The 54040-nt window shown below is 69.3% G+C and carries 64 protein-coding genes and 1 tRNA gene (2 of these 65 running past the window's edge); 43 read left to right on the top strand and 22 right to left on the bottom strand.

Annotation, left to right across the window (positions count from 1 at the left end; translation table 11 throughout):
• The 7 genes from ACFXI3_RS17230 to ACFXI3_RS17200 all read left to right on the top strand — a co-directional run.
• Positions 1-1298 carry the 3' portion of a sodium:solute symporter family protein gene (locus ACFXI3_RS17230; protein WP_344272323.1) on the top strand. It extends 400 nt beyond the left edge of the window, so only the last 1298 of its 1698 coding nucleotides appear in the window; its start codon lies off the left edge, out of view; the stop codon is at positions 1296-1298.
• 10 nt (positions 1299-1308) lie between these two features.
• On the top strand, positions 1309-1584 hold the full coding sequence (locus ACFXI3_RS17225) for a hypothetical protein (protein WP_116203183.1): 276 nt from the start codon (positions 1309-1311) through the stop codon (positions 1582-1584).
• Between the two features lie 47 nt (positions 1585-1631).
• The gene (locus tag ACFXI3_RS17220) at positions 1632-2636 is read left to right on the top strand and encodes a hypothetical protein (RefSeq protein WP_378400289.1); all 1005 of its coding nucleotides are present in this window, start codon (positions 1632-1634) and stop codon (positions 2634-2636) included.
• Positions 2637-2714: 78 nt separating this feature from the next.
• Positions 2715-3716, top strand: coding sequence for a dihydroxyacetone kinase subunit DhaK (gene dhaK / locus ACFXI3_RS17215; RefSeq protein ID WP_377871920.1), 1002 nt, complete (start codon positions 2715-2717; stop codon positions 3714-3716).
• Entirely contained in the window at positions 3716-4339 is a 624-nt protein-coding gene (dhaL, locus tag ACFXI3_RS17210) for a dihydroxyacetone kinase subunit DhaL (protein ID WP_378400287.1), read from the top strand. Before dhaK ends, dhaL begins: the two co-directional genes overlap by 1 nt.
• Positions 4336-5022, top strand: a complete 687-nt coding sequence (gene dhaM / locus ACFXI3_RS17205) for a dihydroxyacetone kinase phosphoryl donor subunit DhaM (protein WP_378400285.1) — start codon at positions 4336-4338, stop codon at positions 5020-5022. The genes dhaL and dhaM overlap by 4 nt, the downstream gene beginning before the upstream one ends.
• 116 nt (positions 5023-5138) lie before the next feature.
• Positions 5139-6905: a 3-hydroxyacyl-CoA dehydrogenase family protein gene (locus ACFXI3_RS17200; RefSeq protein WP_378400283.1), complete on the top strand. Its 1767-nt coding sequence runs from the start codon at positions 5139-5141 to the stop codon at positions 6903-6905.
• Here ACFXI3_RS17200 and ACFXI3_RS17195 read toward each other — a convergent pair.
• Together ACFXI3_RS17195 and ACFXI3_RS17190 are read right to left on the bottom strand one after the other, a co-directional pair.
• Entirely contained in the window at positions 6899-7333 is a 435-nt protein-coding gene (locus ACFXI3_RS17195) for a GNAT family N-acetyltransferase (RefSeq protein ID WP_378400281.1), read from the bottom strand. The genes ACFXI3_RS17200 and ACFXI3_RS17195 overlap by 7 nt on opposite strands.
• A gap of 18 nt (positions 7334-7351) precedes the next feature.
• Positions 7352-7867, bottom strand: coding sequence for an Lrp/AsnC family transcriptional regulator (locus tag ACFXI3_RS17190; RefSeq protein ID WP_378400279.1), 516 nt, complete (start codon positions 7865-7867; stop codon positions 7352-7354).
• A 59-nt stretch (positions 7868-7926) separates the two neighbouring features.
• Between ACFXI3_RS17190 and ACFXI3_RS17185 the strand changes: the two genes are divergently transcribed.
• Positions 7927-9039, top strand: coding sequence for a trans-sulfuration enzyme family protein (locus ACFXI3_RS17185; protein ID WP_378400277.1), 1113 nt, complete (start codon positions 7927-7929; stop codon positions 9037-9039).
• Between the two features lie 55 nt (positions 9040-9094).
• On the opposite strand, the gene ACFXI3_RS17180 is transcribed toward ACFXI3_RS17185, so the two are convergent.
• On the bottom strand, positions 9095-9298 hold the full coding sequence (locus ACFXI3_RS17180; protein WP_344271545.1) for a zinc ribbon domain-containing protein: 204 nt from the start codon (positions 9296-9298) through the stop codon (positions 9095-9097).
• 45 nt (positions 9299-9343) lie between these two features.
• On the opposite strand from ACFXI3_RS17180, the gene ACFXI3_RS17175 reads away from it, so the two are divergent.
• A complete protein-coding gene (locus ACFXI3_RS17175; protein ID WP_378400275.1) occupies positions 9344-10468 on the top strand; it encodes an alkaline phosphatase family protein in 1125 nt (374 codons plus the stop codon).
• A 166-nt stretch (positions 10469-10634) separates the two neighbouring features.
• Positions 10635-10940 (top strand): hypothetical protein, encoded by a 306-nt coding sequence (locus tag ACFXI3_RS17170; RefSeq protein ID WP_370934697.1) that lies wholly within the window; start codon positions 10635-10637, stop codon positions 10938-10940.
• Positions 10941-10950: 10 nt separating this feature from the next.
• On the opposite strand, the gene ACFXI3_RS17165 is transcribed toward ACFXI3_RS17170, so the two are convergent.
• Positions 10951-11484, bottom strand: coding sequence for a CGNR zinc finger domain-containing protein (locus tag ACFXI3_RS17165; protein ID WP_378400273.1), 534 nt, complete (start codon positions 11482-11484; stop codon positions 10951-10953).
• Between the two features lie 26 nt (positions 11485-11510).
• Here ACFXI3_RS17165 and ACFXI3_RS17160 point away from each other — a divergent pair, with 26 nt between their 5' ends.
• Positions 11511-12917, top strand: coding sequence for an MFS transporter (locus tag ACFXI3_RS17160; RefSeq protein ID WP_378400271.1), 1407 nt, complete (start codon positions 11511-11513; stop codon positions 12915-12917).
• Between the two features lie 73 nt (positions 12918-12990).
• On the opposite strand, the gene ACFXI3_RS17155 is transcribed toward ACFXI3_RS17160, so the two are convergent.
• A complete protein-coding gene (locus ACFXI3_RS17155) occupies positions 12991-13515 on the bottom strand; it encodes a GNAT family N-acetyltransferase (RefSeq protein WP_378400269.1) in 525 nt (174 codons plus the stop codon).
• A gap of 50 nt (positions 13516-13565) precedes the next feature.
• On the opposite strand from ACFXI3_RS17155, the gene ACFXI3_RS17150 reads away from it, so the two are divergent.
• Positions 13566-14303 (top strand): alpha/beta fold hydrolase, encoded by a 738-nt coding sequence (locus ACFXI3_RS17150; protein ID WP_378400267.1) that lies wholly within the window; start codon positions 13566-13568, stop codon positions 14301-14303.
• Here ACFXI3_RS17150 and ACFXI3_RS17145 read toward each other — a convergent pair.
• Positions 14296-15126, bottom strand: a complete 831-nt coding sequence (locus tag ACFXI3_RS17145; protein WP_378400265.1) for a phosphotransferase enzyme family protein — start codon at positions 15124-15126, stop codon at positions 14296-14298. The two genes, ACFXI3_RS17150 and ACFXI3_RS17145, sit on opposite strands and share 8 nt — an antisense overlap.
• 135 nt (positions 15127-15261) lie before the next feature.
• On the opposite strand from ACFXI3_RS17145, the gene ctaD reads away from it, so the two are divergent.
• The 4 genes from ctaD (at position 15262) to ACFXI3_RS17125 (ending at position 19916) form a co-directional block, all read left to right on the top strand.
• Positions 15262-17034, top strand: a complete 1773-nt coding sequence (gene ctaD, locus ACFXI3_RS17140) for a cytochrome c oxidase subunit I (RefSeq protein WP_344271569.1) — start codon at positions 15262-15264, stop codon at positions 17032-17034.
• Positions 17035-17460: 426 nt separating this feature from the next.
• Positions 17461-18690, top strand: coding sequence for a phosphoserine phosphatase SerB (gene serB, locus ACFXI3_RS17135; protein ID WP_344271572.1), 1230 nt, complete (start codon positions 17461-17463; stop codon positions 18688-18690).
• Positions 18687-19460, top strand: coding sequence for a peptidyl-tRNA hydrolase (locus tag ACFXI3_RS17130; protein ID WP_344271575.1), 774 nt, complete (start codon positions 18687-18689; stop codon positions 19458-19460). Before serB ends, ACFXI3_RS17130 begins: the two co-directional genes overlap by 4 nt.
• A 51-nt stretch (positions 19461-19511) precedes the next feature.
• Positions 19512-19916 carry an OsmC family protein gene (locus ACFXI3_RS17125; RefSeq protein WP_344271578.1) on the top strand — a complete coding sequence of 135 codons (405 nt, stop codon included), beginning with the start codon at positions 19512-19514 and terminating at the stop codon, positions 19914-19916.
• Between the two features lie 382 nt (positions 19917-20298).
• Here the strand turns inward: ACFXI3_RS17125 and ACFXI3_RS17120 are convergent, their stop codons facing one another.
• From ACFXI3_RS17120 to ACFXI3_RS17110, 3 genes are all read right to left on the bottom strand, one after another.
• The gene (locus ACFXI3_RS17120; protein ID WP_067593690.1) at positions 20299-20631 is read right to left on the bottom strand and encodes a hypothetical protein; all 333 of its coding nucleotides are present in this window, start codon (positions 20629-20631) and stop codon (positions 20299-20301) included.
• A gap of 57 nt (positions 20632-20688) precedes the next feature.
• Positions 20689-22740, bottom strand: coding sequence for an ATP-dependent DNA helicase (locus ACFXI3_RS17115; RefSeq protein WP_344271588.1), 2052 nt, complete (start codon positions 22738-22740; stop codon positions 20689-20691).
• A gap of 91 nt (positions 22741-22831) precedes the next feature.
• On the bottom strand, positions 22832-23422 hold the full coding sequence (locus ACFXI3_RS17110) for a biotin transporter BioY (protein WP_378400263.1): 591 nt from the start codon (positions 23420-23422) through the stop codon (positions 22832-22834).
• A gap of 187 nt (positions 23423-23609) precedes the next feature.
• On the opposite strand from ACFXI3_RS17110, the gene ACFXI3_RS17105 reads away from it, so the two are divergent.
• A complete protein-coding gene (locus tag ACFXI3_RS17105) occupies positions 23610-24269 on the top strand; it encodes a choice-of-anchor P family protein (RefSeq protein WP_378400262.1) in 660 nt (219 codons plus the stop codon).
• A 4-nt stretch (positions 24270-24273) separates the two neighbouring features.
• Here ACFXI3_RS17105 and ACFXI3_RS17100 read toward each other — a convergent pair whose 3' ends face one another.
• The gene (locus ACFXI3_RS17100; protein WP_378400261.1) at positions 24274-24849 is read right to left on the bottom strand and encodes an isochorismatase family protein; all 576 of its coding nucleotides are present in this window, start codon (positions 24847-24849) and stop codon (positions 24274-24276) included.
• Positions 24850-24859: 10 nt separating this feature from the next.
• The gene (locus ACFXI3_RS17095) at positions 24860-26164 is read right to left on the bottom strand and encodes a nicotinate phosphoribosyltransferase (protein ID WP_344271600.1); all 1305 of its coding nucleotides are present in this window, start codon (positions 26162-26164) and stop codon (positions 24860-24862) included.
• A 74-nt stretch (positions 26165-26238) separates the two neighbouring features.
• On the opposite strand from ACFXI3_RS17095, the gene clpS reads away from it, so the two are divergent.
• From clpS to ACFXI3_RS17080, 3 genes are read left to right on the top strand one after another with little or no spacing between them, the layout of a single operon-like run.
• On the top strand, positions 26239-26538 hold the full coding sequence (gene clpS / locus ACFXI3_RS17090; RefSeq protein ID WP_067593947.1) for an ATP-dependent Clp protease adapter ClpS: 300 nt from the start codon (positions 26239-26241) through the stop codon (positions 26536-26538).
• Positions 26535-27092, top strand: coding sequence for a DUF2017 domain-containing protein (locus ACFXI3_RS17085; protein WP_067593672.1), 558 nt, complete (start codon positions 26535-26537; stop codon positions 27090-27092). Before clpS ends, ACFXI3_RS17085 begins: the two co-directional genes overlap by 4 nt.
• The gene (locus tag ACFXI3_RS17080) at positions 27053-28090 is read left to right on the top strand and encodes a P1 family peptidase (protein WP_378400260.1); all 1038 of its coding nucleotides are present in this window, start codon (positions 27053-27055) and stop codon (positions 28088-28090) included. Before ACFXI3_RS17085 ends, ACFXI3_RS17080 begins: the two co-directional genes overlap by 40 nt.
• A gap of 2 nt (positions 28091-28092) precedes the next feature.
• On the opposite strand, the gene ACFXI3_RS17075 is transcribed toward ACFXI3_RS17080, so the two are convergent.
• A complete protein-coding gene (locus ACFXI3_RS17075; RefSeq protein WP_344271611.1) occupies positions 28093-28464 on the bottom strand; it encodes a hypothetical protein in 372 nt (123 codons plus the stop codon).
• An 81-nt stretch (positions 28465-28545) separates the two neighbouring features.
• On the opposite strand from ACFXI3_RS17075, the gene ACFXI3_RS17070 reads away from it, so the two are divergent.
• The 3 genes from ACFXI3_RS17070 (at position 28546) to ACFXI3_RS17060 (ending at position 30255) form a co-directional block, all read left to right on the top strand.
• The gene (locus tag ACFXI3_RS17070; protein ID WP_067593663.1) at positions 28546-28953 is read left to right on the top strand and encodes a Mov34/MPN/PAD-1 family protein; all 408 of its coding nucleotides are present in this window, start codon (positions 28546-28548) and stop codon (positions 28951-28953) included.
• A 68-nt stretch (positions 28954-29021) separates the two neighbouring features.
• Positions 29022-29300, top strand: a complete 279-nt coding sequence (locus ACFXI3_RS17065) for a MoaD/ThiS family protein (RefSeq protein WP_344271615.1) — start codon at positions 29022-29024, stop codon at positions 29298-29300.
• Between the two features lie 4 nt (positions 29301-29304).
• Complete coding sequence (locus ACFXI3_RS17060) at positions 29305-30255, top strand: cysteine synthase (protein WP_344271617.1); 951 nt, start codon at positions 29305-29307, stop codon at positions 30253-30255.
• Positions 30256-30304: 49 nt separating this feature from the next.
• Here the strand turns inward: ACFXI3_RS17060 and ACFXI3_RS17055 are convergent, their stop codons facing one another.
• Positions 30305-30949, bottom strand: a complete 645-nt coding sequence (locus ACFXI3_RS17055) for a TetR/AcrR family transcriptional regulator (RefSeq protein ID WP_378400259.1) — start codon at positions 30947-30949, stop codon at positions 30305-30307.
• 22 nt (positions 30950-30971) lie between these two features.
• Here ACFXI3_RS17055 and ACFXI3_RS17050 point away from each other — a divergent pair, with 22 nt between their 5' ends.
• From ACFXI3_RS17050 to ACFXI3_RS17005, 10 genes are all read left to right on the top strand, one after another.
• Positions 30972-32294 (top strand): MFS transporter, encoded by a 1323-nt coding sequence (locus ACFXI3_RS17050; RefSeq protein WP_378400258.1) that lies wholly within the window; start codon positions 30972-30974, stop codon positions 32292-32294.
• Between the two features lie 210 nt (positions 32295-32504).
• Positions 32505-33191 carry a rhomboid family intramembrane serine protease gene (locus tag ACFXI3_RS17045; RefSeq protein ID WP_377927000.1) on the top strand — a complete coding sequence of 229 codons (687 nt, stop codon included), beginning with the start codon at positions 32505-32507 and terminating at the stop codon, positions 33189-33191.
• A complete protein-coding gene (gene murI, locus ACFXI3_RS17040) occupies positions 33188-33988 on the top strand; it encodes a glutamate racemase (protein ID WP_378400257.1) in 801 nt (266 codons plus the stop codon). The genes ACFXI3_RS17045 and murI overlap by 4 nt, the downstream gene beginning before the upstream one ends.
• A gap of 36 nt (positions 33989-34024) precedes the next feature.
• Complete coding sequence (locus ACFXI3_RS17035; RefSeq protein ID WP_378400256.1) at positions 34025-34792, top strand: MBL fold metallo-hydrolase; 768 nt, start codon at positions 34025-34027, stop codon at positions 34790-34792.
• Between the two features lie 38 nt (positions 34793-34830).
• Positions 34831-35607, top strand: a complete 777-nt coding sequence (gene rph, locus ACFXI3_RS17030; protein WP_344271632.1) for a ribonuclease PH — start codon at positions 34831-34833, stop codon at positions 35605-35607.
• Positions 35604-36212 carry an RdgB/HAM1 family non-canonical purine NTP pyrophosphatase gene (rdgB, locus tag ACFXI3_RS17025; RefSeq protein ID WP_378400255.1) on the top strand — a complete coding sequence of 203 codons (609 nt, stop codon included), beginning with the start codon at positions 35604-35606 and terminating at the stop codon, positions 36210-36212. The genes rph and rdgB overlap by 4 nt, the downstream gene beginning before the upstream one ends.
• Before the next feature lie 66 nt (positions 36213-36278).
• Positions 36279-36968 carry a response regulator transcription factor gene (locus ACFXI3_RS17020; RefSeq protein ID WP_344271637.1) on the top strand — a complete coding sequence of 230 codons (690 nt, stop codon included), beginning with the start codon at positions 36279-36281 and terminating at the stop codon, positions 36966-36968.
• Complete coding sequence (locus ACFXI3_RS17015; RefSeq protein WP_378400254.1) at positions 36958-38712, top strand: sensor histidine kinase; 1755 nt, start codon at positions 36958-36960, stop codon at positions 38710-38712. The genes ACFXI3_RS17020 and ACFXI3_RS17015 overlap by 11 nt, the downstream gene beginning before the upstream one ends.
• 51 nt (positions 38713-38763) lie before the next feature.
• Positions 38764-39600: a helix-turn-helix domain-containing protein gene (locus tag ACFXI3_RS17010; RefSeq protein ID WP_378400308.1), complete on the top strand. Its 837-nt coding sequence runs from the start codon at positions 38764-38766 to the stop codon at positions 39598-39600.
• A gap of 64 nt (positions 39601-39664) precedes the next feature.
• A complete protein-coding gene (locus ACFXI3_RS17005; protein ID WP_378400253.1) occupies positions 39665-40243 on the top strand; it encodes a dihydrofolate reductase family protein in 579 nt (192 codons plus the stop codon).
• A gap of 51 nt (positions 40244-40294) precedes the next feature.
• On the opposite strand, the gene bcp is transcribed toward ACFXI3_RS17005, so the two are convergent.
• From bcp to ACFXI3_RS16980, 5 genes are all read right to left on the bottom strand, one after another.
• Complete coding sequence (bcp, locus tag ACFXI3_RS17000; RefSeq protein WP_344271645.1) at positions 40295-40771, bottom strand: thioredoxin-dependent thiol peroxidase; 477 nt, start codon at positions 40769-40771, stop codon at positions 40295-40297.
• Between the two features lie 15 nt (positions 40772-40786).
• Positions 40787-41326 carry a hypothetical protein gene (locus ACFXI3_RS16995; protein WP_378400252.1) on the bottom strand — a complete coding sequence of 180 codons (540 nt, stop codon included), beginning with the start codon at positions 41324-41326 and terminating at the stop codon, positions 40787-40789.
• 197 nt (positions 41327-41523) lie between these two features.
• Complete coding sequence (locus ACFXI3_RS16990) at positions 41524-41706, bottom strand: hypothetical protein (protein WP_116205006.1); 183 nt, start codon at positions 41704-41706, stop codon at positions 41524-41526.
• A 31-nt stretch (positions 41707-41737) separates the two neighbouring features.
• Positions 41738-42613, bottom strand: coding sequence for a LysR family transcriptional regulator (locus ACFXI3_RS16985; protein ID WP_378400251.1), 876 nt, complete (start codon positions 42611-42613; stop codon positions 41738-41740).
• A gap of 528 nt (positions 42614-43141) precedes the next feature.
• Complete coding sequence (locus ACFXI3_RS16980) at positions 43142-43345, bottom strand: hypothetical protein (protein ID WP_378400250.1); 204 nt, start codon at positions 43343-43345, stop codon at positions 43142-43144.
• Positions 43346-43533: 188 nt separating this feature from the next.
• Between ACFXI3_RS16980 and ACFXI3_RS16975 the strand changes: the two genes are divergently transcribed.
• Entirely contained in the window at positions 43534-44433 is a 900-nt protein-coding gene (locus ACFXI3_RS16975; RefSeq protein WP_378400249.1) for an MBL fold metallo-hydrolase, read from the top strand.
• On the opposite strand, the gene ACFXI3_RS16970 is transcribed toward ACFXI3_RS16975, so the two are convergent.
• Entirely contained in the window at positions 44420-45019 is a 600-nt protein-coding gene (locus ACFXI3_RS16970; protein ID WP_378400248.1) for a TetR/AcrR family transcriptional regulator, read from the bottom strand. The genes ACFXI3_RS16975 and ACFXI3_RS16970 overlap by 14 nt on opposite strands.
• 75 nt (positions 45020-45094) lie before the next feature.
• On the opposite strand from ACFXI3_RS16970, the gene ACFXI3_RS16965 reads away from it, so the two are divergent.
• From ACFXI3_RS16965 to ACFXI3_RS16935, 7 genes are all read left to right on the top strand, one after another.
• On the top strand, positions 45095-46159 hold the full coding sequence (locus ACFXI3_RS16965) for an FAD-dependent oxidoreductase (protein WP_378400247.1): 1065 nt from the start codon (positions 45095-45097) through the stop codon (positions 46157-46159).
• Positions 46160-46205: 46 nt separating this feature from the next.
• A complete protein-coding gene (locus tag ACFXI3_RS16960) occupies positions 46206-47015 on the top strand; it encodes a metalloregulator ArsR/SmtB family transcription factor (protein WP_378400246.1) in 810 nt (269 codons plus the stop codon).
• Positions 47012-47602, top strand: a complete 591-nt coding sequence (locus tag ACFXI3_RS16955) for a dihydrofolate reductase family protein (protein ID WP_378400245.1) — start codon at positions 47012-47014, stop codon at positions 47600-47602. The genes ACFXI3_RS16960 and ACFXI3_RS16955 overlap by 4 nt, the downstream gene beginning before the upstream one ends.
• Positions 47603-47646: 44 nt before the next feature.
• Entirely contained in the window at positions 47647-48402 is a 756-nt protein-coding gene (locus ACFXI3_RS16950) for an SDR family NAD(P)-dependent oxidoreductase (protein WP_378400244.1), read from the top strand.
• 18 nt (positions 48403-48420) lie between these two features.
• Positions 48421-48786: a MerR family transcriptional regulator gene (locus ACFXI3_RS16945; RefSeq protein ID WP_344271672.1), complete on the top strand. Its 366-nt coding sequence runs from the start codon at positions 48421-48423 to the stop codon at positions 48784-48786.
• Between the two features lie 76 nt (positions 48787-48862).
• Positions 48863-50305, top strand: a complete 1443-nt coding sequence (locus tag ACFXI3_RS16940; RefSeq protein WP_378400243.1) for an ATP-binding protein — start codon at positions 48863-48865, stop codon at positions 50303-50305.
• An 85-nt stretch (positions 50306-50390) separates the two neighbouring features.
• On the top strand, positions 50391-50897 hold the full coding sequence (locus ACFXI3_RS16935) for a hypothetical protein (RefSeq protein ID WP_378400242.1): 507 nt from the start codon (positions 50391-50393) through the stop codon (positions 50895-50897).
• A 104-nt stretch (positions 50898-51001) separates the two neighbouring features.
• On the opposite strand, the gene ACFXI3_RS16930 is transcribed toward ACFXI3_RS16935, so the two are convergent.
• Positions 51002-51075: transfer RNA gene (locus ACFXI3_RS16930), tRNA-Leu, on the bottom strand.
• Positions 51076-51199: 124 nt separating this feature from the next.
• Here ACFXI3_RS16930 and ACFXI3_RS16925 point away from each other — a divergent pair.
• The gene (locus tag ACFXI3_RS16925; protein ID WP_037358573.1) at positions 51200-51421 is read left to right on the top strand and encodes a DUF3618 domain-containing protein; all 222 of its coding nucleotides are present in this window, start codon (positions 51200-51202) and stop codon (positions 51419-51421) included.
• 937 nt (positions 51422-52358) lie between these two features.
• Here ACFXI3_RS16925 and ACFXI3_RS16920 read toward each other — a convergent pair.
• The gene (locus tag ACFXI3_RS16920) at positions 52359-52901 is read right to left on the bottom strand and encodes a hypothetical protein (protein WP_378400241.1); all 543 of its coding nucleotides are present in this window, start codon (positions 52899-52901) and stop codon (positions 52359-52361) included.
• 220 nt (positions 52902-53121) lie between these two features.
• The gene (locus ACFXI3_RS16915) at positions 53122-53721 is read right to left on the bottom strand and encodes a TetR/AcrR family transcriptional regulator (RefSeq protein ID WP_370934734.1); all 600 of its coding nucleotides are present in this window, start codon (positions 53719-53721) and stop codon (positions 53122-53124) included.
• Positions 53722-53792: 71 nt separating this feature from the next.
• On the opposite strand from ACFXI3_RS16915, the gene ACFXI3_RS16910 reads away from it, so the two are divergent.
• A protein-coding gene (locus tag ACFXI3_RS16910; protein ID WP_378400240.1) for a flavin-containing monooxygenase crosses the window boundary here: on the top strand, positions 53793-54040 show its 5' portion. Its footprint extends 1213 nt past the window's final position; only the first 248 of its 1461 coding nucleotides appear in the window; its start codon is at positions 53793-53795; its stop codon lies off the right edge, out of view.

The raw sequence follows: 54040 nt of genomic DNA, 5'->3' as shown, positions 1-54040 counted from the left end.
TCAGCTTCGCCGCGGCGCAGATCCTCATCGCGGGCGCGAACCTGTTCCTGCTGGCCAGCGTCGTGAACCTGCTGCTGGGCTGGCCGCTGTGGGTGTCGATCGTCATCGCCGCCGCCATCGTGCTCGGCTACACCGCGCTGGGCGGGCTGTCCGCCGCGATCTACAACGAGGTGCTGCAGTTCTTCGTGATCGTCGTGGCGCTGCTGCCGCTCACCATCGTCGGCCTGGTCAAGGTCGGCGGCTGGCAGGGCCTGGTCGACAAGATCACGCACAGCCCCGGCGGCACCGCGCAGCTGCACTCCTGGCCGGGCGACAACCTGACCGGCTTCGGCAACAACTTCCTGTCCGTCCTCGGCATCGTGTTCGGTCTCGGCTTCGTGCTGTCCTTCGGGTACTGGACGACGAACTTCGTCGAGGTCCAGCGCGCGATGGCGTCGAAGAGCATGTCGGCCGCGCGGCGCACGCCGATCATCGGCGCGTTCCCGAAGATGCTGGTGCCGTTCATCGTCATCATCCCGGGCATGATCGCCGGCGTCGTGGTGCCGGAGTACTTGCAGGACAAGGGACTTCTGCTCGCGGACAAACCGGCCACGAGCGGGGTCACCGCGAACAACGCGCTCCTGCTGCTGATGCGCGACCTGCTGCCCAACGGCATCCTCGGCATCGCGATCGCCGGTCTGCTCGCGTCGTTCATGGCGGGCATGGCGGCGAACCTCAGCTCCTTCAACACCGTCTTCACGTACGACATCTGGCAGACGTACGTGAAGAAGGACAAGCCGGACGGCTACTACCTGAACCTCGGCCGCAAGACCACGGTCGTCGCGACGGTGCTGGCCATCGGCACCGCGTTCGTCGCGTCGCAGTCCGCGAACATCCTGACCTACCTGCAGGACCTGTTCTCGTTCTTCAACGCGCCGCTGTTCGCCACGTTCATCCTCGGCATGTTCTGGAAGCGGATGACCGCGGCCGCCGGGTGGATCGGCCTGGTGGCGGGTACCGCGTCGGCGATCACCATCTGGGCGCTCTCGCAGCTGGACGTGCTCTCCCTCGCCGGTCAGGGCACCAGCTTCGTGGCGGCGGGCACCGCGTTCGTCGTCGACATCGTGGTGAGCATCGGGGTTTCGCTGGCCACTCAGCCGAAGCCGGACGCGCAGCTGGTCGGCCTGGTCTACTCGCTCACGCCGCGCGACGCGCTCAAGCACGACAACACCGGCGAGAACGCGGGCTGGTACCGCAAGCCGGGCCTGCTGGCCGGCATCGTCCTCGTGATCACCATCGCCCTCAACATCATCTTCTGAGGAGGCCCGCATGACCGAGAAAACCTCGCGGCCGCACAAGGCGGGCGCCTTCGACATCCGGCTGATCATCGCGCTGCTGCTCGGCGTCTACGGCGTGATCCTCACGATCATGGGCGCCGGGTTCACCAGCGACGCCGATCTGAAGAAGGCCGCCGACGTGAACATCAACCTCTGGTCGGGCATCGGCCTGCTGGTGGTGACCGCGTTGTTCGTGCTGTGGGCGGTGCTGCGGCCGCTGGTCGTGCCGCCGTCCGCGGAAACGACGGAAGAGTCACCCGCCGAATAACCGGGTTGCGACCACGTCCGGCGACCTCGCAGGCTAGGTTGCCGGACGTGGTGCACGATCGCCGGTTCGGCCGGTTCCTGAAGTTGTCCGCCCTGGTCGCCGCGGGCATCGTCGCGGCGACCGCGATGTCCGCGTGCGGCGGCCCGAATCTGGGCAAGGAGAACTTCGCGCGCACGACCGTCCCCGCCGCCGGGGACGGTGCCGCGACTTCCGGCCCCATCACCGATCCCGCGGTCGCCCCCGCCGTCCTGCGCGACCTGCTGCCATGCCAGTTCGTGGACAAGACCGCGATGGGCCCGCTCGGCACGATGCAGGGCGAGGCGACCGCGTCGAGCACGCAGTTCGACTCCTGTGTCGCCAAGGCGAACGACCCGGGCGGCAAGGAAATCCGCGCGAGCGTCGAGGTCGGCGGCATCGTGACGTTCGCTTCGGACAAGACCACCGGCGCGGTCGGCGGGCTGCCGCAGGTCGAGGTGCCCGACCTCGGCGGCGGGTCCGGCTGCGTGGTCAGCGCGCTCACCGCGCGGAACCCGTCCTTCGGGGTCTCCTTCCGGATCGACTACACCGGCGGCGACGCCTGCGCGGCCGGCCGCAAACTCGTCGCGACAGCGGTCGAAAAGCTGCACAACAACCCGCAGAAGTACACGCCCGGCCCGGGCTCGCTGCTTGCGGTCGACCCGTGCACTGTGCTCGACGCGGCCGCGGTGGACGGCGTCGTGAAGGGCGGGAAGCCGCGGGCGTCCGGGCTGCACTCGTGCGACTGGGGCCTCATCCCGAGCGTCCGGGTGACGATGTTCCCCGGCGTCGCGCCGAGCGAGGGCGACGGCTGGCTGAAGACCGACGTCGGCACGCCGAACCAGGCGTACGCGAAGCAGGGCACCTCCGGGTCGAGCTGCCAGGTCAAATGGCAGCACCGGCAGTGGAAGGAAGACCGCGTCGAGGTTGTCCAGCTGGAGTACACGAACTCCGACGCGCAGGCGGACAAGGACGACCCGTGCGGCAAGACCGCCGGGCTGGCCAAGCAGCTGGCCGGGAAACTGCCCAAGGCGTGACCAGGGGGCGCTTTGCGGCGGGCCCGGCGACCTCATAGGTTGGGGCAGTCCACGACGCCGAGGTGCCGGAGGTCCGCCATGAAGAAGATCATCAACGATCCGGCGGCCGTTGTCGCCGAATCGCTGAGAGGGCTCGCGGTCGCGCACGCGGACCTGCTGCGCGTGCGCGACGACCCGGCGCTGGTCGTGCGCGCGGACGCGCCGGTGGCGGGCAAGGTCGCGGTGGTCTCCGGCGGCGGGTCCGGGCACGAACCGCTGCACGGCGGGTTCGTCGGCCCCGGGATGCTCGACGCCGCGGTGCCCGGTCCGGTGTTCACCTCGCCGACCCCGGACGCGGTGCAGGGCGCGATCGCCGCCACCACCGGTCCGGCCGGGGCGCTGCTGATCGTGAAGAACTACACCGGCGACGTGCTGAACTTCGAAACCGCCGCCGAACTGGCCGCGGCCGAGGACCTGGACGTGCGCAGCGTGGTCATCGACGACGACGTGGCGGTCAAGGACTCCACGTTCACCGCCGGGCGGCGCGGCGTCGGCGGAACGGTGCTGCTGGAGAAGATCACCGGCGCGGCGGCCGAGCGCGGCGATTCGCTGGACGCGGTGGAAGCGTTGGCGCGCAAGGTGATCGGGCAGGTCCGGTCGATCGGGGTGGCGCTGTCCGCGCCGACCGTGCCGCACGCGGGCGAGCCGAGTTTCGACCTCGGGCCGGACGAGATCGAGTTCGGCATCGGCATCCACGGCGAACCCGGCCGCGAGCGGATCCCGGCCGAACCGGCCGACGCGCTGGTCGCCCGGATGGTCGAGGCGGTGGTGTCCGATCTGCCGTTCTCCTCCGGCGACAAGGTGCTGCTGTTCACCAACTCGATGGGCGGCACGCCGCAATTGGAGCTGTACCTCGCGCACGGGATCGCCGAGCGGCTGCTGGCCGAGCGCGGGATCCTGGTCGAGCGCAGGCTGGTCGGCCCGTACATCACGAGCCTGGAAATGCAGGGGATCAGCCTGACCCTGCTGAAACTGGACGACGAGCTTACGCAGCTGTGGGACGCGCCGGTGCGCACGCCCGCCCTGCGGTGGGGGATCTGATGGCCTGCACTGCCGAAGGGGTCGCGGCGGCGTTGCGCGCCGCCGCCGAAGTGATCGCCGAGCACCGCACCGAACTGGTGGACCTCGACCGCGCGATCGGCGACGCGGACCACGGCGAGAACCTGAGCCGGGGCTTCACCGCGATCGTCTCCGCATTGGAGACCGCGGTGCCGGAAACGCCGGCCGGGGTGGTGAAACTCGCTGCCACCACACTGATTTCCAAGGTCGGCGGCGCGGCCGGACCGCTTTACGGCACGGCTTTCCTGCGTGCGTCGGCGAAGCTCGGCGACGCGGCGGAGATCGACGTGCCGCTGCTGCTGGACGCGTTGCGCGCGGCTTTGGAAGGCGTGCAGGCACGCGGCAAGGCGGTGGGCGGCGACGCGACGATGGTCGACGCGCTGATCCCGGCCATCTCCGCGGCCGAAGGCGCTGCCGACGGCACGATCGCCGACGTGCTCACCGCGGCGGCCGACGGGGCCGACCGCGGCGCGGAGTCCACTGTGGACTTGGTGCCGCGCAAGGGCCGCGCCTCGTACCTCGGGGAACGCGCGGTCGGGCACATGGATCCGGGTGCCCGTTCGACGGCGCTGTTGCTGCGCGCGTTCGCGGAGGCGGCCCGGTGACCGTTGGAATCGTTCTTGTGTCGCACAGCGCGAAATTGGCCGAAGGGCTGGCCGAACTGGCCGCCCAGATGGCCCCGGACGTCCGGATCGTCCCGGCGGGCGGGCTGCCCGACGGCGGCGGCATCGGCACCGACTACGACGAGGTCGTCGCCGCCACCCAGCGCGCCGATTCCGGCGACGGCGTGGTGCTGCTCTACGACCTCGGCAGCGCGCAGATGACCGCCGAGCTGGCGGTGGAGTCGCTGGCCGACCCGTCCGCCGCGGTGGTGGTCGACGCACCGCTGGTGGAAGGCGCGGTGGCAGCGGCCGTCGCGGCGCAGGGCGGCGCGGACGCCAAGGCGGTGGGCGAGGCTGCGGCGAGTGCCGGGGTCGCGCCCGATCTGGCCGCGGTGGAGCTGTCGGCGGCCGGCGAGGAAGGCGTGGTGGAGAAGGAATTCACGCTGACCAACGACGTCGGGCTGCACGCGCGCCCGGCCGCGGTCGTGGTGCGCAGCCTTGCCGAATTCGAGGCCGAGGTGTCGATCCGGCTGGGCGAGCAGGAGGCGGACGCGCACAGCGTGCTGGCGCTGATGTCGCTCGGCGCGCGGCAAGGCGACCGGATCCTGGTGCGGGCCCGCGGACTGCAGGCGACCGAGGCGGTCGCGAAGGTGGCCGAGCTGGTGGAGGCGAACTTCGGGGAGTGACCTGCGGGTTTCCGACCGGGTGACTTCGCCCGGACTGACTCGATTCCGATGTGCTTTCGAGGGGCTCGCGTGGCACAGTGAGCGGCAATTACCAGCGGGTAACCTCTGGAGGCCTTGTGGCACGGGAAATCTCGACGGTCGGTGTGGTCGGTCTTGGCACGATGGGCGCGGGCATCGCGGAGGTGCTCGCCCGCAGCGGGCTCGACGTGGTCGCGGTGGAACTGGACGAGGCGGGCGTCGAACGCGGCCTCGGCCACCTGCGGCATTCGACCGAACGGGCGCTCGCGGGCGGGAAGCTCGACGAGGCGGGCCGGGAGGCGCTGCTGGGCCGGATCCGCGCCACCACCTCGCTCGCCGATCTGTCCGAAGTGGACCTGGTGATCGAGGCGATCCCGGAGAACCTCGCGGCGAAGGCCGAGGTGTTCACCCAGTTGGACCAGGTGACGCGGCCGGACGTGGTGTTCGCGTCCAATACCTCGTCGCTGTCGATCACCGAGATCGGCGTGCACACCGCGCGCCCGGGCAAGGTCGTCGGGATGCACTTCTTCAACCCGGCTCCGGTGCTGAAACTGGTCGAGGTCGTGCGCACGGTGGTGACCGAGCCGGACGTGGTGTCCGACGTGGTGGAATTCGCGCAGCGGCTGGGCAAATCGCCGGTGGTGATGGGCGACCGGGCCGGGTTCATCGCGAACGCGCTGTTGTTCGGCTATCTCAACCACGCGGTGCGGATGTACGAGCAGCGCTACGCCACCCGCGAAGATCTCGACGCGGCAATGCGTTTCGGCTGCGGCTACCCGATGGGCCCGCTCGCGTTGCTCGATTTGATCGGGCTGGACACCGCGTACGAAATCCTCGACACGATGTACCACCAATCCCGCAACCGGCTGCACGCTCCCGCGCCGTTGCTGAAGCAGATGATCACCGCGGGTCAACTGGGACGAAAGAGCGGCCACGGTTTTTACGCTTACGACGCACCGGATTCGCCAGTCGTGGTGGATTCGGTCGCTTCGTCCGAAGTGGACTCTTCGACGGCTCGCGAAGTGCGTTCCGTCGGCGTGATCGGCACCGGGACGATGGCCACCGGCATCGCGGAAGTGTTCGCCAAGCGCGGTTTCGACGTCGTGCTGCGGGCGCGGAGCATGGAGAAGGCGCAAGCGTCGGTGGCGAAGGTGAAGAAGTCGCTCGACAAGGCCGTGGTGAAGGGCAAACTGTCCGAAGAGGACGCTGCTGCCGCGCTCGGTCGGATCCGTCCGGTGACGGAGTTCGAAGAACTGGCCGAGGTCGACCTGGTGGTCGAGGCGGTGGCCGAGGAGCTTTCCGTTAAGCAGGCGGTGTTTTCGGCCTTGGACGAGGTTGTCCGGCCGGGCGCGGTGCTCGCGACCACCACGTCCTCGCTGCCGGTCATCGAATGCGCGGCGGCGACCTCGCGGCCCGGCGATGTGGTCGGCCTGCATTTCTTCAACCCGGCACCGGTGATGAAACTGGTGGAAGTGGTGTCGACGATCGCGACCGCCCCGGACGTCACCGCGACCGCGACGGCGGTGTGCGCGGCGGTCGGGAAACATCCGGTGCAGTGCGGCGACCGAGCCGGATTCATCGTGAACGCGTTGCTGTTCCCGTATCTCAACGACGCGGTGAAAATGCTGGAGGCGCATTACGCGTCGGCGGACGACATCGACACCGCGATGAAGGTCGGCTGCGGGTTGCCGATGGGGCCGTTCGAATTGCTGGACGTGGTCGGGCTGGACGTGTCGCTGGCGATCGAGCGGACGCTGTTCAACGAGTTCCGCGAAGAAGGTTTTGCTCCAGCGCCGTTGCTGGAGCACCTGGTGACGGCCGGGCGATTGGGACGCAAGACCGGCAAGGGCTTCAAGGACTACTGACGTTTGTACGTGTAGAGAATGAACCCGTCGTGGAATTTGCCCACCCGGTCGTAAAGCGCGCGGGCCGGGGCGTCCTCGAGGGTATTCCAGTAGAGCGACGGAAAACCGTGCTCGTCGGCGTCGCGGGCGACCCACTCGATCAGCGCCGTCGCGACTCCCTTGCGCCGGACGTTCTCGGACACGAACAGGTCGGCGAGGTAGCACTTCCCGGAGTACCAGATGCTGGCGTGGAACAGATAGTGCGCGATGCCGACCATCGCGCCGTCCAGCTTGGCGGCGACCCCGCGGATCCGGTCGTCGTCGAGCAGGCGGCGCCAGGTCCGGTCGTAGCTGTCGTCGGTGCGCTCGACGTCGAAGTAGGCGTCTTTGCCGCGGGCGAGGGTTTCCCAGGCAGCGCGGTCGGTTTCGGTCAGGAGGCTGATCTGCACAGGTCTATCTTGCGCTGATCACCGGTCGCGCCGCCGGATGCGCGCGCCCTGGGCGGGTTCGCCGTCCGGCGGCAGCAGCGGCCCGCCCTGCCACTGCTGGAAGACGAGATTCGTGTGCACGCGGGCGACCTCGTCGCGGGAGGTGAGTTCGTCCAGCACCAGCCGTTGCAATTCGGCGGCCGAGGTGGTGGCGACGTGCGCGAGGAAGTCGTCCGGTCCGGTCAGGTGGTAGACCGCGCGGATTTCCGGCAGCGCCAGCAGATGTTCGACGAACTGCTCCACCAGCGGCCGTCGATGCGGCCGGACCTGCACGAACAGGAACGCCTCCAGCGGACGGCCCACCTTCGCCGCGTCGACCTTGGCGTGCTGGCCGGTGATCACGCCGGTCTCGCGGAGTCGCGCCACCCGGTCCAGGCAGGTGGACGGCGCGAGCCCGACCGCCGCCGCCAGCTCCTTGTTCGACGTCCGGGCATCGTTCTGCAGCACCCGCAGAATCTCAAGATCAACCGTACTGAGTTCGACCCTTTCGGACATCCCCGAATCTTATCCGAGTGTATTGCTTTGCGACCGGTGTTTGTCCGACCGTGACTGCCATGACTTCCGCCCTGAGCACCCGAGCCGTCCACGCCGGTCGCGACGATCTCGCCGACCTCGGCCTGCACGCCGTCCCGCTCGATTTCTCCACGACCTACCCCGCGCGCGACAGCGCCGAGGAGGCCCGCCGGATCGACGAGTTCGCCGCGGGCGGGAACGTCACCGGCATCTACGGCCGGATCGGCAACCCGACCGTCGAACGGTTCGAGCAGGCGCTGGCGGAACTCGAAGGCTTCGAGCACGCCGTGGCTTTCGCCAGCGGCATGGCGGCGGTTTCGGCGTGCCTGCTTTCCGCGGTGTCGCAAGGAAAACGCCACATCGTCGGCGTCCGCCCGCTGTATGGCTGCACGGATCACCTGCTGACCACCGGACTGCTGGGCACCGAGGTCACCTGGACCGCCCTCGAGGCCGTCGCCGAGGCAGTGCGCCCCGACACCGGCCTGGTCTTCGTGGAGACGCCCGCGAACCCGACCTTGAGCGAACTGGACATCGCCGCGCTGACCGCCGCGTGCGGCGACGTCCCGGTCCTGGTCGACAACACCTTCGCGACGCCGGTTCTGCAGCGTCCCGGCCGCCTTGGCGCCCGAATGGTGCTGCACAGCGCGACAAAGTTCCTTGGCGGCCACGGCGACGTCATGGGCGGCATCGTGGCCTGCGACGCGGAGGAAGCCGCGCGCCTGCGTTCCCTGCGCTTCGCCACCGGTGGCGTGCTGCACCCGCTCGCCGGATACCTCTTGCTGCGCGGCCTTTCGACGCTCCCGCTGCGCGTCAAGGCCGCTTCGGAAACCGCCGCCGTCTTGGCGTCGCGGCTAGCCTCCCACCCGTCGGTGAGCGCCGTGCACTATCCGAAACTGGGCGGCCCCCTCGTGGCCTTCGAGGTGACCGGCGACCCGCACGCGGTGATCGGCGCTGTCCGGCTGATCACGCCCGCGGTGAGCCTGGGCAGCGTCGACACGCTGATCCAGCACCCGGCTTCGCTGACGCACCGGATTGTCGCGGAGGACGACCGCACGGGCTCCGGCATCACCCACGGCTTGCTGCGGCTTTCGGCCGGGCTGGAGGACGTCGAGGACCTGTGGCTTGATCTGGATCAGGCTTTGAAGGGCTGCTGAACGGTTCGGCGCCGGTCGGGCTGACGGCGGATGCCGCGGCCCGGCTCGGCGCCGATCAGCTGCAGCAACCGCCTCCGCAGCAACCTCCGCCGGCCGGTGCGGGCGCGGAGGCCGAGCCGGTGAGCGCGACGGTGGTGAGCAGCTTGACCGTGTCCAGATGACCTTCCGGGCAAGGGGCGGGCGCGCTCGACTCGGCCATCGGGCGCTGGAGTTCGAACGTCTCGGTGCAGTCGCGGCAGCGGTAGGCGTAGGTGGGCATGGCTTGATTATCGCTGGCGGGCCGCGTTGGTGGGAAGCTGTCCGGGTGGATGTGCCCCAGTACGCGGATGTTCCGCACCTCGGCCAGGTCGTTCCCGCCCTGCTCGGCGCGCTGGGAGTGCCCGGCGAGGACGGCGGCCTGGCATTGCCCGAAGCCCGCAGCGCCTGCGTGCTCCTCATCGACGGCCTCGGCTGGGAACTGCTCGCCCAGCATGCCGCGGACGCCCCCGTCCTCACCGAACTGGCCAGCAGTCCCCTGCGAGTCGGCTTCCCGTCGACCACCGCGGCCGGCGTCGCCGCGATCGGCACCGGCTTGGCGTCCGGCGAGCACGGCATGGTCGGCTACACCTTCGAGATTCCCGGCGCCGGCGTCATGAACGCCCTGCGCTGGCGCTCCCACGACGACGGCAGCGATCTGCGAGGCGCCCTGCCCCCACGCGAAGTTCAACCCCTGCCGACGACCTTCGAACGCGCCGCCGCCGCGGGAATCGAGGCCGCGGTGGTGTCTTCGGCGCATTTCGCCAACACAGCCTTGACTCAAGCGACCCAAAGCGGAGCCCGCTACGCCGGCGTCCACGCACTGGGCGACCTGGCCGCGCGGACCTTGGACGTACTGGCTTCGCGGTCGTTTTGCTATGCCTACCACAGTGAATTAGACCTGCTGGGCCACCTGTACGGCCCCGGCTCGACGGCCTGGCGGATGCAACTCCGGCACGTCGACCGCCTGGTGGAGTCCATTGTGGACGGACTGCCCGCCGGTGCGGTGCTGGCGGTGGTGGCGGACCACGGAATGGTGACCGTCGAGGAGAAACTGAACCTGGAGGACACTCCGGCGCTGCTGTCGGGAGTCCGCGCTTTCGGCGGCGAAGTCCGTGCGCGGCACGTCTACACGGAACCCGGCGCGACGGCGGATGTCGTGGCGGCGTGGCGCGAGGTGCTGGGCTCGCGGGCCTGGGTCCTGCCGCGCGACGAGGCGATCGCGGCAGGCTGGTTCGGCGCCGCGGTGAGCGACCGGGTGCGTCCGCGGATCGGCGACGTCGTCGCGGCGGCGACCGGAACGTTCGGCATGGTCCGCGAACTGGCCGAGGCGGTGGAGTCGAATCTGGTGGGCCAGCACGGTTCGCTGACGTCGGCGGAACAGCTGGTCCCGCTGGCGATCGCGCGGGGCTGATTTCGCTCCGCGGCTTGGGGCGCGGCTGCGCGGGTCAGGCGGGTGATCACGAAGTTTGATTCGCGTGACGGTTCCCGGGCGCGCCGCTCAGCAGGCACTATTCCTTCGGGACAACGCAGGTCCCACCTGGTGGGCCGCCCCGCCGACGCCCAGTTACCGTGGCTGCGTGCCCAGACGCAATCGACCCGGCCGAGGCCGTCCCGCTTCCGGCGAGCGGCCGGACGCCGGTGCGGTCAGCGGCTGGGCCCGCAGCGAATCCGGTCCCGACGGGGACTGGCTGGTGCGCACCGTCCCCGGCTCGCAGGCCGCCAAGACTTACCGTTGTCCCGGCTGCGACCACGAGATCCGCCCCGGCGTCCCGCACCTGGTCGTCTGGCCCGCGGACGAGACCGGCGGCGTCGCGGATCGCAGGCATTGGCATCGACCCTGCTGGGAGGCTCGGGCCCGGCGTCGGCCGAACCGGCGTTGGTGAGGGGAAACCGTTACCGCGAAAGGGCTTCTTTCCGCCGCGCGCGGTGCCGCCGGACCGCGTCGCGGTTGACGCAGGCGTGCGTGCAGTAGCGCTGCGTCCCGCTGCGAGTGAAGTCGACGAACGCGCGGCGGCATTCCGTCGCGGCGCAGCGGCCGAGGCGGTGCAGGCTGGTCGATGTCAGGTACTGCGCCGCCGCCACCGAGGTGACCGCGCGCAGCACCGCGGGCAGGCGCATCCCGTCGTCCCGGTAGTGCAGGTGCCAGCTGTAGCCGTCGTGCTCGGTGATCCTCGGGTAGGCGGCGGCCTCGGCCAGCAGGGCGTTCAGCAGCCGCACCCGCTCCGTCTCGTCCGTGGCGTCGACGACCTCGATCCACCGGTCGAGAAAAGCGCACACCTCGGGAAAGTCCTCGCCGGCGACCGGCGGGACCGGGCCCATCTCCGGCTCGTCCCAGCGTTCGACCAGGTCGGCGAGGTTCGCGGGACGGTCGTTGGCGAGGCCGGTCACAAACTTGAGGTAACTCCGGTGGTAAGAGTTGTGCGGCATAAGACCATTACATCACGATCGTGGGCATGTCTCATTCGACGAGTCGCGCCGAACCCTCGGTCGCCGCGCCGTCCTGGGTTCCGTTGATCGCCGCGTGCGTCGGGACGTTCCTGCTGCTGGTCTACACCAGCATCGTCACCGTCGCGCTGCCCGGGATCGGGACGGAACTCGGCGCGGGATACGGCCAGCTGCAATGGATCGTGGACGTCTTCACCGTCGCGCTCGCCGGACTGCTGCTGGGCTTCGGTTCGCTGAGCGACCTGCTCGGCCGCAAGCGCGTCTACCTCGCCGGGCTGATCCTGTTCTCCCTCGCGACGCTCGTCTGCGGCCTGGCCGGAACGCCGGGCGAGCTGATCGCCGCGCGGCTCGTGCAGGGCGTCGCGGGCGCGGCGATGTTCGCGACGATCCTGCCGCTGGTCGGGCTGACCTACGAAGGCCGCGACCGGGCCCGGGCGTTCGCGGTCTGGGGGACGGTCGCCGGAGTGGCCAGCGCGGTGGGCACTTTCTCCGGCGGCGTGCTCGCGCAGTTGCTTGGCTGGCGGTGGATTTTCTTTGTCTCCCTGCCCCTGTGCGTCGTCGCGATCATCATGGCAGCGACGTCGTTGAAGGAAAGCCCGCGAGCGCGCGGCCGCGGCGTCGACTGTCCGGGCATCGTCACGTTCTCGCTCGCCGCGACGGGCCTCGCCTACTCCATCATCACCGGCGGCGATCGCGGATGGCTTTCCGCCGGCGCGGTGATCGGATACCTGGTGACAGTGGTTGCCATCGCGGCGTTCGCGGTGGTGGAACGCCGTAGCGGCGCGCCGATGGTGCCGACCAGTCTGTTCGCGACGCGCCGGTTCGTCGGCGTACTGCTCGTCGCGTTCAGCTACTACTTCGCCGGATTCGGCGCGCTGCCAGTGATTTCGCTGTGGCTGCAGAACGCGACCGGCCTGAGTCCGGCGGCGACGTCGGCGGTGCTGGCGCTGCAGGTGGTGGTGTTCGTCGTGGTGTCGGCGCTGATCAGCGGACGGCTGCACACCAGGTCGCCGGGCCGGGTGCTGGGCGGCGCGACGGCGTTGCTCGGCCTCGGTTGCCTGACCGCGGTCGCCGTGCTGCTCAGTCCGACCTGGATCGCCCTGCTGCCGGCGCTGATCCTGACCGGAATCGGCGCGGGCATCGTGTCCCCGGTCTTCCCGGCGGTCGCGATCGCGTCGGTGCCCGCGGAATACGGCGGCACGGCCGGTGCGGCCGCGAACAGTTCCCGGCAACTCGGGCTGGCGCTCGGAATCGCGGTGTCCGGAGCGGTCTACGCGACCCGAGAGGAGGGGAGCAAAGGGGCGACGCACGGGCTGGTGCTGGTGTTGCTGCTGTGCGGTGTGATCGCGGCAGTGAGCGGTCTCGTCGGCGGATGGTTGTTGCGGGACAACACCAACCGCCGCAGCGACGGATGACTTGTCCGGCGGCGAGTTCCAGCGCGTCAAGCTGGCGAGCGAACCGCGGCGGCGGTCCGCGGCCGGGTCCGCCTTACCGCCGAAAATGCCGCGAAACCGCCCCCTCGTACTCCTCTTGCACGTACTCCGTGAACCCCAGCTTCTCCACCACCCGCAGCGACGGCGTGTTCGTCACCGCCACGCTGATCAGCACCGGAATCGCCGGAATCTCCCGCTCCGCCCACTCCACCGACGCCCGCGCCGCCTCCGCCGCGTAACCCTTCCCCCACGCCGACGGCCGGAAGCGGTACGCCAGGTTCAGCACCTTCTCGCCCCGGAACTCCCGGTTGCGCACGCCGGCCATGCCGATCACCTCCGACCCGTCGGAGGATTCCGGCCTGCCCCGCTCCCGGACCGCCAGGTAGCCGTAGCCGAACTCCGCCCAGTGCTCGAGCCAGCTGTCGAACATCACCAGGGTGGTCGCGGTGTCCGGCGGACGCGGGTTGTACCGGTTCGTCTCCGGGTCGCTCTGGATCTCCACCACCGCTTGCCGGTCGGTCTCCACGAAGTGCCGCAGCACCAGCCTTTCCGTCACGATCTCTGTCACGCCCCCGACCATAACGACGGGGTCCGACAAAAACCGAAGCGACAACGGCGACAATCTCCGCCATGACCGAACTGCCGTTGGTGCTCCTGCACGCCTTCCCGCTCGACGCCCGCATGTGGGACCCGGTCCGCGCGCCTCTGGCGGAACGTCTCCGGGTCATCACGCCCGACCAGCGCGGTCTCGGCCGGAGCCCGTTGCCGGAGACCGAAGCCGAGCCGGATCTCGCCGACGCCGCCACGGACGTCGTCGCGCTCCTCGACAAGCTCGAACTCGATCAGGTGGTTCTCGGCGGCTGTTCGATGGGCGGCTACCTCGCGCTGGCCGTCCTGCGGCTGGCTCCCGAGCGCGTCGGGGGACTGGTCCTCATCGACACCAAAGCCACCGCCGACACCCCCGAAGCCGCGCAGACCAGGCTCGACGTCGCGAACCGCGCGGAGGCCGAGGGCGTCAAAGACTGGCTGGCCGACGCGAACCTGCCGAACCTGCTCGCCGACACCGCGTCCGCCGACGTCCGCGCGCGCGTGCGCGAATTGATCGACGCGCAGCCGCCGTCCGGAGTCGCCTGGGCCGCGCGGGCGATGCGCACCCGGCCCGATTCCGTTGACCTGCTGCGCGAAACCGATGTCCCGGCGCTCGTCATCGTGGGGGAGCGGGACGCGATCACGCCGCTCGACGCCGCCAACACCATGGTCGAAGCGCTGCCCGACGCGACTCTCGCGGTCCTTCCCGACGTCGGGCACCTGACGCCGCTGGAGGACCCGGCAGGCGTGGTCGAAGCGATCCTCGGCTGGGTCAGCTGAAGTATTCGACGGCTGCGGCGCGCGCTTCGGCGAAGCGGTGTGGGAAACGCTGTGCGATCAAGAAGCGCCACGCCACCGCGAAGAGCGAGCGAAGCTGCGTACACGTCGCGAGAACGGCTTCGTCGGCTTCGCCCGGGTACGCGGCGAGGAACTCCGGCCCGCCTTGTCGCGCCAGGATCGCCAGGTCCCATTCGAGTGGTCCGCGCCAGGTGTCCTCGAAGTCGAGCCAGCACGGACCGTCGGCGGTCTCGATGAGGTTGCCGGGGTGCGCGTCGCCGTGCAGAGCCTGGACCGGGCCGGACGGCAGCAGCGCCGCGAGCCGTTCGGTTTCCGCGCGGATCCGGCCGGCGAAGCCGGCCAGCAGCGAACCGTTGCGGGAGACGGTGTCCAGAATTTCGTCGACCGGGCCGCGGGAGGGCAGCTCGCCCGGGTAATCGCGCAACGCGGCATGGACCCGGGCGAGCGATCGGGCGGTCTCGTCCGGCCCGTGCCGATGGTCCGGATCGTGCGGGGTCCAGTGCCAGAGCGTGACCGGCAGACCCTCGGCGAAATGCGGTCCGGCCGGGGGATCCGCGGCCGGTGAGACGACGCGCACACCACGTTCGGTGAGGTAGGCCGAAAGGGCGACGTCCCGCTCGAGCCAGGCGGTCGCGTCCGGCCGCAGCAGCCGGGTGGTGGCCGGGACCCGCGCCACGACCGGACCCATCCTCACCAGCACGTTCGAGCGCTCGTGCAGCACCCGCGCGGAGCCGGTGGGGAGACCGAACCGGCGGCCGGCGGCGAGCGCGGAGGAGACCGCCGCGGCGCGGTACGAGTCGGTCACGCGGTGATCTAACCAGCCGGTGCGAGCGACTGTCGGTACCGAGGGCTACGATCCCCTTAACCGCCCGGATCAGGCCCGCCTGAGCCCGAGCGCCCCGAAGTTGACCACCACAAGGTTGCAGTGTTGGAGGCAGGAGTGACGGCCGTAGCCCCCAAGCCGATCGCAACGCGCCCGTATCCCGCGCGCGAGACGGCAAAGGGTTCGTACCTGCTGCGGTTGTTCCGCACGACGGACCACAAGCAGATCGGGATCATGTATCTGGTCTCGTCGTTCGCCTTCTTCATGATCGGCGGCGCGATGGCCATGCTCATCCGGACGGAGCTCGCCCAGCCGGGGCAGCAGTTCCTGTCGCAGGAGCAGTACAACCAGCTGTTCACCATGCACGGCACGGTGATGCTGCTGCTGTACGCGACGCCGAGCCTGTTCGGGTTCGCGAACTTCATCCTGCCGCTGCAGATCGGCTCGCCCGACGTGGCGTTCCCGCGGCTGAACGCGTTCTCCTACTGGCTGTTCCTGTTCGGCAGCCTGATCGTGCTGTCCGGCTTCCTGACGCCCGGCGGCGCCGCCGACTTCGGCTGGTTCGCCTACACGCCGCTGTCGGACGCCATCCACTCGCCCGGCGTCGGAGCCGACCTGTGGATCGCCGGCCTCGCGGTGTCCGGTCTCGGCACGATCCTCGGCGCGGTCAACATGATCACCACGGTGGTCTGCCTGCGCGCGCCCGGCATGACGATGTACCGGATGCCGATCTTCACCTGGAACATCCTGATCACGAGCATCCTGATCCTGCTCGCGTTCCCGATCCTCACCGCGGCCCTGTTCGGCCTGCTGGCGGACCGGCATCTCGGCGCCCACGTGTTCGACCCGGCCAACGGCGGGGTGATCCTGTGGCAGCACCTGTTCTGGTTCTTCGGCCATCCAGAGGTCTATATCGTCGCGCTGCCGTTCTTCGGGATCGTGTCGGAGATCTTCCCGGTCTTCAGCCGCAAGCCGGTGTTCGGCTACAAGGGCCTGGTCTTCGCGACGCTGTCGATCGCGGCGCTGTCGGTGGCGGTGTGGGCGCACCACATGTACGCGACCGGCGCGGTCCTGCTGCCGTTCTTCTCCTTCATGACGTTCCTCATCGCGGTCCCGACCGGCGTGAAGTTCTTCAACTGGATCGGCACGATGTGGAAGGGCCAGCTGTCCTTCGAGACGCCGATGATCTTCTCGATGGGCTTCATCGTCACGTTCCTCTTCGGCGGTCTGACCGGCATCATGCTGGCCGCTCCGGCGATCGACTTCCACGTGTCGGACAGCTACTTCGTGGTGGCGCACTTCCACTACGTCCTCTACGGCACGATCGTGTTCGCGACCTTCGCCGGGATCTACTTCTGGTTCCCGAAGATCACCGGCCGGATGATGGACGAGAAGCTCGGGAAGTGGCACTTCTGGACCACGTTCATCGGCTTCCACACCACGTTCCTGGTGCAGCACTGGCTGGGCGCGGAAGGCATGCCGCGGCGCTACGCGGACTACCTGGCCAGCGACGGATTCACCACGCTGAACACGATCTCCACGATCGGCGCGTACATCCTCGGCGCGTCCACGCTGCCGTTCATCTGGAACGTGTTCAAGAGCTACCGGTACGGCGAAATCGTCACGGTCGACGACCCGTGGGGCTACGGCAACTCGCTCGAGTGGGCCACGTCCTGCCCGCCGCCGCGGCACAACTTCACCGAACTGCCCCGCATCCGCTCCGAGCGCCCCGCGTTCGAGCTGCACTACCCGCACATGGTCGAACGCCTGCACGCGGAAGGCGAAATCGGCTTCTTCGGCAAGGCCAAGCACGTCGCGGCCCCGTCGCAGAAGCTCGTGGACGCCACCATGCCGGGCGACCACAGCAAGGACAACGCGAGCGAGCAGTAACGACGCTCGGAACAGTCGCACGGCGCGTGCCCGGTCGAGGATTTTCTCGGCCGGGCACGCGCCGTTTTTCGTGCCGGAGAGGGGCTGTCGAGGCGTGTGGGCGGCGGTGCTGACCCGACGCGCCGGCCACTCGCTGCTCGCTGCGCCGCCCCATCCCGCGCCGCTGGGCCTCACCCCGGGACGGCCCGGCCGCCCTTCGCCGAGACCGCCATCCGCCGCTGTGGTCCTCGGTCCTGGGCCCCGACCTCGCACGGCAGCACACGCCTTGACCCGGCTCTCAGTCCCGCACATCGCCCGTTAGTGGCACCCGCGGTGTGAAGCGCGGCACGGGGGCGTTCTGCCCGCCGCCGCTGGAGGCCAGACTGGGCGTGCCGACTCGCCGTGGCCTAAGCGTCGGTGCCGAGACGAACGAGGGATACCGAACCAGTGAGCCAGACTCCCGTCCTCATCACCACGACCGGTCCGGACAAGCCCGGGGTCTCGTCCGTGCTGTTCGCCGTGCTCACGCGGCACGACGTGGACGTGCTCGACATCGAGCAGGTGGTCATCCGCGGGCAGCTCGTGCTCGGCGTGCTCGCCGGCGTCTACCGCGACCCGGAGGGGCTCCAGGAGTCCGTCGAGCAGGCGATGGCGACCGTCGGCATGGAGGTCGAGGTCCGCATCGGCGACGCGATCGGCGCGGATCCGTTCGCGCTCGGCCGGCGCGATTCGTCGCACGTGCTCGTCCTGCTCGGGCGTCCGGTGACGGCGCGGGCGTTCTCCGAGATCGCGCGGCGGCTGGCGGGCGTCGGGGCGAACATCGACTCGATCCGCAGCGTCGCCGACTACCCGGTGACCGGGCTCGAGCTGTACGTCTCGGTGCGCGAAGACAGCGAAGCGGCCGACGCCGAGCTCCGGTCGATGCTGGCCGACGCGGCGCCCGAGGCCAACATTGACATCGCCGTCGAGCGCGCGGGAATCACGCGCCGGGCGAAGCGGCTGGTGGTCTTCGACGTCGATTCCACGCTCGTGCAGGGCGAGGTCATCGAGATGCTCGGCGCGTACGCCGGGGTCGAGGAGCAGGTCCGCGAGATCACCGAGGCCGCGATGCGCGGCGAGCTGAACTTCGCGGAGTCGCTGGAACGGCGCGTCTCGCTGCTGGCCGGGCTGCCCGCCGGCGTGATGGACGAGGTCGCGGCGAAGCTGGAGCTGACTCCGGGCGCGCGCACGACCGTCCGGACGCTCAAGCGCATGGGTTTCCGCTGCGGCGTCGTGTCCGGCGGGTTCACCCAGGTCATCGACCATCTCGTGGACGATCTCGGCCTCGATTTCGCGGCGGCCAACGAACTGGAAGTCGTCGACGGCAAGCTCACCGGCCGCGTCGTCGGCGACATCGTGGACCGCGCGGGCAAGGCGACCGCGCTGCGCCGGTTCGCCGGTGAGTACGGGATTCCGCTGGGCGCGTGCGTCGCGGTCGGCGACGGGGCGAACGACATCGACATGCTCGCCGCGGCAGGCATGGGCGTCGCGTTCAACGCCAAGCCCGCGCTGCGCGAGGTCGCCGACACCGCGCTCTCGCACCCGTACCTCGACGCGGTGCTGTTCGTCCTCGGGGTCACGCGCGCCGAGGTCGAGGCGGCGGACGCGGCCGACGGACTCGAATTGGCCCGCCCGTGAACCCTCTGCTCGAACCGCTGCGCAGCCGGTACGCCTCGTGGCTCGGCCTCCCCGCCGAGGACACCGCGGACACCTCCTATGAGGACCCGGACGAGGTCCGCGCGATGCCGATCATCCTGCGGATCGAACGCGCCGAACCGCCCGGCCGGACGGCGCTGCTCGAAGCGGCCGCCGCGGCGGCGCTGGCGGTGTGCCTGGACGAACGCGTCGAGCCCGGCGGCGAATGGGCCGAGCCGGTGCAGGCGTGGCTCGACAACCGCATCCGGAAAGTCGCGCGCCGGGCTCGCGGCGCGCACTGGCAGGCGGTGCTCGACCTGCCGGGCATCACCATCGAGGTCGACGGCGCGCAGGCGCGGGCGCTCGTGCCCGGGCGCGTAAAGGAGGCCCCGAAAGAGGTCTCGCGGCTGCAGATTTCCGGCAGCGAACTGCCCGCCGACACCCCCGGCCCGGCCCCGGCCGACGTCCCGCTGCTGATGCTGAACCCGGACGTCCCGATGACCGTCGGCAAGGCGTCCGCGCAGGTCGGGCACGCCACGATGATCCTCGCGTCGCTGCTGCCGGACGACGAACTGGCGGCGTGGGCGGCGAAGGACTACCGCGTCGCGGTCCGGACGCCCAGCCCGGCGCGGTGGAAGGAACTGTGCCCGGTCGACGACCCGGAGGCGGGCTGGCGCGACAACCGCGTGATCGCCGTCCGGGACGCGGGCTTCACCGAGGTCGACCCCGGCACGATCACCGTGCTGGCGCAGCAGCCCGGAACATCGGCGTGACCGGCGCGGTTGCGCCAATGCAGTGATTCGACGGGTGGAAAGGCGTCTCCGATGACCTTGGAAGTACAGCGAGAAGGCACGCACAGCTTCGTCGGCCGCAACGAACGCGGTGCGGAAGTCCGGTTGGGCCGGGCCGGTGCGGAGGGTGCCTTCTCCCCAGCGGAACTCCTGCAGATCGCGGCCGCGGGCTGCTCCGCGGTGACGGCGGAACAGCTGATCACGCGGCGGGTGGGCGAGGACTCGAAGTTCCGCGTCGCGGTGACGGCCGACCGGCGCGAGGGAGCCTCGGAACTGGACGCGGTGCACGTCGCGTTCGACGTCGACGTCTCGGGCCTGGACGAGGCCCAGCGGGAGGCGCTGGCCGGTGCGGTGGACCGGGCGATCGAGCGGTTGTGCACGGTGAGCCGGACGCTGAAGAAGGCCATTCCGGTGACGGAGACCTTCCCGACCGCTTGAGCCGCGACGGTTCTTGCGGTGAGTCGGCGAGTCGCGGCGGCGGGCGGGGTTGCTGAGCTGACGCGGCGGTGGTTCGCGTGGTGCGGTTGTCGAGCCGCGGCAGCGGGCGGGGTTGCTGAGCTGACGCGGCGGTGGTTCGCGTGGTGTGGTTGTCGAGCCGCGGTGGGCGGTTCGGGCGGTGCGATCGCCGAGCGTCGTGGCGACGGTAGTGGCAATTCGGCTCGTCGAGCTGCGGTAGCCGGATCTATCGAAGCCGCGGCTCGCCAACCCTTGTCCAGCAAGCGCTTCCGACTGGGACCGTGGTCAGCGAAAGCCTCGGCAACGAAAGCCGCAGCAGCCCGGACGCCGCCCCGGAGCGTGGAGCGGCTTCAGGGATTCTCGTTCAGCTTTGCCACACCACGTACGCCTGGTCGGCGTCCGTCGTCATCGCCTCGATGAACTTCTCGTTGTCGAAGCCGGGCAAGGTTTGCAGGCGTTCGATGAGGGCGTCCGCGGCCGGGTCGCCGCTCGGGACTGCCGTGCCTTTGCCGTCGTTGCCGACCAGCATGAAGAAGACGTCTTCGTTCCAGGGGCCGTCGGGGATGACTCTCACCATGACCGAGCTCAGTTCTGACCACGTCACAGCTTCTTCGCTGCCATCGGCGAGCCGGCGCCGCACCCCGGTGTCGTCAACACTGACGGTCCGGGATTGTGCGCTGGACGAATCCTGGGTCAACGGTGCTCCCTGTCGTGTTCGTTCCACTCACCGTACCCGCCTGTCCCGTGCGCTCGGTCAGGCGGGCGCGGCCGCGTCGAGTCGCTTCAGCGCGTCCCGTGCGACCTGCGGATCTGTTGTCGGCCAGAACGGCGGCAGCGACGCGCGCAGGAAACCGCCGTAGCGCGCGGTGGCCAGGCGGGAGTCCAGCACGGCCACCACGCCGCGGTCGGTGACCGAGCGGTGCAGCCGTCCGGTGCCCTGTGCCAGCAGCAGCGCCGCGTGCGTCGCGGCGACGGTGAGGAATCCGTTGCCGCCCCGGGCTTCCACCGCGCGTTGGCGTGCGGACGACACCGGATCGTCCGGGCGGGGGAACGGGATCCGGTCCACCACCACGAGCTGCAGCGACGGCCCGGGCACGTCCACGCCCTGCCACAGCGTGAGCGTGCCGAACAGGCAGGTCCGCGCGTCTTCGGAGAACTGCCGCACCAGCAACGGCGTGGCGTCGTCGCCCTGGCAGAGGATCGGGTGGTCGAGCCGCTCCCGCATCGCCTCCGCGGCCTGTTTCGCCGCGCGCATCGAGGAGAACAGGCCCAGCGTCCGGCCGCCCGCGGCTTCGACCAGCGCGGCCAGTTCGTCCATTGTGGACTCGGCGAGCCCGTCACGGCCGGGCGGCGGCAGGTGCTTGGCGAGGTAGAGGATGCCGTTGCGGCGGTGGTCGAACGGCGAGCCGACGTCCAGCCCGGTCCACTTCGGGCCGTTGTCCTCGTCGGAGGGGGCTTCCTTGTCGGTGGCGGTGCCCGGCGACTTCACCACGCGCGCGCCGCTCGGCGGGAGGCCCCATTGCCGTGCCATGGTGTCGAATTCGCCGCCCAGGGTGAGCGTCGCCGAGGTCAGCACGGTGGTGTGCTGGTTGAACACGCGCTCCCGTAACAACCCCGCGACGCCGAGCGGCGCGACTTTCAACGCGGGCGGTCGCGGATTCGCGGAGTACTTGTCCCCAGTCAGCCAGACGACGTCCCGTTGGTGAGCCAGATCCTCGTCGTACGCGTCGAGCAGCCGCACCGCGGTGTCGTGCACTTCTTCGAGCAGCGACCGAGCCAGCTTGCGCGCGGTCGCCTCGCCGACGTCTTCCTTGCGATCCGAGCCCAGCGCGGTGAGGCATTCCTTCGCCGCGTCACGCACCGCCGGGATCGCGCCCTGCAACGGCTTCGGCAGCGCGTCGAGCCTTCCGGACGGGATGTCGTCGAGGATCAGCGCGAGCCCGTCCGACGACTCCAGCAGCCGGTCCGCGATTCCCGCGTCCATCAGCTTTCCGCAGCGGCGCGCGGCGGCCGAGACCATGGCGCTGGTGAGTTCGCCGGTCGCGACGGACGTGACCCGGTCGACCAGGTCGTGCGCCTCGTCGATGATCACCAGGTCGTGGTCTGGCAGCACCTGGTAGCCCTGCAGCGCGTCGATGGCCAGCAGCGCGTGGTTGGTGACCACGACATCGGCGCGGCCCGCTTCGGCTCGCGCGCGCTCGGCGAAGCAATCGGTGCCGACTGGGCACTTCGCGGCGCCGAGGCATTCCCTTGCGGTGACGGAAACCTGCCGCCACGCCTGGTCGGACACGCCGGGCACCAGCTCGTCGCGGTCGCCGGTTTCGGTGTCCGACGTCCACTCGTGCAGCCGGGTGACTTCCTTGCCGAGCCGGGACACCGCGAACGGGTCGAACAGCTGCGCGTCCTCGGGCTCGTCGGCCGGGCCGGTGTCGAGCCGGTGCAGGCACAGATAGTTGCGGCGGCCCTTGAGGATCGCGAAGGTCGGTTCGCGCCCGAGCGGCTTCTTGAGCGCCTTGGCCAGCCGCGGGAGATCACGGTCGACCAGCTGGCGCTGCAACGCGATGGTGGCCGTGGAGACGACGACGGTGGTGTCTTTCTCCACCGCGTGCCGGATCGCGGGCACCAGGTACGCCAGCGATTTGCCGGTGCCCGTTCCCGCTTGCACGGCGAGGTGTTCGCCGGTGCGGATGGCGTGGCCGACGGCATCGGCCATCTTCACCTGGCCGGGGCGTTCAGCGCCGCCGACAGACTCCACCGCGTGGGTGAGGAGTTCGAGGACGCCGGGGAAATCGGTTCGGGCGGGCACAGCGAGACACGATAGCCGCCAGGTCCGACAGGATCTTCGATCCGGCGCGAACGGACCCCTCGCGCCGGATCGAAGATCCCGGATTCACGGCTCAGTCTTCCTTGCGGAACCGCGAAACCGCGGCCCACGCGAGCGGCAGCACACCCGCCGCGACCACGGTCTTCAGCACGTCGCCCACGAGAAACGGCGTGACGCCCTTGTCGAAAGCGGTGGCGAGGTCGAATCCGGTGGCGGCCATCAGCCACGGCACGCCGAAGGCGTAGATCACGACATTGCCGAGCACCATGGTCCCCGCCGTGCGCAGCGGAGTGCGGTCGCCGCCGCGGCGGGCGAGCGCGCCCACGAGCGCGCCGGCGAACACGAACCCGACGATGTACCCGGCCGAGGCGCCGGACAGCCCGGCGGTCCCGCCCTGGAACCACGGCACGCCGGCCGCGCCGACGAGCAAGTACAGCAGCATCGAGGCGGCGCCGCGGCGCATGCCGAGCGTCGCGCCGACGAGCAGCGCGGCGAAGGTCTGGCCGGTCATCGGCACCGGCGTGCCCGGAAGCGGGATGACCAGCTGCGCGGCCGCGCCGGTGAGCAAGGCGCCGCCGGCGACCAGCGCCAGGTCGCGCACCAGGGTGCCGGGCACGAGGTCGGCCAGCACCTGACGGCGGGCCGGGAGAGACAGTGACGACACGGGACCTCCAACCACGGAAAACGGACGTCCGGGCAGGTTATCGTCGAGCGAGGGGGCGGAACGAGACAAGTTGCGTTCCTCACCACCCCTGTCTTCCGCCACACGTCCGGGTGAGCTGCGACCGTCGACGTTTGGGACCCCTGCCGCGCTGCCGATGTCGAAGCACGGGCGAAGGGAGACAGGTCGAATGCGCGGACGGATCCTGCTGGTCACCGGGGTTCTGCTGGCTGCGGCGCCGGCGGCGGCACACGCCGATCCGCCGGTCACGTCCACCGGCTGGGGTTCCGCGGGCAGCCTCGACGTGCTGGTGGACCACGAGCACGTGGTCACCGGCGAATTAGCCCGCTGCGACGCCGACGGGCCGGCGTCCGCGCGCACTCCCGGCGGTGCGGCGGGCGAGGTCGCGGTGTTCGGGTTCGGCGGCACCAGCTGCGAGCGGAAGGGCCCGGTCGCGCAGGTGAAAACCGGCGGGCAGCGGTTCGAATCCGACCTGCTGACCCGGTACGGCGGGCCCGAGCTGAAGGTCCGCACCTATTCGGTCGGCTGCGCCACCACGACGGATTCGGGCAGCACCGGCTCGATGTCGATCGGCGAGGTCTCCGGGTTCACCATTCCGTCGTCGATCCCGGCGAACTACCGGATCACGGTCCCCGGCGGCGCGGCGGGCACGGCGCTGGCCACGATCACGCTGAACGAGACCGTGACGCCGCAGCCCGCCGACGGCAGCCTGGTCACGCACGCGGTGCACGTGAAGCTGTTCCCGCAAGGCGGTCCGGCGAGCGGGGACATCTACCTCGGCACCGCGGCGTGCAATCCGTACGGCAAGGGCGGTGCGCCCAAGCCGTGACAGGTCAGGCAGGCGGCAGCGCGGGCGTGCCGACGTAGCGCACGCCCGCCTCGTCGAAGTCCTTCAGCGTCGCGTCCACCGTCGGCTGCGAACCGCCGACGGTCAGGTCCAGCAGCACCTGCACGTTGAACCCGGCCTGAGCGGCGTCGAGGGCGGTGGCGCGCACGCAGAAGTCCGTCGCGATGCCGACGACCTCGACGTCGGTCACCTCGTGCGCGCGCAGCCATTCCTCGAGCGTCTTGCCGTCGCCGGACTTGCCCTCGAAACCGGAGTACGCGGCGGTGTACTCGCCCTTCGAGAACACCGCCTCGACCGGCACCACGTCCAGCGCCGAGTGGAACGACGCGCCCGCCGTGCCCGCGACGCAGTGCACCGGCCAGCTGGTGTTGAAGTCGGGCGTGTCGCTGAAGTGGTCGCCCGGATCGATGTGGTGGTCGCGGGTGGCGACGATGTGGGTGTAGCCGCCGTCGGCCATCCGCTGCGAGATGGCGGCCGCGGCGGCCGCCCCGCCCGGCAGGCCGAGCGAGCCTCCCTCGCAGAAGTCGTTCTGCACATCCACCACGATCAGCGCGGTTCCCATGGTCGGCTCCCTACAGAAAAGTCGTCGGTATCGCGGGCTCGCCGTGCGAGAGCTTGAGGCCCTCCCACGGCAGGCTCACCTGCGCGCGCCGCAGGCGGGCACGCGCGTCGTCCAGCGTGGGCAGATCATCCACCGGCGCGCCCTCTCGCACCAGGGGTATCTGCAGGTCGAGATCGTTCTCGCCGGGCTCCGGGCGGCCGCTGGCGGCGGTCCAGACCACTTCCTCGACCGCCGTGCCGGTGCTGCGGTGCCGGCGCAGCGCGTGCTTGCGCCCGCCCCGGGATTCCTTGTGCGCACTGCGTTTCGCGACCGGGCGGCCGTCGACCTCGACCAGCTTGTACACCATCCCGGCGGTCGGCGCGCCGGATCCGGTGACCACCGAGGTGCCCACGCCGTAGGCGTCCACCGGTTCCGCGCGCAGCGCCGCGATCGCGTGCTCGTCGAGGTCGCCGGACACCACGATCCGGGTGTCTTTCGCGCCGAGCGCGTCGAGCTGGTCGCGGGCCTTGCGGGCGAGCGGGCCGACGTCGCCGGAGTCGATCCGGATCGCGCCCAGCTCCGGGCCGGCGACGCGCACGGCCGCCTCGATGCCCGCGGTGATGTCGTAGGTGTCCACCAGAAGCGTGGTGTCCGCGCCCATCTTGCTGACCTGCGCGCGGAACGCCGCTTCCTCGCTGTCGTGCAGCAGCATGAAGGCGTGCGCGACGGTGCCGCGCGTCGGAATCCCGTAGCGGCGGCCCGCTTCGAGGTTCGACGTGGTGGCGAATCCGGCCAGGTAGGAGGCGCGCGCGGCGGCGACCGCGGCGTACTCGTGCGTGCGCCGTCCGCCCATTTCGATGATCGGCCTGCCGTGCGCCGCACCGGACATCCGCGCCGCCGCGGACGCGATCGCGCTGTCGTGGTTGAGGATCGACAGCACCAGCGTCTCCAGCACCACGGCCTCGGCGAAACTGCCGGTCACGGTGAGGATCGGCGAACCGGGGAAGTACAGGTCGCCTTCGCGGTAGCCGTCGATGTCGCCGCGGAACTCGTAGTCCGCCAGCCACGCCAGCGTTTCCGGGTCGACGACCGCGGTCTGCTCCAGCATGGTCAGCTCGGCGTCGGTGAACCGGAAGTCGGCGATCGCGTCGAGCACGCGCGCGGTGCCCGCGACGACGCCGTAACGGCGGCCGTCGGGAAGCCGCCGCGCGAAGACTTCGAACACGCACGGCCGGTCGGCCGTCCCGTCCGCGAGCGCGCTCGCCAGCATGGTCAGCTCGTAGTGGTCGGTGAGCAGCGCCGTGCTGGCGCTGGTGACCGGCTCGGGGGAACCCATGGGAGCAGCCTATTCACTCACATGGACGGACCTGGCGCGGCGTACCGGGATGGCCCCGTGACACCATGGTGTGCATGTCCACGCCTGTCGCATCCGAACAGACGCAGGTCGATCCACTCGGGGCCGAGCTGGCCGAATCCGACCAGCCCTGGCGGACGATCGTCTGGAACGACCCGGTGAACCTGATGTCGTACGTGACGTACGTCCTGCAGAAGCTGTTCGGCTACAGCCGGGACCACGCCACGAAGCTGATGCTCGACGTGCACAACAAGGGCAGGGCGATCGTGTCGTCCGGTTCGAAGGAGAAGGTGGAGACCGACGTGGCGAAGCTGCACGCGGCGGGCCTGTGGGCGACCATGGAACAGCCCTCGTGAAGGCCTGGCGGCGCAAGGGGGACGCCATCCTCGCCGGGTTCGAACAGCAGGAAGCCGCGGTGCTGCGCGGGCTGGTCGGGCAGCTCGAGGACATGCTCACCGCCCGGGCCGAGGAGGCCCCGCAGGACGAACTCGCCGAGCTGACCGGGATCCGCACCGGCCCCGCCGAATCGCCGGACGACCCGGTGCTGTCGCGGCTGCTGCCGGACTTCCACCGGCTCGACCCGGACAACCCGAGCCGCGAGGATCTCGATTCGGCTGCGGCGATGCGGTCGCTGCACGAGCCGGAGCTGCTGGAGAAGAAGGTCGGCGTCGCGAAGATCGTGCTCGACACGCTTCCGCGCGACGGCGGTTCGGTGAAGCTGACCTTCGAGCAGGCCGACGCCTGGCTCGGCGCGCTGAACGACGTCCGGCTGGCGCTGGGCACGGCGCTCGACGTCACCGAGGACATGCCCGACGAGCTGCCGGACGACGACCCCCGCGCACCCCATCTCGGCGTCTACCATTGGCTGACATGGGTGCAGGAGACGCTGATCCAGGCGCTGACCGGCTGACCGGCGGGAAAATCACCGATGTTCCGGGCGTGCTCGTAGGCCATCACGAGCGGCTCGGCGACGGTTGGGCCACCGGAACCACGGTCGTGCTCGTGCCGGACGGCGCGACCGGCGCGGTCGATCAGCGCGGCGGCGCGCCGGGAACCCGCGAAACCAATCTGCTGGAGCCGGAAAACCTGGTACAGCAGGTGAACGCGGTCTGCCTCTCCGGCGGAAGCGCGTACGGGCTCGCGGCGGCGGACGGCGTGATGCGGTGGCTGTCCGAGCGGAACCACGGGTTTCCCGTTGGCGCGCAACCGTATGAGGTCGTGCCGATCGTGCCCGCGGCGGTGCTCTTCGACCTGCCGCGCAGCGAATGGGGCAACCGGCCGGACGCCGATTTCGGTTACGCCGCTTGCGAAGCAGCCGGGGACGCCGTCGCGATGGGTACCGTCGGCGCGGGCTCGGGTGCGGTGGTCGGCTCGCTCAAAGGCGGCATCGGGACGGCGAGCGAGGTCGTCGGCGAGGTGACGGTCGGCGCGATCGTCGCGGTGAACGCGGCGGGCCAAGCGGTGGATTTCGCGACTGGGCGGGCGTTTGCCGGAGACCATGAAGTAAACGGCGAGTTCGGCGTCCGCTGGCCGGATCGTCCGGGCGAAGTGCCGGGGCAGCGGACTGACCTGAACACCACGATCGGTGTGGTGGCTTGCGATGCCGCGCTGACGAAAGCCGAAGCACGCCGGTTGACAGTCGCCGCGCAGGACGGGCTGGCGCGGGCGGTGCGTCCGGCGCATTCGATGTTCGACGGCGACACCGTTTTCGCGTTGGCGACCGGCGCGCGGGAGCTGCCGGGGGAGCCCGGGTCGTTCGCGGTGGCCGCGCGAGCGGGCGCGTTGGACGCGTTGTGCGCGGCGTCGGCGCGGGTGTTCGCGCGGGCGATGGTGCACGGGCTGTTGTCGGCGACCTCCGCGGCAGGCATCCCGGCGTACCGGGACGTGTGGCCGGGAGCGCTGGGCTGAGGTCAGAACGGGTCTTGCGGGAGCGCATCCTCGCTCCGCTCGAGGTCGGCGGCGCGCACGGTGGCCACGTACTCCTCGTCGATTTCCAGCACCAATCCGCCGAAGGACACGGTCGGCCCGAGCGAGGGATGCAGGTCCACCGGGCCCAGCTCGGTCGAGCGCGGCAGCTGTTCCCACACCGAAACCGGCTTCGACCGGCGGAAAGTGCTGCAGGCGAGCACCGTCACGTGCCGATCGGTGACCACGATGACGAAGCTCCGGTGCGCGGCCATCATCGAAATCATCAGCGATGTGGCAGGGAACACGTACTGGACGACGTCCCCCTCGGCCAGCAGGCGACGGCAGCGTTCGCGGAGCTTCGAGGACACCGGCATCCCGTTATTGTGCCCTGACCTGGGGATGAGCGGTAGCTCTCACAGTGTGGACTCGTTCGGTCCACGAACTAAGATGTCCGTGTGCTCCGGATCCGCCGTGAACTCGTCGACGAGATCGTCGCCCACGCCCGCCGTGACCACCCCGACGAAGCGTGCGGGGTGGTGGCCGGTCCTGTGGGCTCGGACCGCCCCGAGCGGTTCATCCCGATGCTGAACGCGGCCCGCTCGCCGACGTTCTACGAGTTCGACTCGGGCGACCTGCTCAAGCTCTATCGCGAGATGGACGCGAACGACGAGGTCCCGGTGGTCATCTACCACTCGCACACGGCGACCGAGGCCTATCCGTCGCGCACCGACGCGAACATCGCCGCCGAACCCGACGCGCACTACGTGCTCGTCTCGACAAGAGAGCCCGATTCGCACGAGTTCCGCTCGTACCGGATCGTGGACGCCGAGATCACCGAGGAGCCGGTCGAGATCCTCGACTAGAACTCTTGCGGAATAAAGCGCGGCGTCCGATGCGTCAGCGTGTTAGGAACCCACCGGAGGTAAGAACCATGGCCGTCACCGTGTCCATCCCGACCATCCTGCGCACCCACACCGGCGGCGAGAAGTCCGTCGAGGCGGCGGGCAAGACCGTCCTCGAGATCATCGACGACGTCGAGTCGCGGCACGCCGGGCTGAAGGCGCGCCTGGTCAAGGAGGAGAAGCTGCACCGCTTCATCAACGTCTACGTCAACGACGAGGACGTGCGCTTCTCCGGCGGGCTCGCCGCCGAGGTCAAGGACGGCGACACCCTCACCATCCTGCCCGCCGTCGCGGGCGGCGCGCGCTGAGTCGATGACTCGCTACGAGTCCCTCCTCGACGCCCTCGGCGGCACGCCGCTGGTCGGCCTGCCGCGGCTGTCGCCGACCGACGAGGTGCGGCTGTGGGCGAAGCTCGAGGACCGCAACCCGACCGGCTCGATCAAGGACCGGCCCGCGCTGGCCATGATCGAGGCGGCGGAGCGGGACGGCATCCTGCGGCGCGGGTCCACGATCCTCGAACCGACCTCGGGCAACACCGGGATTTCGCTGGCCATGGCCGCGAAGCTCAAGGGCTACGGCCTGGTGTGCGTGATGCCGGAGAACACGTCCACCGAACGCAAGCAGCTGCTGCAGGCGTACGGCGCGCGGATCGTGTTCTCGCCGGCCGCGGGCGGTTCGAACGAGGCGGTGCGGCGGGCCAAGGAGCTGGCGAAGCAGAACCCGGACTGGGTGATGCTGTACCAGTACGGCAACCCGGCCAACGCGGACGCGCACTATCGCGGGACCGGGCCGGAGCTGCTCAAGGACCTGCCGACGCTGACCCATTTCGTCGGCGGGCTCGGCACGACCGGGACGCTGGTGGGGGTCGGCCGGTACCTGCACGAGCACAAGCCGGACGTCCAGGTCATCGCGGCCGAGCCGCGGTACGGCGAGCTGGTGTACGGCCTGCGCAACCTCGACGAGGGGTTCGTGCCGGAGCTCTACGACGAGAGTGTGCTCAACGGACGCTATTCGGTGGGGGCGTACGACGCTCTCCGGCGGACGCGGGAGTTGCTGGAGCACGAGGGCATTTTCGCCGGGATCTCCACGGGCGCGGTGCTGCACGCGGCGCTCGGGGTCGCGGAGAAGGCCGCCGCTCGCGGCGAGAAGGCGGACGTGGCCTTCGTGGTCGCGGACGCCGGCTGGAAGTATCTGTCGACCGGCGCGTATTCCGGGTCGCTGGACGAAGCGGCAGAACGGCTTGACGGTCAGCTCTGGGCCTGACCTTCCGTGAGGGGAACCCTGCGGGACTCTGATTCCCTCAGGGTTCCCCTCACGGCAGTAATCCCGCGACGAGTGCGCGGACGCCTCGTTCGTAAGTGTCTTGTGCGGTAAGGGTTTCCCAGCGCGGTCCGATCTCGGCGAGCGCCGGGAACTCCGTCGCGTCCAGTTCCGCGAAGACTCGCTCGCGGTAGGTGTCGCCGCCCCGATCCCGTCGGCGCGCGGCGGCCGCGCGGGAACTGATCTCGCCCAGCGTGTAGTGCCACACCGCTCGGTAGACCTCCACCGCCGCATCGGCCGGCAGGCCCGCTTTTGCCGCCGCCGCAACGATTTTCTCCGGGTACCACAGCCCTCCGACTGACAGCAGGTCGTCGGAGCGCAGCACGTCCACGATCCACGGGCAGCCCGCCAGCCCGTCCCGCATCGCCTTCGCGACAGCGACGATCCTCTCCGCCGGTTCCTCGGGGAGGTTCTCCGGCCGAGGCATCTCGCGGTGCGCGTAGTCGTCCAGCAGCAGCAGAAGCAGGCCCTCTTTGTCGCGCACGTGGTGGTACAGCGCCATCGCCGTGCTGCCGACCTCGCGGGCGAGCCGCCGCATGGTCAACGCGTCGACGCCGTCCTCCTCGATGACCCGGTGAGCGGCGGCCACGATGTCGGCTTTGGAGATCTTCGGCGGTCGGCCGGTGCGCGCTGGCATGTCGCCATGCTACTTTTTATACATGTATAGAAACTACTGGGGGACGGTCGCCGCGCTGGCGTTCGCGGTGGCGGTCGGGACTTTGCAGATGACCGTGGTGGTGCCGTTGCTGCCGCGGCTGCAGCTCAAGCTGAGCGTGCCGCTGAGTTCGGTGTCGTGGGCGCTGACCGCCGGGCTGCTGGCGGGCGCGGTCGCGATTCCGCTGGTCGCGCAGCTCGGCGACCTGTACGGCAGGCGCGCGATGTCGCTGGTCGTGCTGGCGTTGCTGGTCGGGGGATCGGTGCTGGCGGCCGTGGCGGGCTCGCTGCCGCTGCTGGTCGTCGGCCGGATTCTGCAGGGGACGGCCGCGCCGTTGCTCCCGCTGGCGATCGGCCAGGTCAGGACCGTTTTGCCGGCCCGATCGCTGCCGACCGCGATCGGCGTTCTGAGCGCGACCATCGGCGCGGGCAGCGGCGGCGGGATGATCCTCGCCGGGCTCGCCGGTGGCGATCACCAGCTGGTGTTCTGGGTGCTGGCGGGCCTCGGCGTAGTGGCGTTCGCGCTGGTCGCCGCGGTTAAGGAGGACCGGACGGCCGCGGTGCGGAGCGGTTCGCCGGATCTGCTGGGCGCGGTGCTGGTGTCGGGATGGCTGATCTGCCTGCTGCTGGCGATCAGCAAGGGTTCCGAATGGGGCTGGGGGACCGTCGGGCTGCTGGTCGCGGCCGTGGTGCTGGCGGCGGTGTGGATGGTGACGGCGCGGCGTACGAAGACGCCGTTGATTGAGATTCCTATGCTGCTGCACCGAAAAACGGTCGGCGCGACGGTGGCGTCGTTCCTGCTCGGCTTCGCGCTGTTCGCCACGATCATGACGCTTTCGGCGTACGCGCAAGGCGTGCTCAAGGCGTCGGTGTTGCAGGTGGGCCTCTATCTCTTGCCGACGACGATCCTGATGCTCGTGGTTTCCGTGCTGGCTGGTTCGTTGATGCGCCGGTTCAGTGCGCCCGCGCTGGTCGCCGGCGGTTCGGCGGTGGTGCTGGTGGCCGCGTTGTGGCTGACGACGTTGCCGGGGGACGGGCTCGGGCTTTATGCCGTCGCGGCGGTGCTGGGGCTGGGGATCGGGCTCGGGTACGCCGCTCTGGGGACGATGGCGGTCGAGCACGTCGAGCCCGCGAAAACGGCCGCCGCCGGCGGGATCAACGCGCTGGTTCGGGTGGTGGGCAGCAGTCTCGCCGGAGCGGTCGGCGCGGTGGTGTTGTCGGCCGGGGGTCCTGGATGGAGCTTCGCGGTGGCGGCAGTGGCCGCGCTGCTTTCCGCCTTGTTCGCCGCAGCCTACGGAAACTTGCTCCGGAAGCCAGCAATGGCGTGACTGCCGGTCCGTGAGGGCCACCTTCACGGACTCTGAGTCCCTCAGGGTTCCCCTCACGACCCGCACGACCCCGCGTGGCCGGGCCCTGCCGTGAAGGACTCCTTGAAGGAATCTGATTCCCTCAAGGAGTCCTTCACGGCAGGTCACCCAGGGCCAAGTTCAGGGATTTCTCCCGAGGCCGTCCGCTTCCCGCCGACGTAGCCTGAGGGCGTGAGCACACTGCCTCCCCTCCCGCCGACGTCGCCGCCGCCCGCTGCCGGCGGCGGCAAGCCGGTCGACGCCGCGAAGCGCATCCTGCCGCCCAATCCCAAGGCCGCGGCGTTCGTCGCGCTGGGGTTCGTGGCGGTGCTGTACCTCGTGGAACTGCTCGACGTGATCCTGCCCGGCGAGTTCACCCACGGCGGGATCCTGTCGCGGGACGCCTCCAGTCTCGACGGCATCCTCTGGGCGCCGCTGCTGCACGCGGGCTGGTCGCACCTGTTCTCCAACACAGTCCCGGTGCTGATCTTCTCCTTCCTCGCGATGGCCGCGGGCATCGGCCGGTTCGCCGTGGTCACCGCGATCATCTGGCTGGTTTCCGGGCTCGGGGTGTGGCTGGTCGGACCGTCGAACGCCTACACCGTCGGCGCGTCCGGGCTCGCCTTCGGCTGGCTCGCGTACCTGCTGGTGCGCGGCCTGTTCCACCGGTCGCTCGCGCAGATCGCGGTCGCGGTCGTGCTGCTGGGCATCTGGAGCGGGATGCTCTGGGGCCTGCTGCCCGGCAACCCCGGCATCTCCTGGCAGGGCCACCTCTTCGGCGCGCTGGCCGGCATCCTCGCCGCGTGGCTGACCTCACGCGGCGAACGCGTCAAATCCCCGAAGATCGAGCCGACGACCCCGGGTAACCTCGGGGGGTGAGTTCTCCCGGCGCGCCCATCGGTGTTTTCGACTCCGGCGTCGGCGGGCTCACCGTCGCACGCTCGATTCTCGAACTGCTGCCTGCCGAACAGCTCCGCTACGTCGGCGACACCGCGCGCAACCCGTACGGCCCGTTGCCCATCGCCACCGCTCGCGAGTACGCGCTCGCCGCTCTCGACGACATGGTCGAGAGCGGGGTGAAGGCGTTGGTGATCGCGTGCAACACAGCGTCCGCCGCCTGTCTTCGCGACGCGCGCGAACGCTACGACGTACCAGTCATCGAAGTGGTCCTTCCCGCGGCGCGCCGGGCCGCCGTCGCCACGCACACCGGACGCGTCGGCCTGATCGGCACCGAGGGCACTGTGCGTTCGAGGGCGTACGACGACGCCTTCGCCGCCGCGCCGGACGTACGCCTCACCAGTGTCGCCTGCCCGCGCTTCGTGGACTTCGTGGAGCGCGGCATCACGACTGGCCGACAGATTCTCGGCCTGGCACAGGGTTATCTGCAGCCGTTGCTCGAAGCCGAGGTGGACACGCTCATCCTCGGCTGCACGCACTATCCGCTGCTGTCCGGCGTGCTGCAGATCGTGATGGGACAGGACGTCACGCTCGTCTCCAGCGCCGACGAAACCGCCAAGGACCTCTACCGCGTGCTGACCGAACTCGACCTGCTCGCCGAGCGCGACGAGCCGCCGAAGCACGAGTTCCTCGCCACTGGTTCGCCGGAACCGTTCGCCCGCTTGGCGCAGCGGTTCATGGGCTTCGCGCCGGGCGCGCTGGACCCGGTCCGCGCGTGACGCTGCGGTGCCGCTGTGCGGAGTTAGGGTGACGGGGTGCGACTGACGATCCTCGGGTGTTCGGGCAGCATCCCCGGGCCGGACGCCGCCGCGTCCGGGTATCTCCTGGAGGCGGAGGGCTACCGGCTCGGTCTCGAGCTGGGCACCGGCACGTTCGCCCAATTGCAGACTGTGCTGGACCCGTTCGACCTGGACGCACTCGTCCTTTCGCACCTGCACGCCGACCACTGCGCCGACGTCAACTCGCTGACAGTGCTTCGCCGCTATCACCCGGCGCCGCCGTATCCCGCCCGGCCGCGGCAGTTGCCGCTGTACGCGCCAGCAGAAGCGCCTTCGCGTCTCGCGCACGCGTACGCGGCCGACGCCGCCGAGCGCGCCGCTGCGGATCTGTCGGACGTGTACGAGTTCCACGAGCTGCGCGAAGAGACGATCGAAATCGGCCCCTTCGACGTGACCGCCGTCGCTGTGTACCACCCGACGCCAGCTTTCGGCCTGCGCATCGCGTACGGCGGCACCATTCTCGCGTACACCGGCGACACCGGGCTGTGCCGTGGTCTGGGCGAACTGGCCGACGGTGTCGATGTCCTGCTCTCCGAAGCGTCCTGGACCGATGCCGCCGACCGTCCGAAAGGCGTGCACCTCTCCGGGAAAGAAGCCGGTGAACTGGCCAAGGACGCCGGGGTCGGCCGTCTGCTGCTGACCCACGTCGCCCCGTGGACCGACCGGAATGGCGTCCTGGCCGAGGCCAAAGCCGTGTTCCCGGATGCCGAGCTGGTGACGCAAGGCGCGGTCTACGACCTCTGACCGCGAAAGTGTCAGGGGTACGTCCTAGAGTGCTCCCCGTGGCTAGAAAAGATGGCAGGAACGACGACCAGCTCCGCGAAGTGAAGCTCACCCGCGGGTTCCAGAAGTGGCCTGCCGGGTCGGTGCTCGTCGAGTTCGGCAACACCAGGGTGCTGTGCGCGGCGAGCGTGACCGAGGGCGTGCCGCGCTGGCGCGCCGGGTCCGGTCTCGGCTGGGTCACCGCCGAATACGCGATGCTTCCGTCCGCGACCAACACCCGCAGCGACCGCGAAGCCGTGAAAGGCCGGATCGGCGGCCGGACGCACGAGATCTCCCGGTTGATCGGCCGCTCCCTGCGCGCTTGCATCGACCTGGCCGCGCTCGGCGAGAACACCATCGTCATCGACTGCGACGTGATCCAGGCGGACGGCGGCACCCGCACCGCCGCGGTCACCGGCGGCTACGTGGCCCTGGCGGACGCGATCACCTGGCTGGGCGCGGCGAACCGGCTCAACGACCCCCAGCCGCTGTCGTCCTCGGTGGCCGCGGTGAGCGTCGGCGTCGTGGACGGCCGGGTGCGCCTCGACCTGCCGTACGAGGAGGACTCGCGCGCCGAGGTCGACATGAACGTGGTCGCCACCGACGCCGGAACCCTCATCGAGGTGCAGGGGACCGGCGAGGGCGCCACCTTCGCTAGGTCCACTTTGGACACCATGCTGGACCTTGCGCTCGCCGGCTGCGAGGAATTGACGCGCCTGCAGAACGAAGCGCTGGCGCTGCCGTACCCGGGCGAGCTGCCGGAACCGCGGCCGGACAAGAAGAAGGGCCAGAAGTGACCAAGCTGCTGCTGGCCACCCGGAACGCGAAGAAACTGGGCGAACTGCGCCGGATCCTGGAAGCGGAAGGCATCCAGGGCGTCGAGGTGCTCGGCCTGAACGACGTCGAGGAGTTCCCGGAAGCCCCGGAAACCGCCCCCGACTTCGAAGGCAACGCGGCGGCCAAAGCACGGGACGCGGTAGCCGCCACCGGTTTGCCCGCCATCGCGGACGACTCGGGCCTGACCGTCGACGCCCTCAACGGCATGCCCGGTGTCCTCTCGGCTCGCTGGTCCGGCCGACACGGCGACGACGAAGCGAACCTGAACCTGGTGCTGGCGCAGCTGACCGACACCCCGGACGAGCGCCGGGGCGCGGCCTTCGTCTGCGCCGCCGTGCTGGCGCTCCCGTCCGGCGAGGCCACCACGGTCCGCGCCGAATGGCGAGGCACGCTGACGAGGGAAAAGCACGGAACCAACGGTTTCGGCTACGACCCGATCTTCGTGCCGGAAAACGAAACGAAAACCAGCGCGGAACTTTCCCCGGCGGAAAAAGACGCCGCCTCGCACCGGGGCAAAGCCCTGCGCGCACTTCTGCCGGCTTTGCGGAAACTGGCCGACGCATAACTGCCGGGTCCGCCCCGGAGCCGCGCTGGTGGCTCCGGGGCGGGGCTCGGGCTAGTCTCGGCTGGTATGTGCGCCAATATCGTCCTAGCCGAAGACGATCCCAAACAAGCGGAACTGGTCCGCCGCTACCTGGAACACGAGCAGCACACCGTCACCGTCGCGCCCACCGGCGAAGCCGCACTGGCGGAAATCCGCACGGCGGAACCCGATCTCCTGATCCTGGACGTCATGCTCCCCGGCATGAACGGCCTGACCGTCTGCCGGACCATCCGCGCGTCCTCCGACCTGCCGATCCTCATGCTCACCGCCCGTTCGACCGAGGACGACCTGCTCCAGGGCCTCGACCTGGGCGCGGACGACTACGTCACCAAGCCCTACAGCCCGCGCGAACTCATGGCGAGGGTCCGAACCCTCCTTCGGCGAACGAACGCGGCGAAAGACGGTCCCATCAAAGTCGGCACGCTGACCGTCGACAAAGACAAACACGAGGTCGCGGTAAGCGGAAACCCGATCGAAACCACTCCGGGAGAATTCCGGATCCTCGAGGTGATGGCCGCCCGCCCGGACCAGGTTTTCACCAGAGCGCAACTCCTGGAACACCTGCACGGTTTCGACCGCTACATCACTCAGCGCGCCATTGACGTGCACATCATGAACCTCAGAAAGAAAATCGAACCCAACCCGAGAAAACCGGCGAAACTCCTCACGGTGTACGGCGTGGGCTACAAACTGACCGCCAAGTCCGATGCCCCGTAGCCTCCTCTTCCGCCTCTTCGCGGTAACCGCGGCCATCGCGGTGTGCGCGATCGCGGCCACCGCCTGGCTAGCCTCCCGGACCACTTCCGGTGCCATCGAACGGGAACAGGGCCAGCTCTTCGCCGACGACGGAACGATCTACCAGGCCTTGCTTTCGTATGCGGCAACCCATCCCACGTGGTCCGGCGCGGCCAAAACCATCAACGACTACGCGGACAAAACCGGCCGCAAGATCGTCCTGACCACCCCGCAGGGCAAGCTGATCGCCAGCTCGGAACAGAACCCCGGCAAACTCCCGACCCAGCCGTCCGCGGTCATCGATCCCTTGGCCGTCGACACCCGCCTTGGCATCAAATCCACGCCCGACCGGATCGACCCCGACGCCGTCGGCCCCTACAAACTCCCGGCGGACGAACGCGACGATCTCCAGGAAGTCGCCGAAAAAGTCCTTTCCTGCACCCAGCGCCGAACCGGCCTGGGCAGCCTGGAAATCTCCCCGAGCGGCCACCCGAGAGTCATCGCCCCGGCCGGAACTGCCCAATGCGGCACCGGCCTCTTGGAACGCCCGACCGAGACCGAACGGGCCGCCCTGGCGAAGCTGTCCAGCCTGGTCGACGCCTGCCTTGGCCGCAACGACAGCACCATCCCGGTCGCGAAACTGGCCCTGTCCTGGACCTTCGACGGGCCGATCGCGCAAGCCACCGACCAAACCATCACCAACTGCGTGACCTCAGCCCGCAAAGAGCAGCTGACGCCGTACGTCGCGCCCGCGGCCTGGCTCTACATCACCGAAAAAGGCACCGACCAGCCCCCGACCGGTTTCACTCTCTCGTCGGAAAACCGCACGAAACTCATCGCCGTCACCGCCGCGATCCTCCTGCTGACAGTCATCGTCACCGCACTGGCGTCGATCCGCCTGATCCGCCCCCTCCGCGCGCTGACCGGCGCGGCCCAACGCCTGAAGGCAGGCGAGACGGGCGCCCGGGTCCGCGTCAAAGGCAAGGACGAGATCGCCCGCCTGGCCACCGCGTTCAACGACATGGCGCGGGCGAGGGAAGAGCTGGAGAACGCCCGCAAAGCGATGGTCAGCGACGTCGCGCACGAACTGCGCACCCCGCTGGCCACCATCCGGGGCTGGCTGGAAGCGACCCAAGACGGCATCAGCCAGCTGGACGACGACCTGGTCGCCTCGCTGCTGGAAGAAGCAGTCCACCTGCAGCACATCGTGGACGACCTGCAAGACCTGGCTCTGGCCGACGCCGGCGCGCTGCGCGTCCACCCGGAACCGATCGACGCGAACACCTTGCTGACCCACCTTGCCGCCGCCCACGCCCCGCGCGCCGAAACCGCGGGCGTCCAGTTGTCCGTCCCGCCGATGGAAAACCCGGCCATTACCGCGGACCCCGTACGCCTTCGCCAAGCCCTGGACAACCTGGTCTCCAACGCGATTCGCCACACCCCGCCCGGCGGATTGGTAACCGTCACCGCGAGCCAACGGGAAAATGACGCAATTTTCGAAGTGACCGACACCGGAACCGGGATTTCCCCAGAAGATCTGCCCCGGGTTTTCGACCGTTTCTGGCGCGCGGACCCGTCGAGAAGCCGAATCTCCGGAGGCAGCGGTCTAGGCCTGGCAATCGTCCGCAAATTGACCGAAGCCCACGGCGGCGAAGTGACCGCCACCAGCACCCCCGGCGAAGGCACGACGTTCACTTTGCGCTTCCCCGCAAATTTCCGTGAGTAGCGCTTGCCAGCAGGTGTCGGCGATGCTGTGAGCGTGGAGTACGTGTCCAGAGTGCCGCGACCGCCGCTGGACGGGCTGATCGACGACCTCTACTACCTGGAGGGCGCGCCGCCGTATGCCCGGCTGACGCTGCCGCCGGCACCGGCGGCGCTGCTGATCGTCAACCTGGGCGCGCCGTTCCGCATTCGCGCCGGTGCCGAGATCGAGACGGCCGAGTACGCCGACGGCTGCGTGATCACCATGCCCACCCGCGCGTACGAGTTCGGTTACCCGCCCCGGACCCGGTCCGTCGGCGTGCACTTCAAATCATGGGGCCTGGCCCCGTTCCTGCCGATGCCCGCGACCGAACTGTGCGACCGGCCGGTGACGATAGAACAGGTCTGGGGCCGCTCCGCCGTCTCCGAACTGCGAGATCGCCTGGCCACCGCAAACGAACCGCGACAGATGCTGACGCTGCTAGAAGACGAGCTGCTGCGACGGCTACGCGAGACCTCCGGCCTTGGCCTGATCCGCCACACGAGCAGCATCATCTCGGCGACCAGCGGCTCGGCGACCAGCGGCTCGGTGACCATCGGCGACCTGACCGCGGCAGCCGGGGTCAGCAGCACCCACTTGGCGAAGCGGTTCAAAGAACTCGTCGGCGTCACTCCCAAACGGCTGGCCCGCACCTACCGCTTCACCGCCGCCGTCTTCGCGCTCGACCCCACCGGACCGATCGACTGGGGCGAACTCGCCAGCCGCGCGGGCTACTTCGACCAGGCCCACTTCGGCCACGAGTTCCGCGCCTTCACCGGCCTCACCCCAACCCAGTACGTCGAAGTCCGGCGGCGCTTCCTGCGCGAACACCCCGGTCACACACTGAACAACTGGCCGCTGCCGACCGATTGATTTCTTACAAGAGCGACCGCCCGCAACCCGCTAATTTGGGGCCACCCCCAGCAAAGGAGACCCCGTGGGCAAGGTCGTCATGTACAGCTCGGTGTCGGCGGACGGCTTCATCGCCGACGAAAACGACCAGCCCGGCCCCCTGTTCGACTGGCTGACCAGCGGCGACGTCCCGCTGGACGAAAGCGGTGCGCTCAAGGTGTCGCAGCAGTCCTACGACTACACCCGGCCGTACTGGGACGAGATCGGGGTAACGATCGTCGGCCGCCACGTCTTCGACCTGACCGACGGCTGGGACGGCAAGCCGCCAAGCGGAATCGACCACGTCGTTGTCGTGACACACCGTCCAGCACCCGAAGGCTGGAACCCCGAGGCCCCGTTCCACTTCGTCGACGGCGTCAAGACAGCTGTAGCCAAAGCGCAAGAGCTGGCAGGCGACCGCATAGTCGAAGTCGCCGCAGGCGAGGTCGGCGGCCAAGCATTCGCCGCAGGCCTGATTGACGAGGTGCGAATGGACGTCGTCCCGGCCGTCTTCGGATCCGGCAAACGCTACTTCGGCTCAGTCAACGCACCGCACCTGCTGGAGAACCCCGACGTGGTTCAAGGCGACCGGGTGCTTCACCTGCGCTATCAGGTGCGTCGCTGACCAAGCGCGGAGAGGCTGGTCCGGCCTCTCCGCGCGCTCCGCGGAAACAATTCAGGAAGCAATCCCCAAATCCCGAATCAGCTTGGCCACATGCCCGGTAGCCCGCACGTTATAAGCGGCCTTTGCGATCTTCCCCTCCGCGTCCACGATGAACGTCGACCGGATCACCCCCTGATAAACCCTCCCGTAATTCATCTTCTCCCCGAACGCGCCCCACGCGGACAGCACTTCCTTGTCCACATCGGACAACAGCGGGAACGTGAGCTTCTCCGCGTCGACGAACTTGGCGAGCTTCTCCGGCTTGTCCGGCGAAATCCCCAGCACCTGATATCCCGCGTCGTTCAGTTCCGCGAGATTGTCCCGGAAATCGCAAGCCTGCTTGGTGCACCCCGGCGTCCCCGCGGCCGGGTAGAAGTACACCACCACGGCCTGGCCGCGGAAGTCGCTGAGCGAGACGTTCTTGCCGGTGCTGTCCGGCAGGGTGAATCCGGGCGCTTCGTCGCCCACGGCAAGTCGCTGGTCGGTCATGGAGACGAGGGTAATTCAGGCGTCTCCGCAATAGGTGACGACGGCGGGCTCGCCCGTGCTCGGCCGCACCTGCACGGCGATCCGGGCACTGTCGGCCGGCACCGCGAAAGCGAGCGTGACCTGCGTAGACCGCCCCGGCATCAGGTCCTTGCCGGCGTCCGAAACGCCGCCGAGACCCTGCGTGGCGTCCACGACCTGCTTGGCGGGCTTCCCGCCGACCGTCGCGGTGACCGAGAGCGCGGAAACCCGGTACGGATCCGTGCCGTTGTTCGTGACCTGGATGTAGAACGCCGCCGCACGAGCGCTGCGCGGGTACGCCGCCGGGCTTGGCTGGAAGGACTGCGGGGCCGACAGCGAGACCGTGATCCCGCTGGCGAAGCGGTGGTTGGCGCCGAACTGCAGGTCGCCGGAGGCCTGTGCGGCGGCGGGCTGCGCCGCCGGATTGCCGACGCCCATCGCGGCGGACCCTTCCCGAGCGTTGACGCCGCCGCAGGCTGCCACGGAAAACAGCAGGCAGGCGGTCAACAGCAGTTTCGGGGTGCGCGGGGGCGCCATCGCGGGGGTACTCCAGTCGGGGTGGGGCGGTGTGCCGTTCGGCGTAGTTGCCGAGCGGACCCGCTCCACTCTGGCGGCACTAATGCCGTCACGGTGCGGAAGACGCGGACCTGGTGTACAGCCGTGGCCGATCCGTGATCGAAAGAGCACTCCGGGTGACAGTCGTCACCCCGATGTCAACAGCCGCAAGTCGGGATTCAGACCGCGAACGCGAACAACAGGATGAACACCGCAACGCCCGCGCCCCAGGCGACCATGAGCCAGCCGAAGTCGCGGACCGGATCGACCGCGCGGCTTTCCTCGCCGGGGATGTACACGCCGCGGTTTTCGAACCAGTCCGCGCATTTGCGCAGGACCCGCAGCGGATTGCGTCCCGGCACGGCCCACACCTCCCCGATCTCCGGGCCCAGCCTACGGGTTCGCGGGCGTTTCGCGGTGGTCGAGCCCGGCGATGCGCACGGCGAGTTCGACGAACGAGCGGACCAGCGGCGGCGTCGAATCCTCGCGCCACGCGACGACGAGCTGGCTCGGCGGATAGTCCGCTAACGGGACCGTCGCGACGCCTTCGGGAAACGAGTGCGCGAGCGGGGCGAGCCCGACGGTTCCGTTCCACAGCACGGCTTGCAGGCATTCGTGCACCGTCCGCACCACCGGCCCGCCGACGGCGCCGCCGCTCCAGAACGCTTGCCACTGCGGGTCAGTGCCGTCCGGGAACCGGAACCACGTCCGGTCGGCGAGCTCCTCCCGGCGCACCTCGTCGCATCCGGCCAGCGGATCGTCCGCGCGCAGGACGACGCCCATCGGGTCGGCACGCAGCACGTGTGTGTGGATTCCGTTGGTGTCGAACGGAATCCGGGTGAGCGCGACGTCCACGAGCCCGGCGCGCAGCCCGGTGGTCGGGTCGGTGAGATCGGCCTCGCGGACGCTGATCCGCACGCCCGGATGCCGTTCGCGGAACTCGCTCGCGAGCCGGATCCCGACCGGTTCCGAGCTGTCGGCGAGGGTGCCGAGCGTGAGCGTTCCCGGTCCGGCCGCCGCAGCGACCTTCGCGCGGACCTGGTCCGCGCCTTCGAGCAGGGTGCGAGCCTCGTCGTAGAGCGCGGTTCCGGCGGCGGTGAGCGTGACCCCGGACGGCGAACGGTCCAGCAGGGCCGCACCGAGGTCGGTTTCGAGCTGTTTGATCGCGCGGCTCAGCGGCGGCTGGGTCATGTGCAGCCGCGCCGCCGCCCGGCCGAAGTGGCGTTCCTCGGCGACCGCGACGAAGTACCGGAGCGAACGGAGATCCACAACCAGCGACAATACCCGTGCAAGATTGTCGCAAGCCGCGTCGACAAGCTGGCTGGACGTTCGGCTATGTCTAACGAGATGCCGTCGCCCGCGCGGCAGGAGAGCAACGGCGGCAGTGTGGAACGGAAAGCGGATGGTCTAGCTTCCGCCGTGATTGGGGTTGTAGAACAAAGTGCCGCAACCGCAGACCGATGTCTGCGGCGGCACGTCCTTACCGCAGCCTAGGCATGTGAGCCGGACCCGCTGCTGCCTCTGTGGGGGAACTTCCGGCTCACGGCTGCGGCGAAGTTGTGTTGTTCCTTGTAGCGCCGTTCGCAGTCCTGGCATGTCCTGACCGCTCCGCGAGTGCCGTCAGGCCGCCAGCCGATCGGGGGGCACTTGTGGTCTGGAGGCACCTCCTGGCCGCACCACGTCTTCCACAGGTCGTCGCGGTCGATGTAGTACGCGAAGTGCTTGAGGTTGTCGGCCAGTGTCGGCCGCCCCCAGATGCCGGAGCCCAGCGGCCGCTCCATCGGCGGGTACCGGTACTTACCTTCCATCGCGCGGATCCTCGCTCGACACGTGCACCGATTCGATCATGCCTTCCTGAGCGGCGGCGATCATCCAGTTCAGCGCGGCTTTCGTCGCCAGCTCGGCGAGGCGATCCAAACGATCATCGGGCAGCTCCACTCCAGCGGCATGAAGCTCATCGGAAAGGGCTGCCCGAACGAATGCAATCTGTCGCGAATCCATTACTCTAGGGTAGTGGAGCGGCTGACGCGCGCCGCCATCACGTCATCTGGGCAAGCGGGCCAGGACCATGCCGTACGTCGGACAATACCCGTGCGGTATCGGGAAAAGCGGATCGGTCTTGGACACCGCGCGGGCGCGGCGCTGGACTGGAAGGGTCACTGATCCCGCGTTCCGAGGAGCCTCCGGCGATGGCCGACTACCCGTATCCCGATCCCGTCGTGCAGACCTCGCAGGTGCGCGAACTCGCCCGCGACCTGGTCGTGGTCCCGAACCAGGGCGTGCAGCTGGTGCCGAACGTCGGCGTCGTCGGCGGGACGCATTCCGTCCTCGTCGTCGAGACCGGCATGGGGCCGCGCAACGCGGAAACCGTGCTGAAGTTCGCGACCGAGTACGCGCGCGGCCGCCGGATTTACCTCACCACCACGCATTTCCACCCCGAGCACGCGTTCGGCGCGCAGACTTTCGCCGGGGCCGCGACCTACCTGGTCAACCGCGCGCAGGCGACTGATCTCGCCACGAAAGGCCTCGGCTACCTGCAGATGTTCACCGGTCTTGGCGAGCCGGTCGCGCGGCAGCTGGAAGGCGTCGAACTGCCGACCCCGGACGTCGTCTACGACTCGTCGCACGACCTCGACCTCGGCGGCCGCGTGGTGCAGCTGCGCGCCACCGGCCGCGCGCACAGCAAGGGCGACCAGGTTGTCACGGTCCCGGACGCGGGCGTCCTGTTCACCGGAGACCTCGCCGAAACCGGCCAGTTCGCGATCTTCCCGTGGTTCCCGCCGCACGACACCGACGTGTCCGGCATCCGCTGGATCGAGGTCATGCGGAAACTTTCCGCGCAGCGACCGGAAATCGTCGTCCCCGGCCACGGCGACATCAGCGGCCCGGAGCTGCTCGACGACCTGCGCGCCTACCTTGAACTGCTGCGCGACGAGACCTGGCGTCGCCGCGATTCGGAGATGGCCGAGGCGACCGTGATCGCGGAGGTGCGGGAGGAGCTGATCAAGCGGCATCCGGAGTGGGAGGGCCGCGAGTGGATCGACACCGCGGTGGCCTGTCTGTGCGCGGAGCACGTCAGTCGCGGTTGAGCAGCGGTCCGAGCGTCTTCACGATGGCCTGCCGGGTCGCTTGGGTTCGCTGTTCGGCGGTGAGTTCGCCGGGGCGGTCGAGCATGGCCTGCGACGCGCCGCGCACCGCGCCGGCGAACGCGCCGGTCAACGTGCGGGCGCTGAGGTCGTCGAGCTCGTCGGGAAAGGCTTCGGCGAGGATTTCGGCGATCCGGCGCTCGGCGTCGAACTGGATCTGCAGGGCACGGCCTTGGACCGCGGGCACGGTCTGGAGCAACCGCATCCGCAACGGGGTCAGCTTGCCGATGATGTCATTGCTGACCTCGCCGCCGTCGGAAAGGACGCGGACCAGCAGGTCGATCGGCCGGTCGTCCGGGGCGCGGTTCGCGAGTGCTTCGAGCAACGCCTGCACCCGGCTCTCGGCGTCCGGGAAGACCAGTTCTTCCTTGCTGGCGAAGTAGCTGAAGAACGTGCGCGTGCCGATCTCGGCGGCTGCGGCGATGTCGGCGATGGTCGTCTCGTCGTAGCCGTTGCGCTCGAAGAGGTCCGTCGCCGCGTCGATCAGGGCTTGGCGGGTGCGGGCGCGCTTGCGATCACGGAGAGACACTCCGGAAGCTTACGACACTGGATGCAATCCCGCACTCATTGCAAATATGCACTGAGTGCGGTTATCTTCGGGGGCATGACTCGTGACGTCCTCGTGTGCGGTGCCGGGATCGCTGGTTCGACCCTCGCGTTCTGGCTGGCGCGCAACGGTTTCCGGCCGACTGTCGTAGAGCGGGCGGCTGGCCAGCGCAGCAGCGGCAACCCGGTGGACGTGCGTGCCGGCGCGATGGAAGTGGCCGACGCGATGGGTGTCATCCCGCGATTGCGAGAGGTCGCGACGCACGCGCAGCGGCTGCGAGTGCTCAATGCGCGTGGGCGTTCGGTGACCACGATCCGGATGGCGGTGCGCAAGGAGATCGAGGTTCCGCGCGCTGATCTCGCCTCCGCGCTGTACGAATCGGCGCGCGAAGACGCGGAGATTCTCTTCGGCGACACCATCATCGCGTTGCAGCAGGACGACGGCGGGGTCGACGTCACCTTCGAGCACGCGGCTCCGCGCCGGTTCGACCTGGTGATCGGCGCGGACGGCGTTCACTCGGCAGTGCGGCGGCTCGTGTTCGGCGCCGAGGAGAGGTTCGTCCGGCACGCCGGGCTGTATGTCGGGACGGTGTCGCTCGGCGAGCCGTCCGACTATCCGGAGGACGTGGTCCTGCTCAACACCCCGGATCGGCTCGTGGCGATCCATCCGGTGCGGGGAAATTCCGGGGTCGCGTTCATCTTTCGTGCGCCGAATCCCGGGCAGGGCAAGGAAATCGTGTCCGCCGCCTACCGAGGTCTCGGCTGGCGGGTCCCGGAGTTGCTGGCCCGCTTCGAAGCCGCGGACGACGTCTTCTTCGACGCGGTCGCCGTGGTCGATCCGCCTCGCTGGTCTCGCGGCCGGGTCGCCCTGGTCGGCGATGCCGCTTCCTGCGTCTCGCTGCTTGGCGACGGTTCGAGCCTCGCGATCGTCGGGGCGCACACCCTGGCCACGGCGCTCGCTGACGGTGGACACGCCGAGGCGTTCGCGCACTACGAGACGACCCATCGAGCGCGCGTGAAGCCCAAGCAACGCGGGGTCCGGGCGGCGGCATCGATGCTGGTCCCGCGCACGAAGCGGGGTCTGGCGGCCCGCAACCTCGCTGCTCGGCTGCTGCCCAGCTAAAAGAATTCCTTGACACGAATATTCGATGTGGTGAATACTTCTGTGCATGGACGGGATCGCCGCAGCACTCGCAGACACCACCAGGTGGCAGCTGGTCGAACTGCTCGCTGAACGGCCGCGGTCGGTCGGCGAGCTGGCCGAGCTGACCGGGCTGCGGCAGCCGCAGACGACCAAGCACCTGCAGACCCTCGCCCGCGCCGGCCTGGTCACCATGGCCCCGCTCGGCCAACGGCGGGTCTACGCGGCCGAAGCGGCTCCGCTGCGGGAGTTCGCGGAGCAGCTCCAGAAGCTGGCCGTGACGATCGAGGCGCACACGGGAGAGCGCGACGTGCTCGACCGCTACCGCGCGGCGATCGAAGCCGACACCGCCGCCGCGGACCGGGATCGCTGGGCCGACGGTCGCGCGTTCTCCTTCGAACGCGTGCTGCCGGTGCCGAAGGAAACGGTCTGGCGGTACTGGACGGACGCCGGGCTGTTGGCGTCGTGGTGGGTCCCGCCGTCCCTGACTGTCACCGAGTGTGTCCTCGAACCGAAGCCGGGCGGGCGCGTCGTTCTCGCCTACCGCGACGCCGAAGGCACCTACCGCTCGGAAGGACAGGTCCAGACCGCTCGCGAAACCGAGCGGCTCGTGTTCGACCTGTCGGTGCTGGACGCGGCCGGAGCAGTCGCGTTCACCGGCCACTACGACCTCGCCCTTGCCGCTTCGGCGAACGGCGGCACCCAGCTGAGGCTGGGTCTGGGAATCAGCGCAACGACCGTCGAGGCCGTGTCCGCCATCGCCGGAATCGAAACCGGCTGGGGACAGGTCCTCGACCACCTCACCGAAGTCATCACCCGAAAGGAAACCCAGTCATGACCGAGCGTCGTGTTACCGCCAACCTCGCCCTGACCCTCGACGGCCGCTACCACGGCCCGGAAGGCCCCGGCGACATGAGCGCGATCATCCCTTACGTCACCACGGAAACCGCCCGCAACCAGATGACCCGCATCTGGGAGAACGCGACGACCGCCCTACTCGGCCGCCGCAACGCGGAAGGCTTCCTCGGCTTCTGGCCGACCGTCGCCGCCGACGAGAACGCCGACCCGCGCGACCGCGGTTACGCGAAATGGTTGGTGGACACGGAAAAGGTGGTCCTGTCGAGCACGCTCACCGAATCGCCGTGGGAGCGCACGCGCATCGTGAACGCGCCCGCCGCCGAGGTCGTCGCCCAGCTCAAGGCCGACGGCGCGGGCGACATCCTGGTCAACAGCAGCGTCAGCGTGATCAAGGCGCTGCTGGCCGAGGACCTCATCGACACGCTGTACCTGACCATCTGCCCGCAAATCGCCGGCGGCGGCCCCCGGCTGTTCGACGACGGCCTGCCGGGTACTAAGTGGACAGTCGCGCACCAGGAGACCGGCGATCTCGGCGAAGTGGCCTTGGTCTACAACCGCGTGCGCTGAGCGCTTGACCTTCACGCATACGGCAATGTTTAGCGTCGATTGTCATGAGTGAAGGACAGTTTGAAGGCAAAGCCGTGATCGTCACCGGCGGCGGAACGGGCATCGGACAGGTCACCGCACGCGAGTTCGCCCGGCAAGGCGCGAACGTCCTCGTCGTCGGCCGGACCGCCGCGCGACTCGCCGAAACCGCGGAGGGCTTCTCGCGGATCCGCCCGTTCGCCGCCGACCTCACTTCGCCGGGTGCCGCAGAGGAGATTGTCTCTGCGGCACTTGCCGAATTCGGCCGGGTCGACGTGCTGGTGAACAACGCCGGGATCGTCGACCCGGCCGCGCTGGGCGAGATCAAGCCAGGCGCGTTCGACGCGGTGGTCGCGACGAACCTGCTCGCGCCGGTCTACCTAGTGCAAGCCGCGCTGCCGCACCTGAGCGATGGCGTTGTCGTCAACGTGACAACCGCGATCGGCCAACGCGGCTGGCCCATGGCGGGCCGCGAGTTCTACGCGGCGACGAAAGCCGCGCTGGATTCGCTGACCCGAAGCTGGGCAGTGCAACTCGCCCCGCGCGGCATCCGCGTCACGGCGGTCGCACCCGGCCCGGTCGCCACCGAGATCTACGCCCGCGAAGGCCTGACCGCCGAGCAGGCCCAAGCACAACACGCCTCCCTGCAGGCGATGGTGCCCTTGCGACGCCTTGCCCAGCCGGAAGAAGTCGCGCACTGGATCGTCCAGCTCGCCAGCCCCGGCGCGGACTACCTGACCGGCGTAGTCCTGCCCGTCGACGGCGGCGCAGTGATCGCTTAACGGCGTACCCTCGGGTCGGTGCGGATCGGAGAGCTGGCGAAGGCCACCGGAGTCACCACCAGGGCACTGCGGTTCTACGAGGAGCAGGGGCTGCTGACCGCCGCCCGCTCCCACAACGGGTACCGGCAGTACGACGAGTCCGCGATCGAGCGGGTGGCGAACATCCGCTACCTGCTCGACTCGGGACTCACCATGGAAGACATCCGCCCGCTGGGCTCGTGCCTGCAAGGCGACCTGCCCTCCCGCCGCCTGTCCTCGAGCGCGGTGGCCTTGGTGGACCGGCGGCTGGCCGTGCTGGACGAACGCATCGCCGCACTGACCCGGGCACGGGAGCAACTGTCCTCCCGAGCGACCGCTGCTCGCGGCGATGTTGCTTGCGGTTGACATCGCTTCCAATGGCTCATTCTAAGTATGATTCAATCTAAGTAAGATCCGATCATACTTAGATGAGGTCGAGTTTATGGTGGCGTTTCAGGGGCGCACGAACGATCTCGCGCTGCTTGAGCGGCAGCTTCGCCTGGTCCGGGACGCCGCCGCGACCACCCCCGGTCAGGCGGTGATCGTCACCGGCCGTCGGCGGGTGGGCAAATCCCGGCTCGTCCAGGAGTTCTGCGACCGCTCGGGGGTGCCGTATCTGATCTTCCAGGCATCCCGCGGTCGCAATCCGGCCGCGGAGCGCGCCGACTTCGCCGCCGCGCTCGCCGAGTCAGCCCTGCCCGGCGCGGATCTGGTCGCCGGGGCGCTTGGCACTGACTGGAACCAGGCCCTGCGCGCGCTGGCAGTCGCGCTGCCCGACGAAACTCCCAGCATTGTCGTCCTGGACGAGGTGCCGTGGCTGGTCGAGCAGGACCGCGAGTTCGAAGGCGCCCTCCAGACTGTTTGGGATCGATACCTGTCGGCCAAGCCGGTGCTGCTGTTGCTGGTCGGAAGCGACCTGTCGATGATGGAGTCCCTCCAGGAGTACGGTCGTCCCTTCCACGGCCGTGCTGCCCGCATGCTGGTGCGCCCCCTCGATCCGGCCGACGTCCAGCGGATGACCGCACTCGAGCCGGCGGAGGCCATCGACGCGTTTCTGATCACCGGCGGTTTCCCGGAGATCGTGCAGCGCTGGAGCCCGGGCACCAGCCGTACCGCGTTTTTGCGCGACCAGCTCGCCGACCCGCTTTCCCCGTTGCTGATGGCGGGAGAACTGTCCTTGCTCGGCGAGGTTCCCGAACCGTCGCACAGTCGCTCGGCCCTGGAGGCGATCGGTACGGGCGAACGCACCTTCGGAACGATCGCCCATCGAATCGGGGCAGGCAACCCGATCCCTTCCGGCACCCTCGCCCCGATCCTGAACACTCTGACGGCCAAGCGCATCGTCGCCGTCGACACTCCGCTGGCCACCCGTCCGGACACCAAGAACAAGCGTTATCGGATCGAGGATCCGTACTTGCGGTTCTGGCTGGCGTTCCTGCAGCGCGGCATTGCCGAGGTCGAACGCGGCCGCGGCGACTTGGTCGCGGCGCGCATCGAAGCGTCTTGGCCGTCCTGGCGCGGCCGCGCCGTCGAGCCGGTCGTGCGGACGGGCCTTGAACGGCTCCTGCCCGACGACCGGCTGCCCGGCGCGGACGTCGTCGGCGGCTGGTGGAACCGGCAGAACAACCCGGAAATCGACCTGGTCGGCGCCGACCGGGACCGGCCCGCCGCCACTCGCATCGCGTTCACCGGCTCCATCAAGTGGCTGGAGACCGAACTCTTCGGCAAACGCGAGTGGGAAAGCTTGCTCGCCGGATCCATGTCGATCCCCGGACGTGATCACACGACGCCCTTGATCGCGGTGTCCCGCAACGGCATCGAAGACGGACTGCCGCTGGCCGCGTCGTTCGGTCCCGACGAGATCATCGAGGCGTGGCGGCGCTGAGCGCACGGGTCCGAGCGGTTCAGCGGTAACGCACCACCGGCCGACCGCGACTTGCCAGAACAGCCCGCTCGAACAGGAGGGCGCGATGGCGAGTACCCGCCTTATTGCCGGAGTCGGTGCCCTGGTGTTCGTTATCGCGGCTACGGCCACGGTCACCTACGTCGTCGCGAAGCCGAATGCGACGGCGTTGATCTCTCCTGCGTCGGTCCCGCTGCCTAAGAACACATTCGTGCTGACCGGGATTCTCACGATCGAAAGCGGCCCGTCAGGGGTGCGATCGACCGGTGCCGGAGGGACTGACTCCGACTGCCAAGGGACGGGCGGGTACTCGGATCTCACGCCCGGAACTGCCATCAAGGTGTCCGATCGATCAGGCCAGGTGGTCGCAACTGGTTCGATCACCAGCGGACAGGTGCGAACTACCTATTTCGACGGCCAGAACGTCGTGACTGGCTGCCAGTTGGGATTCACCGTCAACGATGTCCCCGACGGCCTGCCGTCCTACGTGCTGACAGTTTCCCATCGCGGGGACCAGTTCCTGACGGCCGATCAGGCACACGCGCCGATCACTCTCACCATCGGGGGCGGGTGACCCGGCAGCCTCAGGCCATCCGTCTTCTTGGGGACATTTCCCGTGGCACGCGGTCGATATGGATCGTTGAACCGCATGCCGCGCTGCTGGTCAGGGCCTGAGAGTGGGGCCGGAGAGACTCGAACTCTCACTGGCACGGACCTAAACCGTGTGCCTCTGCCAATTGGGCTACGGCCCCCAGGAACCAAGTGTGATCGTAGCGCGCGCCACGTTCGGGTCGGCTCGGCGTGGCCAGTCGCCGTTGCGCGGGGGTTGTCCTCTACCGTGGACCGCCTACAGTCCGACTGCGGCGAGGAGGGCACGTGGCTCGCGACCCCGAGACCATCGAGCGTGAGATCGAGCAGGCGAGGACCGCTTTGGCGGCGACCCTCGACCAGCTGGGCACGAAGGCCAATCCGCAGAAACTCGCCGAACAGGCGAAGGACGGCGTGCGCGCGAAGCTCGACAACCCGAAGGTCAAGTACCCGCTGATCGGGGCCGGCGTGCTGGTGGCCGTGCTGCTGGTGCGGAAGCTGTTCCGCTGACGGTTCGCCTCCCGCGCTGACGGCCTCGGGCCCTCGCTGGTTCGGGGAGGCGGCCGGGCGCGGCTCCGGCCTGCCCGAGCGGCTTCCTGCGGCCTCAGCGACTTCCTTGGGCTTTCCCCGGACGCGCCGGTACGAGGCGCGGCGCGGTGCCGATCCGTGGTTACCCCGCGTCGCCGCTCGGGCGGGACTGCTCGGCGGCGCGTGATCCGCCGAATACTGGCTGTTTCATCCCTGGATGGCGGATCGACAGCCTTGATCGTCACGGCGGGTTAACTTCGTGAGAAGTGCCACTGAACCCGGGGTCACTCATTCGGCGGTCGCCCGCTTGGGTCGCTTCGGCGGAGCACGTTCGCCGTATTGGGCTACCCCGCCTGGGTGACGCGTCGGTTTTATCCCGCTGTACTGGGCTTAGCCGACTGTTCGCGGGCCCGGTCAGCAGAGGGGGCCGACACCGGCTCCGGACGTCGTACGGCTGGATCTGCGCCGTGGTTTGAAGGTCCGGGCTGGCCGATGGAAGGGCACGAGCTGACCCGGCGCGAGGTCCTGAGCGGGGGCCACGGGCGTCAGGGAGCGAGGTCTCGCCGGAGGCCGAACCCCGGACGTGCGGCTTCGCAGGGCGGCGGGCCGGTAAGCGCACACTGAACAAGCCCGCGAACGGAGCCAAACAAGCCGCGCGATTAGCGCGAGGCGAGCCTGCGAACAGCGTGAGGGCAAGCCTCCGAACAGCGTGAGGCAAGCCCGCGATTGGCGCGAGACGGGCCTGCGATTAGCGCGAGACGGGCCCGCGCACCCAAACAAGCCCGCGATCAGCGCGAGACGGCCAGCGAACAGCGCGACAGGCCCGCGCACACCGAACAAGCCCGCGCACACCGAACAAGCCCGCGCACACCGAACAAGCCCGCGAAAAACGCGGGCCGCGGGAAGGAAAAACTGCAGGTCAGGCGCGTGCGACCGGCGGCGTGGCCGACGCGCCGGCTGTCACACCGGGGCGGCTCGTTTCGTCGGGCTTGCGGTCTTCGACCTCTTTCGGGAGCTGCTTGCTCGGCGGCAGCGCCGGTTTCGCGGGCTGCTCGGGGGCCTTCTCCGCAGCGGGCTTCGCAGCGGCAGCGGCAGCGGGAGTGGCAGCAGCAGGAGCAGCAGCCGAGGCGGAGGCCGTGGTCGAGGCAGGAGCCTCAGCCTTGCCGGAATCCGCGGCAGCGGCCTTCGCTCCGCCGGACGGCGGGATTTCCAGCGGCTCGATCTCCGGCAGCGTCAGGCGGGCGGCCATGTACGCGCTGGTGAACTCCAGTGCGTTGCCGTTCAGCAGGTGCACGACCGTGGGACGCTCGTTCGGGGCGAGCTTCTCCACGAGCTGGTCGGCCCGGTCGCGGGCGGCGATGATGCCCGGCGCCTTGCCGGTCAGCTCCTTGCCGCGGCCGCTGACGGTGATCGTCCAGTCGTCGTTGTCGTGCTTGTAAGTCGCCGTGATCGTTTCCACCACTGCCTCACCCCTCTCGTCATCAGCATGCGTCACAGGTCGAGACCCGGCCACCGCAAACTCATGACGCGATTCCTGCTTGCCGGCCGCTGGCGCGACACTCAGTGTGTCTTTCTACCGTGTCATCGATACCGCAAGAAAACTCTGTGTCACAAGTAACGGGACGAGATGTGCGCTGAGTGACGACCGAATGGCCTAATGCACGGTCATCTTCACGTGCACGTCAGATAGCTCGCTGTGACAACCCGGCCCACAGCAGATCCATCGCGTACTCGGTGGCCTTCTCCGGGGTCACCTCCGGGAAGCGCTCGCACCAGATCGCCAGCCGCTCGCAGGCTCCGACGACGAACTCGGCCGAGGCTTCCGCGCGCAGGGTGTCCTCGCTGTCGAAGTAGCCGCTCATCAACGCGGTGATCAGGTCCGTCTGCTGGCGGCGGGTTTCCTCGATCTCGTCCGCGGCGGGGGTGCCGATCAGGGCCATCTCGTGGCGCAGCAGCGACCAGGCCTGGCGGCGCTCGCGGATGAAGACGAAGAACGCCAGCAAGCCGCGCCGCAGCGCCTCCTGTGCCGAGTCCGCGCCGACGATCGACTGCTCGGTGGCCTCCTGCAACGCCGCCCGCGACTGCCGGATGCACGCCAGCAGCAGGCCCTCTTTCGAGTTGAAGTACTCGTACAGCATCGGCTTGGACACGCCGACCAGTTCCGCGATCTCGTCCATCGACGCCATCGCGTAGCCGCGCTCGCCGAAGACCTGCTCGGCGACCTCGATCATCTGCCGTTCCCGTTCGGCTCGGGGCATGCGCTTGCGCTTGGCGGTGGTCATGCCGCACACTCTACCGCCAGTAACCTACTCCGAGTAAGCTGGACTTCGGGTAACAGTTAACGGGAGGACGCATGGGCAACCGCACCGAGACCGGCGTGATCGTGGTCGGCACCGGGTTCTCCGGGCTCGGCATGGCGATTCAGCTGCGCAAGGACGGCCGCGACGACTTCGTGGTGCTCGAGAAGGCCGAGGACGTCGGCGGAACCTGGCGCGACAACAGCTACCCCGGTTGCGCGTGCGACATCCCGTCGCACATGTACTCCTTCTCCTTCGAGCAGAACCCCGGCTGGTCGCGCGCGTACTCGCCGCAGCCGGAGAT

The organism is Amycolatopsis sp. NPDC059235, from assembly GCF_042754125.1.
GTDB classification, from domain to species: domain Bacteria; phylum Actinomycetota; class Actinomycetes; order Mycobacteriales; family Pseudonocardiaceae; genus Amycolatopsis; species Amycolatopsis albidoflava.
Note: the sequence above shows the minus strand (reverse complement) of the source record. Positions and strands in the feature narration are given on the sequence as shown.

Excerpts from the sequence above, each read along its gene's own strand:
- clpS (WP_067593947.1), top strand. The coding sequence starts at position 26,239 with ATGTCCACGCCTGTCGCATCCGAACAGACGCAGGTCGATCCACTCGGG.
- ACFXI3_RS17165 (WP_378400273.1), bottom strand. The coding sequence starts at position 11,484 with ATGCCGCACAACTCTTACCACCGGAGTTACCTCAAGTTTGTGACCGGC.
- ACFXI3_RS17185 (WP_378400277.1), top strand. The coding sequence starts at position 7,927 with ATGACTTCCGCCCTGAGCACCCGAGCCGTCCACGCCGGTCGCGACGAT.
- ACFXI3_RS16980 (WP_378400250.1), bottom strand. The coding sequence starts at position 43,345 with ATGGATTCGCGACAGATTGCATTCGTTCGGGCAGCCCTTTCCGATGAG.
- ACFXI3_RS17065 (WP_344271615.1), top strand. The coding sequence starts at position 29,022 with ATGGCCGTCACCGTGTCCATCCCGACCATCCTGCGCACCCACACCGGC.
- ACFXI3_RS17050 (WP_378400258.1), top strand. The coding sequence starts at position 30,972 with ATGTATAGAAACTACTGGGGGACGGTCGCCGCGCTGGCGTTCGCGGTG.
- dhaL (WP_378400287.1), top strand. The coding sequence starts at position 3,716 with ATGGCCTGCACTGCCGAAGGGGTCGCGGCGGCGTTGCGCGCCGCCGCC.
- ACFXI3_RS17095 (WP_344271600.1), bottom strand. The coding sequence starts at position 26,164 with ATGGGTTCCCCCGAGCCGGTCACCAGCGCCAGCACGGCGCTGCTCACC.
- ACFXI3_RS16950 (WP_378400244.1), top strand. The coding sequence starts at position 47,647 with ATGAGTGAAGGACAGTTTGAAGGCAAAGCCGTGATCGTCACCGGCGGC.
- ACFXI3_RS17150 (WP_378400267.1), top strand. The coding sequence starts at position 13,566 with ATGACCGAACTGCCGTTGGTGCTCCTGCACGCCTTCCCGCTCGACGCC.
- ACFXI3_RS16965 (WP_378400247.1), top strand. The coding sequence starts at position 45,095 with ATGACTCGTGACGTCCTCGTGTGCGGTGCCGGGATCGCTGGTTCGACC.
- ACFXI3_RS16935 (WP_378400242.1), top strand. The coding sequence starts at position 50,391 with ATGGCGAGTACCCGCCTTATTGCCGGAGTCGGTGCCCTGGTGTTCGTT.
- ACFXI3_RS16960 (WP_378400246.1), top strand. The coding sequence starts at position 46,206 with ATGGACGGGATCGCCGCAGCACTCGCAGACACCACCAGGTGGCAGCTG.
- ACFXI3_RS17125 (WP_344271578.1), top strand. The coding sequence starts at position 19,512 with ATGACCTTGGAAGTACAGCGAGAAGGCACGCACAGCTTCGTCGGCCGC.
- ACFXI3_RS17225 (WP_116203183.1), top strand. The coding sequence starts at position 1,309 with ATGACCGAGAAAACCTCGCGGCCGCACAAGGCGGGCGCCTTCGACATC.
- ACFXI3_RS17180 (WP_344271545.1), bottom strand. The coding sequence starts at position 9,298 with ATGCCCACCTACGCCTACCGCTGCCGCGACTGCACCGAGACGTTCGAA.
- ACFXI3_RS17190 (WP_378400279.1), bottom strand. The coding sequence starts at position 7,867 with ATGTCCGAAAGGGTCGAACTCAGTACGGTTGATCTTGAGATTCTGCGG.
- ACFXI3_RS17100 (WP_378400261.1), bottom strand. The coding sequence starts at position 24,849 with ATGGGAACCGCGCTGATCGTGGTGGATGTGCAGAACGACTTCTGCGAG.
- ACFXI3_RS17080 (WP_378400260.1), top strand. The coding sequence starts at position 27,053 with ATGGGTGCAGGAGACGCTGATCCAGGCGCTGACCGGCTGACCGGCGGG.
- ACFXI3_RS16955 (WP_378400245.1), top strand. The coding sequence starts at position 47,012 with ATGACCGAGCGTCGTGTTACCGCCAACCTCGCCCTGACCCTCGACGGC.
- dhaK (WP_377871920.1), top strand. The coding sequence starts at position 2,715 with ATGAAGAAGATCATCAACGATCCGGCGGCCGTTGTCGCCGAATCGCTG.
- ACFXI3_RS17020 (WP_344271637.1), top strand. The coding sequence starts at position 36,279 with ATGTGCGCCAATATCGTCCTAGCCGAAGACGATCCCAAACAAGCGGAA.
- bcp (WP_344271645.1), bottom strand. The coding sequence starts at position 40,771 with ATGACCGACCAGCGACTTGCCGTGGGCGACGAAGCGCCCGGATTCACC.
- ACFXI3_RS16915 (WP_370934734.1), bottom strand. The coding sequence starts at position 53,721 with ATGACCACCGCCAAGCGCAAGCGCATGCCCCGAGCCGAACGGGAACGG.
- ACFXI3_RS17015 (WP_378400254.1), top strand. The coding sequence starts at position 36,958 with ATGCCCCGTAGCCTCCTCTTCCGCCTCTTCGCGGTAACCGCGGCCATC.
- ACFXI3_RS17105 (WP_378400262.1), top strand. The coding sequence starts at position 23,610 with ATGCGCGGACGGATCCTGCTGGTCACCGGGGTTCTGCTGGCTGCGGCG.
- ACFXI3_RS16940 (WP_378400243.1), top strand. The coding sequence starts at position 48,863 with ATGGTGGCGTTTCAGGGGCGCACGAACGATCTCGCGCTGCTTGAGCGG.
- ACFXI3_RS17075 (WP_344271611.1), bottom strand. The coding sequence starts at position 28,464 with ATGCCGGTGTCCTCGAAGCTCCGCGAACGCTGCCGTCGCCTGCTGGCC.
- ACFXI3_RS16975 (WP_378400249.1), top strand. The coding sequence starts at position 43,534 with ATGGCCGACTACCCGTATCCCGATCCCGTCGTGCAGACCTCGCAGGTG.
- ACFXI3_RS16995 (WP_378400252.1), bottom strand. The coding sequence starts at position 41,326 with ATGGCGCCCCCGCGCACCCCGAAACTGCTGTTGACCGCCTGCCTGCTG.
- ACFXI3_RS17060 (WP_344271617.1), top strand. The coding sequence starts at position 29,305 with ATGACTCGCTACGAGTCCCTCCTCGACGCCCTCGGCGGCACGCCGCTG.
- ACFXI3_RS17160 (WP_378400271.1), top strand. The coding sequence starts at position 11,511 with ATGTCTCATTCGACGAGTCGCGCCGAACCCTCGGTCGCCGCGCCGTCC.
- ACFXI3_RS17155 (WP_378400269.1), bottom strand. The coding sequence starts at position 13,515 with ATGGTCGGGGGCGTGACAGAGATCGTGACGGAAAGGCTGGTGCTGCGG.
- ACFXI3_RS17055 (WP_378400259.1), bottom strand. The coding sequence starts at position 30,949 with ATGCCAGCGCGCACCGGCCGACCGCCGAAGATCTCCAAAGCCGACATC.